The 46,312-nt window shown below is 40.2% G+C and carries 46 protein-coding genes, 3 pseudogenes, 1 riboswitch and 1 other annotated feature; of the genes and pseudogenes, 46 read left to right on the top strand and 3 right to left on the bottom strand.

All coding sequences use genetic code 11. The annotated features are described in order from the left end of the window. Positions 1 to 60: 60 nt before the first annotated feature. Positions 61 to 2,565 (top strand): LTA synthase family protein, encoded by a 2,505-nt coding sequence (locus ADH92_RS04230; RefSeq protein ID WP_049497332.1) that lies wholly within the window; start codon positions 61 to 63, stop codon positions 2,563 to 2,565. A gap of 94 nt (positions 2,566 to 2,659) precedes the next feature. Further along, complete coding sequence (locus ADH92_RS04225) at positions 2,660 to 3,136, top strand: EbsA family protein (RefSeq protein WP_049497330.1); 477 nt, start codon at positions 2,660 to 2,662, stop codon at positions 3,134 to 3,136. A 10-nt stretch (positions 3,137 to 3,146) separates the two neighbouring features. Here ADH92_RS04225 and ADH92_RS04220 read toward each other — a convergent pair whose 3' ends face one another. Continuing rightward, the gene (locus ADH92_RS04220) at positions 3,147 to 3,347 is read right to left on the bottom strand and encodes a ferredoxin (RefSeq protein ID WP_045759303.1); all 201 of its coding nucleotides are present in this window, start codon (positions 3,345 to 3,347) and stop codon (positions 3,147 to 3,149) included. A gap of 45 nt (positions 3,348 to 3,392) precedes the next feature. Here ADH92_RS04220 and ADH92_RS04215 point away from each other — a divergent pair, with 45 nt between their 5' ends. From ADH92_RS04215 to ADH92_RS04145, 15 genes are all read left to right on the top strand, one after another. Further along, on the top strand, positions 3,393 to 3,848 hold the full coding sequence (locus ADH92_RS04215; protein WP_049497329.1) for an SAG1386/EF1546 family surface-associated protein: 456 nt from the start codon (positions 3,393 to 3,395) through the stop codon (positions 3,846 to 3,848). 14 nt (positions 3,849 to 3,862) lie between these two features. After that, positions 3,863 to 4,543, top strand: a complete 681-nt coding sequence (gene cmk / locus ADH92_RS04210; protein ID WP_049471991.1) for a (d)CMP kinase — start codon at positions 3,863 to 3,865, stop codon at positions 4,541 to 4,543. A gap of 23 nt (positions 4,544 to 4,566) precedes the next feature. Next, positions 4,567 to 4,695, top strand: a sequence feature (ribosomal protein L20 leader region). Positions 4,696 to 4,711: 16 nt separating this feature from the next. After that, entirely contained in the window at positions 4,712 to 5,242 is a 531-nt protein-coding gene (gene infC, locus ADH92_RS04205; RefSeq protein WP_003003721.1) for a translation initiation factor IF-3, read from the top strand. Positions 5,243 to 5,275: 33 nt separating this feature from the next. Beyond that, entirely contained in the window at positions 5,276 to 5,476 is a 201-nt protein-coding gene (gene rpmI / locus ADH92_RS04200) for a 50S ribosomal protein L35 (protein ID WP_003003453.1), read from the top strand. A 49-nt stretch (positions 5,477 to 5,525) separates the two neighbouring features. After that, a complete protein-coding gene (gene rplT / locus ADH92_RS04195; RefSeq protein ID WP_000124830.1) occupies positions 5,526 to 5,885 on the top strand; it encodes a 50S ribosomal protein L20 in 360 nt (119 codons plus the stop codon). A 103-nt stretch (positions 5,886 to 5,988) separates the two neighbouring features. Further along, positions 5,989 to 6,456 carry a deoxycytidylate deaminase gene (locus ADH92_RS04190; RefSeq protein WP_049490930.1) on the top strand — a complete coding sequence of 156 codons (468 nt, stop codon included), beginning with the start codon at positions 5,989 to 5,991 and terminating at the stop codon, positions 6,454 to 6,456. A gap of 128 nt (positions 6,457 to 6,584) precedes the next feature. Beyond that, on the top strand, positions 6,585 to 7,016 hold the full coding sequence (locus tag ADH92_RS04185) for a hypothetical protein (protein ID WP_049471990.1): 432 nt from the start codon (positions 6,585 to 6,587) through the stop codon (positions 7,014 to 7,016). Positions 7,017 to 7,413: 397 nt separating this feature from the next. After that, positions 7,414 to 8,604 (top strand): methionine adenosyltransferase, encoded by a 1,191-nt coding sequence (gene metK, locus ADH92_RS04180; RefSeq protein ID WP_049497327.1) that lies wholly within the window; start codon positions 7,414 to 7,416, stop codon positions 8,602 to 8,604. A 193-nt stretch (positions 8,605 to 8,797) separates the two neighbouring features. Next, positions 8,798 to 10,057 carry a UDP-N-acetylglucosamine 1-carboxyvinyltransferase gene (locus tag ADH92_RS04175; RefSeq protein ID WP_049471988.1) on the top strand — a complete coding sequence of 420 codons (1,260 nt, stop codon included), beginning with the start codon at positions 8,798 to 8,800 and terminating at the stop codon, positions 10,055 to 10,057. Between the two features lie 56 nt (positions 10,058 to 10,113). After that, on the top strand, positions 10,114 to 10,665 hold the full coding sequence (locus ADH92_RS04170) for a GNAT family N-acetyltransferase (RefSeq protein ID WP_049497325.1): 552 nt from the start codon (positions 10,114 to 10,116) through the stop codon (positions 10,663 to 10,665). Next, positions 10,658 to 11,935 (top strand): CBS-HotDog domain-containing transcription factor SpxR, encoded by a 1,278-nt coding sequence (spxR, locus tag ADH92_RS04165; protein WP_021153022.1) that lies wholly within the window; start codon positions 10,658 to 10,660, stop codon positions 11,933 to 11,935. The genes ADH92_RS04170 and spxR overlap by 8 nt, the downstream gene beginning before the upstream one ends. 20 nt (positions 11,936 to 11,955) lie before the next feature. After that, the gene (locus tag ADH92_RS04160; RefSeq protein ID WP_003003694.1) at positions 11,956 to 12,816 is read left to right on the top strand and encodes a methionyl aminopeptidase; all 861 of its coding nucleotides are present in this window, start codon (positions 11,956 to 11,958) and stop codon (positions 12,814 to 12,816) included. A gap of 83 nt (positions 12,817 to 12,899) precedes the next feature. Beyond that, positions 12,900 to 13,871: a YihY/virulence factor BrkB family protein gene (locus ADH92_RS04155; RefSeq protein WP_049497323.1), complete on the top strand. Its 972-nt coding sequence runs from the start codon at positions 12,900 to 12,902 to the stop codon at positions 13,869 to 13,871. A gap of 251 nt (positions 13,872 to 14,122) precedes the next feature. Then, the gene (locus ADH92_RS04150; protein WP_049497321.1) at positions 14,123 to 14,587 is read left to right on the top strand and encodes a MarR family winged helix-turn-helix transcriptional regulator; all 465 of its coding nucleotides are present in this window, start codon (positions 14,123 to 14,125) and stop codon (positions 14,585 to 14,587) included. Next, positions 14,584 to 15,291, top strand: a complete 708-nt coding sequence (locus ADH92_RS04145) for a B3/B4 domain-containing protein (protein ID WP_014713165.1) — start codon at positions 14,584 to 14,586, stop codon at positions 15,289 to 15,291. Before ADH92_RS04150 ends, ADH92_RS04145 begins: the two co-directional genes overlap by 4 nt. A gap of 24 nt (positions 15,292 to 15,315) precedes the next feature. On the opposite strand, the gene ADH92_RS04140 is transcribed toward ADH92_RS04145, so the two are convergent. Further along, the gene (locus ADH92_RS04140; RefSeq protein WP_049497318.1) at positions 15,316 to 15,759 is read right to left on the bottom strand and encodes a GtrA family protein; all 444 of its coding nucleotides are present in this window, start codon (positions 15,757 to 15,759) and stop codon (positions 15,316 to 15,318) included. A 28-nt stretch (positions 15,760 to 15,787) separates the two neighbouring features. Next, positions 15,788 to 15,894: riboswitch (PreQ1 riboswitch) on the top strand. On the opposite strand from ADH92_RS04140, the gene ADH92_RS04135 reads away from it, so the two are divergent. The 4 genes from ADH92_RS04135 to pulA all read left to right on the top strand — a co-directional run bounded on the left by ADH92_RS04135 (position 15,892) and on the right by pulA (position 21,805). After that, entirely contained in the window at positions 15,892 to 16,401 is a 510-nt protein-coding gene (locus ADH92_RS04135) for a QueT transporter family protein (protein ID WP_003006740.1), read from the top strand. Its footprint overlaps the riboswitch before it by 3 nt. Before the next feature lie 85 nt (positions 16,402 to 16,486). Next, a complete protein-coding gene (gene ligA / locus ADH92_RS04130) occupies positions 16,487 to 18,445 on the top strand; it encodes an NAD-dependent DNA ligase LigA (protein WP_049497316.1) in 1,959 nt (652 codons plus the stop codon). 9 nt (positions 18,446 to 18,454) lie between these two features. Next, entirely contained in the window at positions 18,455 to 19,417 is a 963-nt protein-coding gene (locus tag ADH92_RS04125) for a diacylglycerol kinase family lipid kinase (RefSeq protein WP_003006748.1), read from the top strand. A gap of 78 nt (positions 19,418 to 19,495) precedes the next feature. After that, positions 19,496 to 21,805 (top strand): type I pullulanase, encoded by a 2,310-nt coding sequence (gene pulA, locus ADH92_RS04120; RefSeq protein ID WP_049497313.1) that lies wholly within the window; start codon positions 19,496 to 19,498, stop codon positions 21,803 to 21,805. A 52-nt stretch (positions 21,806 to 21,857) separates the two neighbouring features. Here the strand turns inward: pulA and ADH92_RS04115 are convergent, their stop codons facing one another. Continuing rightward, positions 21,858 to 24,017, bottom strand: coding sequence for an LTA synthase family protein (locus ADH92_RS04115; RefSeq protein WP_049497311.1), 2,160 nt, complete (start codon positions 24,015 to 24,017; stop codon positions 21,858 to 21,860). 230 nt (positions 24,018 to 24,247) lie between these two features. Between ADH92_RS04115 and ADH92_RS04110 the strand changes: the two genes are divergently transcribed. From ADH92_RS04110 to ADH92_RS04005, 25 genes and pseudogenes are all read left to right on the top strand, one after another. Continuing rightward, complete coding sequence (locus ADH92_RS04110; RefSeq protein WP_049497309.1) at positions 24,248 to 25,411, top strand: class I SAM-dependent rRNA methyltransferase; 1,164 nt, start codon at positions 24,248 to 24,250, stop codon at positions 25,409 to 25,411. After that, a complete protein-coding gene (gene aroD, locus ADH92_RS04105; protein WP_003014374.1) occupies positions 25,408 to 26,085 on the top strand; it encodes a type I 3-dehydroquinate dehydratase in 678 nt (225 codons plus the stop codon). The genes ADH92_RS04110 and aroD overlap by 4 nt, the downstream gene beginning before the upstream one ends. Then, complete coding sequence (aroE, locus tag ADH92_RS04100; protein WP_049497305.1) at positions 26,075 to 26,947, top strand: shikimate dehydrogenase; 873 nt, start codon at positions 26,075 to 26,077, stop codon at positions 26,945 to 26,947. Before aroD ends, aroE begins: the two co-directional genes overlap by 11 nt. 161 nt (positions 26,948 to 27,108) lie before the next feature. Next, positions 27,109 to 28,182, top strand: a complete 1,074-nt coding sequence (gene aroB / locus ADH92_RS04095; protein WP_049497303.1) for a 3-dehydroquinate synthase — start codon at positions 27,109 to 27,111, stop codon at positions 28,180 to 28,182. 6 nt (positions 28,183 to 28,188) lie between these two features. Then, positions 28,189 to 29,355, top strand: a complete 1,167-nt coding sequence (aroC, locus tag ADH92_RS04090) for a chorismate synthase (RefSeq protein WP_049497302.1) — start codon at positions 28,189 to 28,191, stop codon at positions 29,353 to 29,355. 16 nt (positions 29,356 to 29,371) lie between these two features. Continuing rightward, the gene (locus ADH92_RS04085) at positions 29,372 to 30,478 is read left to right on the top strand and encodes a prephenate dehydrogenase (protein WP_049497300.1); all 1,107 of its coding nucleotides are present in this window, start codon (positions 29,372 to 29,374) and stop codon (positions 30,476 to 30,478) included. Between the two features lie 100 nt (positions 30,479 to 30,578). Beyond that, positions 30,579 to 30,917, top strand: coding sequence for a YlbF/YmcA family competence regulator (locus tag ADH92_RS04080; protein ID WP_003014453.1), 339 nt, complete (start codon positions 30,579 to 30,581; stop codon positions 30,915 to 30,917). A gap of 172 nt (positions 30,918 to 31,089) precedes the next feature. Beyond that, complete coding sequence (aroA, locus tag ADH92_RS04075; protein ID WP_049497297.1) at positions 31,090 to 32,373, top strand: 3-phosphoshikimate 1-carboxyvinyltransferase; 1,284 nt, start codon at positions 31,090 to 31,092, stop codon at positions 32,371 to 32,373. Beyond that, a complete protein-coding gene (locus ADH92_RS04070; protein ID WP_049497295.1) occupies positions 32,366 to 32,851 on the top strand; it encodes a shikimate kinase in 486 nt (161 codons plus the stop codon). The genes aroA and ADH92_RS04070 overlap by 8 nt, the downstream gene beginning before the upstream one ends. Beyond that, entirely contained in the window at positions 32,842 to 33,696 is an 855-nt protein-coding gene (gene pheA / locus ADH92_RS04065; protein ID WP_049497293.1) for a prephenate dehydratase, read from the top strand. The genes ADH92_RS04070 and pheA overlap by 10 nt, the downstream gene beginning before the upstream one ends. After that, positions 33,693 to 35,006: an LCP family protein gene (locus ADH92_RS04060; protein WP_049490723.1), complete on the top strand. Its 1,314-nt coding sequence runs from the start codon at positions 33,693 to 33,695 to the stop codon at positions 35,004 to 35,006. The genes pheA and ADH92_RS04060 overlap by 4 nt, the downstream gene beginning before the upstream one ends. Positions 35,007 to 35,068: 62 nt before the next feature. Further along, on the top strand, positions 35,069 to 36,427 hold the full coding sequence (gene rlmD, locus ADH92_RS04055) for a 23S rRNA (uracil(1939)-C(5))-methyltransferase RlmD (RefSeq protein WP_049497291.1): 1,359 nt from the start codon (positions 35,069 to 35,071) through the stop codon (positions 36,425 to 36,427). Between the two features lie 365 nt (positions 36,428 to 36,792). Continuing rightward, on the top strand, positions 36,793 to 37,410 hold the full coding sequence (locus tag ADH92_RS04050) for an RpiB/LacA/LacB family sugar-phosphate isomerase (RefSeq protein ID WP_049497289.1): 618 nt from the start codon (positions 36,793 to 36,795) through the stop codon (positions 37,408 to 37,410). A gap of 503 nt (positions 37,411 to 37,913) precedes the next feature. After that, entirely contained in the window at positions 37,914 to 38,075 is a 162-nt protein-coding gene (locus ADH92_RS11270; protein ID WP_192832649.1) for a hypothetical protein, read from the top strand. Then, a pseudogene (locus ADH92_RS10545) lies at positions 38,072 to 38,167 on the top strand (replication initiator protein A); the annotation flags it as partial. The gene ADH92_RS11270 and the pseudogene ADH92_RS10545, both read left to right, overlap by 4 nt. A gap of 58 nt (positions 38,168 to 38,225) precedes the next feature. After that, positions 38,226 to 38,853, top strand: a pseudogene (locus tag ADH92_RS11385) (CHAP domain-containing protein); the annotation flags it as partial. Positions 38,854 to 38,970: 117 nt separating this feature from the next. Beyond that, entirely contained in the window at positions 38,971 to 39,969 is a 999-nt protein-coding gene (locus tag ADH92_RS04040; RefSeq protein ID WP_049497286.1) for a hypothetical protein, read from the top strand. Beyond that, a pseudogene (locus ADH92_RS11380) lies at positions 39,959 to 40,423 on the top strand (hypothetical protein); the annotation flags it as partial. The gene ADH92_RS04040 and the pseudogene ADH92_RS11380, both read left to right, overlap by 11 nt. 30 nt (positions 40,424 to 40,453) lie before the next feature. After that, a complete protein-coding gene (locus tag ADH92_RS11375; protein WP_227197535.1) occupies positions 40,454 to 40,714 on the top strand; it encodes a hypothetical protein in 261 nt (86 codons plus the stop codon). A 30-nt stretch (positions 40,715 to 40,744) separates the two neighbouring features. Continuing rightward, complete coding sequence (locus ADH92_RS04030; protein ID WP_049497283.1) at positions 40,745 to 40,990, top strand: hypothetical protein; 246 nt, start codon at positions 40,745 to 40,747, stop codon at positions 40,988 to 40,990. Positions 40,991 to 41,317: 327 nt separating this feature from the next. After that, positions 41,318 to 41,662, top strand: a complete 345-nt coding sequence (locus tag ADH92_RS04025; protein ID WP_001127479.1) for a hypothetical protein — start codon at positions 41,318 to 41,320, stop codon at positions 41,660 to 41,662. 75 nt (positions 41,663 to 41,737) lie between these two features. Further along, positions 41,738 to 43,021 (top strand): hypothetical protein, encoded by a 1,284-nt coding sequence (locus ADH92_RS04020; protein ID WP_049497281.1) that lies wholly within the window; start codon positions 41,738 to 41,740, stop codon positions 43,019 to 43,021. Between the two features lie 366 nt (positions 43,022 to 43,387). Continuing rightward, positions 43,388 to 44,830 (top strand): hypothetical protein, encoded by a 1,443-nt coding sequence (locus ADH92_RS04015; RefSeq protein WP_049497279.1) that lies wholly within the window; start codon positions 43,388 to 43,390, stop codon positions 44,828 to 44,830. A 412-nt stretch (positions 44,831 to 45,242) separates the two neighbouring features. Next, positions 45,243 to 45,671 (top strand): aminoglycoside 6'-N-acetyltransferase, encoded by a 429-nt coding sequence (gene aac(6'), locus ADH92_RS04010; protein ID WP_049497276.1) that lies wholly within the window; start codon positions 45,243 to 45,245, stop codon positions 45,669 to 45,671. A gap of 120 nt (positions 45,672 to 45,791) precedes the next feature. Next, the coding region (locus ADH92_RS04005; RefSeq protein WP_049497275.1) for an aminoglycoside phosphotransferase family protein at positions 45,792 to 46,312 on the top strand (521 nt) is incomplete at its 3' end.

The raw sequence follows: 46,312 nt of genomic DNA, 5'->3' as shown, positions 1-46,312 counted from the left end.
ATACACTTTATTAAAAAAAGTGCGAAACAAAATTAAAAGAACAATAGGAAGAAAAGGATAATGGATTTAAAGAAGATTTATAGCTTTTATAATAACTATCTTAAAAAACGTATTTTAAAAATTATTCTATTCTCTCTTGCGTTTGCATTATTAATTTTAAATGTTATTAATATGCAGTTTACAGTCAAGTCACATTATCGTATGCAAGAGGTTCCTTATTTTAATAGTTCAATATTATTAATCGGTATTTCTAGTATCTATTTGGGAATGATATTATCAAAAATTTGGAGTAAGAAATTTTTTATTAAATTTGGAGTGATCTATGTATTGTATTTATTATTTTCATATATACTTGATGCTAGTCTAAGAGTAAATGAAAAACAGTTTAATTTTTTTAAGAGCTTGCAATCCTCTTTTCTTCAAACAGATTTCATATTTTATATTGCTTTAATTTTTATATTTGCTTTTGTCTATCATTATTTGATTTCTGTATTTTTCCCATTTTTTGAAAAATATCTAATTCCAATTTCGAATGATCGAGAAATATATACATCTATTTTCTATGCATTTTCTTTAACAGCTTTTTGTTTTACTGATAGTAAATTTTTTAACGCGGTAATGGGGAGTAATTTCATTACTCAATTTCTTGAAAATAATATTATAAAACTCACGACTCCTACTTTAATAGAACTAGATAAACTGATTTTAACTTTGGTTATCATTTTTTTCTTTATTTCTTGTTATATTGTAAAAGGGATAAATGAATTAGAAAATAATAAACCGGGATTTGGCTTGGTGGTTCTTACGAGTGTTGTTTTTTCTATACTATTAAATTATTTTCTTCAATATAGTATACGAACAGATGTAATCGTAATGGAAAAACATATTTTTCCGGGGGCTACACTGTTTCAAATTAGCATTTTTTTTGCTGTGTTTTTGTTTCTTTACTCTATTATCAACGAGTATCTGTTGACTACCATCATAAATGTATTGCTTATTATTGGAATTTCAATTTCAAGTTATTTAAAATATCAGTTCCGCCAAGAACCATTGTTACCAAGTGATTTAAGTTGGTTGAAAAATCCAGGATCGCTTTTAGGATTTGTTGGATCAAGTTCTTATTTATATGTTTTTGTATTAATAGTTTTCTTTTCATTTATTTATTGGTTTTTTAAAGATATAATTCTTTATGGTAAAATATTTAAAGCACAACTGGTTAGATTTGTAACAATTCTTTTTATTCTATTTTTCTTTACTACTGTCTACTATTCCTTTAAAAATAGGCAAGATGGTAAAATGAGTGAACATATTCCAGTATTAGCAAACTTAAATAATCGGTATGATATTGCATGGTTTGGAAATACAGTTAATGCGCAAATGAAATCAAATAGCTATGTATGGTTTTCTCAGATGACATCCGATATTATGCATAAACCTGAAAAGTACAGTAAAACTTCTATTAAAAAGATTGAAGAAAAGTACCATTTAAAATCAGAAGAAATAAATAAATATCGAAATCAATTCATCAATGAACAAACTGTAATTTATGTATTAAGTGAAAGTTTTTCAGATCCATCAAGAATAGAAAAAGTTCAAGTTTCATCAAATCCAATTCCTAAAATTCAAGGAATCAAGAGCAGAACAACTAGTGGATTGATGAAATCTGATGGGTATGGAGGTGGGACTGCTAATATGGAATTTCAAACGTTAACAGGATTGCCAATGTACAACCTTTCTCCGAGCATTTCTATTCTATATACTCAAGTAGCACCTAATATGAAATATTTTCCATCTATAAGTAATTATTTTGAACCTAAGAATCGGGATGTTATTCATATTGCAAGTCCTAGTAATTATTCAAGAAATGTAATATATGGGAATTTAAAATTTAATAAATTTATACATTATGGAAACAAAGGAAATAAAGGATATAATGTTGGTGGGAATTATAGTGATGATTCAACTTATCATTTAATTGAAGAAAATCTAAATAAGAATAGTCAATTTTTCTCTGTGATTACAATGCAGAACCATACTCCGTGGACGGAACTGAATCCTATAGATATGAGTGCGAGTTATCCAGGATTTTCGGATGGACAAAACAAATCTTTATCATCGTATGTGAGAATGCTTTCACAAACCGACACCGCCACCCAATCCTTCCTGGAAAGTCTTTCTAAAATAGATAAGAAAATTACAGTGGTATTCTATGGGGATCACTTACCAGGTCTCTATCCTGAGTCGGCCTTTAAGAATAATCCGGAGAGTCAGTATCAGACAGACTACTTTATTTGGAGTAATTTTGATGCACCGAAATTGAATTATCCTTTGGTCAATTCAAGTGATTTCTCTGCTATGGTCTTTGAACAGACCAATTCAAAAGTTTCACCTTACTATGCTTTGTTGACGGAAGTATTGAAAAAAGCAAGTGTCGATAAAAAGGCCTTAGAAGGGGAAGCACAAGAGATTGCAGAGGATTTGAAAATGGTTGAATACGACCTGATTAGTGGGAAAGGTTACCTTTCTAAAGACTTCTTTAAAGTCCCAACCAACAAATCCAATTAAAAGGAGAGCTAGCAGGTAAAAATCTTTGTGATTTTGGCTGTCTGGCTCCCTTTTTTTTGTTTTTTATGCTAAACTATTAGATGGGGGTACGCTCATGATTAAGATATTTGGAAAGGTCCATTATCATTGGCAACCGGACTTATCCGTTCTTGTGACTTATTGGTCCATTGCAGTGATTCCGGTCTTTATTGGACTGGCCTTGATGTATGAGAGCTCTAGTGTGCCAACGCTAGTTTTGTTTTCTTTCTTTTTATTTATGGCCTTGCTCGCGATTGGGGTCCATCGGTACTTCACGATTTATGAGGATGGGATCTTGCGGATTATTACTGCCAATCCTTTTACTCCAATCAAGGTGAAGATTGACTCGATCGAAAAGGTCGAAGTAAATAAGAAGTCGATCAAGCTCATTTTTAATGATGGTTCGCGCAGTCGGACATTCTGTATGCGCAAATGGCCGAAAAAATACTTTATCAATGCACTTGCCTTAAATTCATCTTTCAAAGGTGAAGTGGTCTTGACGGACAACTTCATCCATGTGGATTATTACGAGATGTATTATGCAGATAAATAAAAAAGCCCTCTTAATCTTTTAAGAGAGCATGAGTGGGGCATTCTTTAATAGCCTCGAGAACATCGTTTGTGACAGGAACTTCCTTTTCAAGGAGGTCGTCGTCTTCAGCAGCAAATTTAACGATGCCATTGTCATGGTAATCAAAAATTTCAGAATAGGTCTGACAGAGACCGCAAGCGATGCAACGATCTGGAATTAACGTAACTTTCATACTTCTATTGTAATGATTTTTACGAGAAAAAACAAGGAGGAAGTCATGGCAAAAGAACCATGGGAAGAAGATATTTACGATGATGGAGAAGAAACATTGAAAAGAACGAGTAAGTTAAATGGAATAAAGGCAGATCGTCTGTTGACGATTTTAGCCATTATTTTCTTTGTAGTAGTAGTGGCGATGGTCTGCTTGTTGATTTTCCTATCAACAGGTGGCAGCAATAAATCAAAACAAATGTCTGGTTTCTACAATGGTGAGACTAAGGTTGAACAGAAAACATCGGCTCCTGCAGCACAAACTGACCAAGCGGCTAAAGACGATGGTTCAAAAGATGAGAACTCTAAAGAAGGTACGATCACTGTTCAAGCAGGTGAAGGGGAAGCGGCGATTGCTGCGCGTGCGGGTATTTCCATTGCCCAATTGGAACAGTTAAATCCTTCTCATATGTCTACAGGATCATGGTATGCGAATCCTGGTGATGTCGTTAAGATTCAGTAGGAGTTGAGGACAGCATGAAACAAATTCAAATTGCCATTGATGGACCGGCTTCTAGTGGAAAATCCACGGTTGCAAAGATCATTGCCAAGGATCTAGACTATACGTATCTAGATACGGGGGCTATGTATCGTGCAGCGACTTACCTAGCTTTGCAAAATAATCTGACAGCCGAACAGGTAGATGACTTGTTAGCCCTTTTAGATCAATATCCAATTAGTTTTGGTCGTTCGGAAGAAGGAGAGCAGCTTGTCTTTGTAGCAGACGTGGATATTACCCATCCAATTCGTGATAACCAAGTGACCAATAATGTTTCGTGGGTCGCAGCGCTTGCGCCTATCCGTGAAAAGTTGGTGGCTCTTCAGCAAGAGATTGCAGAGAAGGGTGGAATCGTCATGGACGGTCGCGATATTGGGACTGTTGTCTTGCCACATGCAGAGTTGAAGATCTTTTTGGTCGCTTCTGTTGAGGAGCGGGCAGAACGTCGCTTCAAGGAAAATGTTGAAAAGGGCATCACAGCGGATCTTGAATTGTTAAAAAAAGAAATCGCTGAGCGGGACTATAAGGACAGCCACCGTGCTGTGTCTCCTTTGAAACCTGCAGCAGATGCCATTCATTTTGACACAACGGGTGTTGGCATTGCAGAAGTTGTGGCCTTTATTGAAGAAAAAGCAAAAAAACTTCTTGACAAAGAATAAAAAACTTGATATCATATAAAAGTTGAGAAAAGCAGAAGTGAGAACTTCTCGCCTTGTGACGCAAGTTGCCTGGCCCCTACGGATCAAGTTTCAGTAATGAAATACATCATGTAGTTCGGGCCTGTTTTGTAGGTCCGTTCTTTGTTTTTCTCGAATAATAAAAAAGAGGTGAAAACCATAGCAAAGCAAGACTTATTCATCAATGATGAAATTCGTGTACGTGAAGTTCGCTTAATCGGTCTTGAAGGTGAGCAATTGGGTATCAAACCACTTAGCGAAGCGCAAGCACTTGCGGACGACGCTAATGTTGACTTGGTTCTCATTCAACCTCAAGCTAAACCTCCTGTTGCGAAAATTATGGACTACGGTAAGTTCAAATTTGAGTACCAGAAGAAGCAAAAAGAACAACGCAAAAAACAAAGCGTTGTGACCGTGAAAGAAGTTCGTTTGAGCCCAGTGATTGATAAGGGTGATTTCGATACAAAACTTCGCAATGCTCGCAAATTCCTTGAAAAAGGAAATAAAGTGAAGGTATCCATTCGCTTTAAGGGTCGTATGATTACCCACAAAGAGATTGGTGCTAAAGTTTTAGCCGACTTCGCTGAAGCAACACAAGATGTGGCGATCATCGAACAACGAGCTAAGATGGATGGACGTCAAATGTTCATGCAATTGGCGCCAGCAACTGACAAGAAATAATCTGTCAGAAAGTTAAAAAAAGGAGAAAATATCATGCCAAAACAAAAAACACACCGCGCATCAGCTAAACGTTTCAAACGTACAGGTTCTGGTGGACTTAAACGTTTCCGTGCTTACACTTCTCACCGTTTCCACGGAAAAACTAAGAAACAACGTCGTCATCTTCGTAAAGCATCTATGGTGCATGCAGGAGATTTCAAACGTATCAAAGCAATGCTTACTCGCTTGAAATAATCGCGTATTCGTAAGTAAAGAATTCTAGGAAATATTGGAGGAAATATAAATGGCACGTGTTAAAGGTGGCGTTGTATCACGCAAACGTCGTAAACGTATTCTTAAATTAGCTAAAGGTTACTATGGAGCTAAACATATCTTGTTCCGTACTGCAAAAGAACAAGTAATGAACTCTTACTACTATGCATACCGTGACCGTCGTCAAAAGAAACGTGATTTCCGTAAATTGTGGATCACACGTATCAATGCGGCAGCTCGTTTGAACGGACTTTCATACTCACAATTGATGCATGGTTTGAAATTGGCTGAGATCGAAGTGAACCGTAAAATGCTTGCTGATTTGGCTGTTAACGATGCAGCAGCTTTCACAGCTCTTGCAGATGCAGCTAAAGCAAAACTTGGTAAATAATTTTATAAGGCTGAGGAGTTTTCCTCAGTCTTTTTTTCTTGCTGATTTCATGCTATAATGAAATCAATTATAGGAGAAATCATATTAGATGGAGGACCTAAAGGTGACACATAATCGACTAGCATGGGATGAATATTTTGCAGCACAGGCCTTACTGATTTCGAATCGAGCGACTTGTAATCGAGCTAAGGTTGGGGCTGTTCTGGTTAAGGATAATAAGGTCATTGCAACAGGTTATAATGGATCCGTTTCTGGGACAGATCACTGTTTAGAGGATGGCTGTCTCATGGTCGAGGGACACTGTGTCCGGACGATTCATGCGGAAGTCAATGCGATTTTACAAGGAGCTGAACGGGGAATTCCAAAAGGGTTTACAGCTTATGTGACGCATTTTCCTTGTCTCAATTGTACCAAGCAATTGCTTCAAGTCGGTTGCAAGAGAGTGGTATACATTCATCAGTATCGAATTGATGAATATGCCGAGTATCTTTACCGTGAAAAAGAAGTAGAATTGGTCAATTTACCAATTGAAGAAGTGAAAAGAGCTATTGCAGAGGCTGATTTTATTTAATGAAGGCTTCCAGTCTATTTTAAAAGTATCATGAATGAAACGTATGAATATGGTGGAAGTAGTAGTGAAATTTTGTATAATAGTCTTAAAGAGAGCATGAAAAATAATATAAAGCTTAGGTGAGAGTTATGACAGATCAACAGAAAAATCCTGAAGTAGATAAAGAAAAAGAGGAATTTGTTTCAGATGAAAGTCTTCTTCCTAACAATGAAATGAAGCCAGAGAAGAGAGTTGGAAATTCTGTAATACTTTCTATTGCTCTGTTTTTAGCCATTGTTTATCTAGTTTTACTTTTATTAGCTGTCTTTGCATTAGGAGCATGGGCTATTGCTTTTTTGTATTTCTTGGGTGTCCATATTATTTGCTTTTTTATAGCGACTATCCTCTTGTGGAATGGAAAAGCAAAGGGCAATAAAACAACTCTTTATATAGCAGCAGCTATTTATGTTTTTTCATTTATTGCTGCGGGTGATCCGGATTGGGTGATTAATCATATACCACCGCTTGTGGTAGGAGTGCTGGTATTGATTGGAACTGTGTTGTTTAAAAATGGAGACTGATTAAAGTAGATAGGGTTGAAAATTTTTAAAGAACTGTTATCATTTAAGTAGGTGGTAGGTCATCGATCACCCATTGGTACACGGACGCCTACCATTTTTGAAGATAAAAAAAGCACCGTGTGAGGGTGCTAGATCTTGCCTGCTGAACTCGTCAATTGATAGATACCCTACGGGGTATTTTTTGTGAACTTTTTAGGAACTTTGAGGACTGTTTAAGTCAGTTTAACTGGGTAGTGCATAGAACGAAAAAGCTGATTTAATGGGCTTTTTGAAAAATCATTTTCCATATCATATGTAATGTGTTATAATGAAGTGTTATATGGTCCCGATAAGGTGATAGTCTATCTATCAGTACTTTGTAACTCTATAACAATATTTTTTAAGGGGGGACATTTTTATGTCAGAACGTAAACTTTTCACGTCTGAATCAGTATCTGAGGGGCATCCAGATAAGATTGCAGACCAAATTTCAGATGCTATTTTAGATGCTATTTTAGAGCAAGATCCAGAAGCTCACGTAGCTGCCGAAACAGCTGTTTATACTGGTTCCGTGCATGTCTTTGGTGAGATTTCAACGACTGCTTATGTGGATATTAACCGTGTGGTTCGTGATACCATTGCAGAAATTGGTTATACCAATACGGAATATGGATTCTCTGCTGAGACTGTAGGAGTACACCCATCTTTGGTGGAACAATCTCCTGATATTGCCCAAGGGGTTAATGAAGCCTTGGAAGTTCGTGGGAATGCAGATCAAGATCCACTTGATTTGATCGGAGCAGGAGACCAAGGTCTCATGTTTGGTTTTGCGGTGGATGAAACAGAAGAACTCATGCCATTGCCAATTTCACTCAGCCACAAATTAGTTCGTCGTTTGGCAGAGCTTCGTAAGTCTGGGGAAATCAGCTATCTTCGTCCAGATGCCAAGTCACAAGTTACTGTTGAGTACGATGAAAACGACCGCCCAGTACGCGTGGATACGGTTGTTATTTCAACTCAACACGATCCAGATGTCAGCAATGAACAAATCCACGAAGATGTGATTAACAAGGTCATCAAAGAAGTGATTCCAGCTTCTTACCTAGATGAGGAGACTAAATTCTTCATCAACCCAACTGGTCGCTTCGTTATCGGTGGGCCTCAAGGGGACTCAGGTTTGACAGGTCGCAAGATCATTGTGGATACCTATGGTGGTTATTCACGTCACGGTGGTGGTGCCTTTTCTGGTAAAGATGCCACTAAGGTAGACCGTTCTGCTTCTTATGCAGCTCGTTACATTGCCAAGAATATCGTGGCAGCAGGTCTTGCTAAGAAAGCAGAAGTGCAATTGGCTTATGCCATTGGGGTAGCTCAACCTGTCTCTGTTCGGATCGATACTTTTGGTACTGGAACAGTCGCTGAAAGTAAGCTTGAAAAAGCAGCACGTGAGATCTTTGATCTTCGTCCTGCAGGGATTATTCAAATGTTGGATTTGAAACGTCCAATCTATCGTCAAACAGCGGCTTATGGCCATATGGGACGGACAGATATTGACCTTCCATGGGAACGTTTGGACAAGGTAGAAGCCTTGAAAGAAGCTGTAAAATAATTCGTTGAAATGGAAAAGTTAGGGTCAAGTTGATCCTAGCTTTTTTTCGTTTTGAAAATTCCTACAGATGGAAAAATAGGTCGATCTGTGGTATAATAGATGCAGTATTTTGAATACGTTGTCCCTTTTATTTCCGTTACAAAAAAACGATAGTAAAAGGAAAAAGACTTGAAAGAGCTAATAAATTATTAAGATGAAAAAAATTGTAATAAATGGTGGTCGCCCTCTAAAAGGAGAGGTGACCATTAGTGGTGCAAAAAATAGTGTAGTAGCCTTGATTCCGGCGACCATTCTGGCGGATGATATTGTGACCCTTGATGGGGTACCGGATATCTCCGACGTGGCGAGCCTGATTGAAATCATGACCATCATGGGGGCTAAGATCGAGCGCAAAGAAGACAGTTTGATCATTGATCCTCGTGGGGTGAAGAATATGCCCATGCCATTTGGAAAGATCAACAGTCTGCGAGCTTCCTATTATTTCTATGGCAGTTTACTAGGACGCTATGGTCAAGCAACTGTTGGACTACCTGGTGGGTGTGATCTTGGCCCACGTCCGATCGATTTGCATTTGAAGGCCTTTGAAGCGATGGGAGCCGCTATGACCATGGATGGCTCTAGTATGAAACTTGCGACTGATGGCAAGCCTCTTCAAGGAGCTAACATCTACATGGATACTGTTAGTGTTGGTGCAACGATCAATACGATTTTAGCAGCAGTCAAGGCTGAAGGTCGGACAGTGATCGAAAATGCGGCTCGGGAACCTGAGATTATCGATGTGGTGACCTTGCTCAACAACATGGGAGCTCATATTCGTGGAGCAGGAACAGATATTATTATCATTGATGGTGTTCCACAATTGCATGGAACGAGACATCAGGTGATTCCAGATCGCATCGAAGCTGGAACCTATATTGCCCTTGCAGCTGCTATTGGGGAAGGTATTCAGATCAATAATGTCCTGTATGAGCATTTAGAGAGCTATATTGCTAAGTTAGAGGAAATGGGTGTGCGCATGACCATTTCTGAAGATAGCATCTTTGTAGAAAAGCAAACAGGCTTGAAGGCGATCCAGATCAAAACGTCTCCTTATCCTGGTTTTGCGACTGATTTGCAACAACCGATCACACCTTTGCTCTTAACGGCTGCAGGACGTGGGCGCATTGTTGATACAATTTATGAAAAACGGGTCAACCATGTACCGGAATTGGCCAAAATGGGGGCCACCATTTCGACCTTGAACGACCACATTATCTATGAAGGGCCAAATCAATTGACAGGATCCAGTGTGAAAGCAACGGATCTCCGAGCTGGTGCGGCTTTAGTGATCGCCGGTCTCATGGCTTCTGGAACAACAGAAATTACAAATGTGGAATACATCCTTCGCGGGTATTCAGATATTATTCATAAATTGACCCAACTTGGAGCAGACATCCAGTTGGTAGAGGAATAGTGACAGAACTAGGGATCTGATAGTGGCGGCTGGATACACGAACAATGGAGTTTGAAATGAATATTTGGACGCACTTAGCTGCCTATTCACTAATTGAAACACAAAGGTTGTATTTACGACCTTTTCTCTTTGAGGATGCGGAAGATTTTTATAAGATTGCTTCGAATCCTGATAACCTACAATTTATCTTTCCTGCACAAGCCGATCTTGCTGAAACTCAATATGTACTAGCCAACTATTTCATGAAAAATCCATTGGGGGTTTGGGCGATCTGTGATAAGGAAACCAATCGGATGATCGGCTCCATCAAGTTTGAAAAGTTGGATGAAATTAAGGGTGAGGCTGAGTTAGGCTACTTTTTACACAAAGATTTTTGGGGAAAGGGCCTGATGACAGAAGCGGTCAAAGAGTTGGTCTATCTATCGTTTGAGAAATTTCAACTAAAGGAGCTTAAGATTGTCACCCATGTTGAAAATGCAGGGAGTCAAAAGGTCGCTTTAAAGGCTGGATTTCGTCTCTTTCGTCAATTCAAAGGGAGTGACCGCTATACGCGTAAAATGCGCGATTATTATGATTTCCGCCTAGGTAGAGGGGACTTCTATGAGTAAACACCAAGAGATTTTAGACTATCTCGAAAAATTACCAATTGGAAAACGGGTCAGTGTCCGCAGTATCTCCAATTTTCTGAATGTTAGTGATGGGACGGCCTATCGTGCCATTAAAGAAGCTGAAAATCAAGGAATTGTGGAAACGCGTCCTAGAAGCGGAACCATCCGTGTCAAATCGCAAAAGGCTGTACTAGAGCATTTGACGTATAGGGAAATTTTAGAAATCACCGGCTCTGAAATATTAGCAGGTGAGGAAGGTCTCGAAAAAGAATTTAATAAATTTTACATCGGTGCTATGACGGAGAAGCACGTCCTAGACTATGTGTCTGAAGGAGGCCTTTTGATCGTGGGAGACCGCACCAGCATCCAACGATTGGCTCTTAAGCATGACAATGCGGTCTTAGTGACGGGTGGCTTTGAAGTGAGTGAGGATGTGATTGATCTGGCCAATCAGGTGCAAATCCCAGTCATCCGAACTTCACACGATACCTATACCGTCGCAACCATGATCAATAAGGCCTTGTCTAACATGCAGATCAAGACGGATATCTTGACAGTAGAACAGGTCTATCGGCCCTTCCATGAGTACGGCTATCTTTCTGAGACGGATACGGTCCGGGATTATTTAGATTTGGTTCGAAAGAATCGCTTTAGTCGTTTTCCAGTTGTCAATCAGCACCAGATGGTAGTGGGCGTCGTAACTATGAGAGATGCTGGAGATAAGGCACCTCAGACGACTCTTGATAAGGTGATGTCACGGACCATTTTTACCACTAATTTGTCCACCAGCATTGCGACGATTAGCCAACGGATGATCGCTGAAGATTATGAAATGATTCCTGTTGTTCGTAATAACCAGACCTTGCTGGGTGTTATTACGCGTCGGGATGTCATGGATCGGATTAGCAAGGTGCAGTTTTCGAGCTTACCAACCTTTAGTGAGCAAATTGGTCAAAAGATTCAAACAGAGAACGACCATTACCAATTCACAGTGGAGCCAAGTATGCTGGAGAAAAGCGGTGTTTTGGCCAATGGGGTCATGATCGAAGTGCTGATGAAGGTTGTTCGCAAAATGATGCAACACAGTGGGCGTAGCCTGATCGTAGAACAGCTGATCATCAATTTTTTACAAGCTGTGCAGGTGGATGATGTGATCCGCATTGAACCACAACTTGTTCGGCGAACCAGACGCTCTGCCTTGGTTGATTTTAGCTTGTATCTAGATCTGCAGCTGGTCGCGAAAGCAACCATTACGATTAAGATTAATTAAACAAAAGAAATGAGGAGACAATGATTACATTAAAATCACAACGTGAAATTGAAGCCATGGATCGTGCAGGAGATTTCCTTGCCAGCATCCATATTGGATTGCGTGACTTGATCAAGCCAGGGCTTGATCTTTGGGAAGTAGAAGAATATGTCCGCCGTCGCTGTAAAGAAGCCAACGTCTTACCACTTCAGATTGGTGTAGAAGGCAGTCTCATGGACTATCCTTATGCGACTTGCTGTGGTTTGAATGACGAAGTAGCCCATGCTTTTCCACGTCATGTCATTCTCAAAGATGGGGATCTCCTCAAGGTAGACATGGTCTTGTCAGAACCGCTGGATAAATCTGTTCTAGATGTATCGAAATTAGATTTTGATAATGTAGCGCAAGTCAAGAAATATACTGAGTCTTATAGTGGTGGCTTGGCGGATTCTTGCTGGGCTTATGCGGTTGGAAATGTTTCGCAAGAAGTCAAAGATTTGATGGACGTGACCAAAGAATGTCTCTATAAGGGAATTGAGAAAGCGGTCGTTGGCAATCGCTTGGGAGATATTGGGGCAGCGATTCAAGAGTATGCCGAAAGCAAAGGCTATGGCGTGGTGCGTGATTTGGTCGGACACGGTGTCGGGCCTACCATGCATGAAGAACCAATGGTCCCACATTATGGTCGTGCTGGACGCGGTCTTCGCTTACGAGAAGGGATGGTCTTGACGATTGAGCCAATGATTAATACCGGTACTTGGGAGATTGATACAGATATGGAAACTGGTTGGGCCCATAAGACCCTTGACGGTGGCCTTTCTTGTCAATACGAGCATCAATTTGTGATTACAAAAGATGGTCCAGTGATCTTGACTAGTCAAGGTGAAGAAGGAACATACTAAAAAATAGAGAGGAAAGAATGGAGCTGAAGGCAAGTGTCTGGTTTCGCTCTTTGCTCTTTTTTAGTAAAATGGGGAGGTGACGAATGAAAAAGGTCCTACAAAAAGTACTGGGACAGCCATTTATAAAGGGCTTCGTGCGGTTTTATCAGAGCGCAGAGTCTGATATCACCAGCATTGCTGTAGCCTATTATTTGCTGATCTCCATTTTTCCATTGATGCTGATTGCAGCCAATATTTTACCCTACTTTCATATTCGTCCCACTCAGATTCTTTTGAGCTTACAGAAAGTTTTGCCAGCCTCCTTATATCGAATAGTGGCACAGATGATTTCGAGTGTATTGACCAAGCCTTCGACAGGCTTACTGAGTTTCTCGATTATTTCTGCTTTGTGGATCTTCTCTCAGAGCATTGCCTACCTCCAAAAAGCCTATAACAAGAGTTATGGGGTGGAAAAGGAGCGTGGTATTATCTGGGGGCGACTCTTTAGCTTTCTGATCAGTTTTGCCTTGCAGGGTTTGTTTGGACTTTCGCTGATCCTTTCCATGTTTGGGAAAATGATCGTTCGCTATCTCTATCGGACCTTTTCATTTGATCGGACGATTTATGTGCGCTTACTGAATTTGACAGAGCCGACCATCTATCTCTTGCTCTTTGTCAGTCTGGTCTTGCTTTATTACACTCTTCCAAATGTCAAAATTCCAAAATTTAGATATGTATTGCCAGGGGCGACCTTTGTTGTTGCTGTCCTGTATGCGATCTTGAATATCTTTTGGAAATATGTGGATCGTTATGTGAGTCATTTCTTAGATGCTCGTTTCTTCGGATCGGTCGTCCTAGCGGTCATCATGTTCTGGTTCATCTTGGTAGCTAAAATCATGATTATTGGTTGTATTTTAAACGCCAGTGTCCAATTTGCCAGAGAAGCCAAATTCCAAACGCGTAATGGAGAAATTGTCTCTAAATTAAAGACGGAAGAAGTAGCCTTTCGGCATAAAGAAGTTTCACAAAAATTAAAGCGTCGCTTACGCTTGATAAAAAAAGATAAAACGGAATAAGTGAGAGTGGGACAGAAATCGGTAATTCGTTAGTATTCGATTTCGTTGTCCCACCTCCGCACAGTTGAGTAGGGCTGTAAAAGCTGATGAAATCAGCGTAGTAGAGCCCACTCAACCACTGCGTCTTGCTCGACAATCCAAAAATAATTGAGAGGCTAGGACTTTTGTCCCAGCTCTTTTTTTATTATCTATTTTGTTGCATTTGCAACAAAAACATGTTATGCTATTGTCAATAGGAAAGGACGAGTGAGATGAGTATTTTGCGTGAGATTGGCATCATTGCGAGAGCACTGGATTCTATAGCAAATATTGAATTTCGAGATTTGGATCTGGCGCGTGGTCAATACCTCTACCTAGTGCGAATTGCCGAGCAACCTGGAATGATTCAGGAAGAACTCTCTGAGCTCTTAAAAGTAGATCGCTCAACTGTTGCCCGATCCGTAAAAAAACTAGAAGAACGAGGAATGATTCAACAGCGCCCAAGGGGTAAAAACCTCAAAACCAAGGAATGGGAATTAACTGAAAAAGGTAAGCAGATTTACCCCTTCATTATAGGGGAGCATCTTTACTCTGAGGAAACTGCCTTAAAAGGATTTTCCAAAGAAGAAGTCGCACAGTTAGAGGAGTATCTCATCCGAGTTCGTGAGAATATCACCTTGGATTGGGAGCTAGTCAAAAAAGGTCAAAAAAGAAATTATAGTGAGGTAAAGCAATGAAAGTGACAGTCGATCAAGCATTTTGGGATTTATTTCCAACAGCTAGAATTACAGTGATGTCCTTGTATGGTATTGATAATACAGTAGATGAAGCCAAGGATCCTTATTTCAAAGAATTGTTGGACAAGGGTACCAAGAGAGCATGGGAATTTATTGATGAAGAAAACTATACCCAGAGTGAGTTCGTTCAAGAGTGGCGCCAAGCTTTTAGCAAGTTTAAAACAAAAAAAGGAGCCCGATCTTCAATCGAGGCACTCTTAAAACGGGTTCACCAGGGACGTGAATTCTATCCGATTAATCCTTTGGTGGATCTTTACAATAGTGTTTCTATGGCTTATGCCCTTCCTTGTGGGGGAGAAGATATGGATAAATTGGTGGGTGGACTCTCTCTAGGCCAAGCGAAAGGAGGCGAACCTTTCTTTCCATTAGGTGCTGAAGAAGATGCTCCAGCTTTGGAAGGGGAGATTATCTACTACGACCAAGAAGGAGCTGTTTGCCGTTGTTTGAATTGGCGTGAGGCTCAAAGAACCATGTTAACAGAAGATACCAAGGACGCTATTTTGGTGATTGAGGCCATCAACGAAGAGCAGGCCAAACGAGCCCAAACAGCCATGCAGGAATTGAAAGATCTAGCCAAGGATTATTTTGGGGTTGAAGGCACCATCTATCAATTAAGTGCAGAGCATGCAAGTATAGAAGTTTAAAAGATAAAGCTTGAAACAATCGTTTCAAGCTTTGTTTTTGTTTTTAAAGACAAAGAGTTTACTAAAGACGTAATTGAGGACCACAATGGCCACTTGTGCAAAGAGGGTTTCAATCAGATTGATCTGGCTCTTGTTATTGTGGACAAATTGCCCGATAATTCCTGGGAACTGCTTGACAAAAATCTCAGTCAAGGCCATGTCCAGTATAAAGGTCCCAGAGCGCGCAATTGCAAATCGGATCAAGCGCTGAAACCAGCCCTTTCTTTCTTGTTTAAAGACAATGGTATCATTGGTCGCAAAGGCAAAGAGGATCCCAGCAATGTTTCCAATTGCGGTCGCTAATCGTTCATCACGAGACACTTGATAGATGAAGAGGCGGGTTCCGACGGAAACAATGGTTGTGGCAACTCCAAAAAAGAGATAGGATAAAATCTCATTATCAAAAAATTTTTTAATTAGTGTTTTCATAAATTCAGTCTACCATAAAACCTCAAAATATGCTATACTTGAAAAGTTGAAGAAATCAAACCTTCAACCCTTGGTGCTTAAGATCCTTTCGCCAAGCATATTACACGTGGGAAAACCGCTAAAGGAGAATAAATGAAACAGTTAACTGCTCGTGATATGGCACAAATTGCTATTGTTGCTGCGATTTATATCGTATTGACCATTACCCCACCTCTCAACGCTATGGCCTACTATGGCTATCAATTCCGTGTTTCGGAAATGATGAATTTCTTAGCTTTTTACAATAAGAAGTACTTGATTGCGGTGACGCTTGGTTGTATGATTGCTAACTTATTTAGTTTTGGATGGATCGATGTCTTTGTCGGTGGAGGTTCAACCTTTGTCTTCTTAGGACTTGGACTCATTCTATTTGGTCGATTCAAAAACAAGTTCTTGTTTGACGGCCTTATTCGCTTGGACCATTTCTTGTTTGCGATATTCTTTTCCATCTCCATGTTTACGATTGCCTTGGAACTTTATTACCTTCAAGGCCAACCATTCTTCTATAACTGGTTGACCATGGGATTGGGTGAATTTGCATCCTTGATTTTTGGAGCGATTGTGATCAATCAACTTTCTAAACGGATCGATTTTACAAAATAAGAAAAGGGAGCTTTGGCTCCTTTTTTTAATGCTAAGAATGCAGTAAATTCAAGGCTAAATTAAGATTTTATGATAAAATAAGAACATGAAAACCAGAATGAAAGAATTAGTGGAATTACTCAATCGATATGCTTACGAGTATTACACAAAAGATGCTCCATCTGTTTCAGATAGTGAATATGATCAATTGTATCGGGAGTTGGTGGAACTAGAAACCGCTCATCCTGATGAGATCTTACCAGAGAGTCCAACTCACCGTGTAGGTGGGGTGGTTTTAAAAGGCTTTACCAAATACCAGCACCAGTATCCCCTTTATAGTTTGCAGGATGCTTTTTCGCGTGAAGAATTAGAAGTCTTTGATCAGCGTGTCCGTAAGGAATTTCCTTCCATCAGCTATGTATGTGAGCTGAAGATCGATGGCTTGTCCATTTCCCTCACCTATGAAAATGGTGTCCTTGTAACGGGCGCAACACGTGGAGATGGTTCTGTCGGTGAGGATATTACAGAGAACCTCAAACGGGTCAAGGACATTCCTTTGGTGTTACCAGAGCCAGTGAACATTACAGTGCGAGGCGAGTGCTACATGCCACGGGCTTCCTTTGATCGGGTCAATCAGATCCGTCAAGAAAACGGCGAGCCGGAGTTTGCTAATCCGCGGAATGCTGCTGCAGGAACGCTTCGCCAATTGGATACGAAAATCGTGGCCAAGCGAAATCTCGCGACCTTCTTGTATCAAGAAGTGAGTCCAACTGATCAAAGCAGTCAGGAAGGCGTGCTTGAGAAATTAGCCCGCTTAGGCTTTGTTGTGAACCGAGAGCGAGTGCTGGCTGAGGATATGGAGCAAATTTGGGACTTTATCCAAAAGGTAGCTCAGCTTCGAGAGGATCTTCCCTACGATATCGATGGGATTGTCATCAAGGTCAATGATCTAGCTGTTCAAGAAGAACTAGGCTTTACCGTAAAAGCTCCTAAATGGGCTGTCGCCTATAAGTTTCCAGCTGAAGAAAAAGAAGCGAAAATCTTATCGGTGGATTGGACGGTTGGACGGACCGGTGTTGTGACGCCAACTGCCAATCTAACTCCAGTCCAGCTAGCAGGAACCACTGTTAGTCGGGCAACCTTGCACAATGTGGACTATATTGCTGAAAAAGACATTCATCAGGATGATACCGTCATTGTCTATAAGGCGGGTGATATCATTCCTGCGGTCTTGCGTGTTGTCAAAGATAAGCGAGTCTCTGATCAAGCATTAGCCATTCCAACTCATTGTCCGAGCTGCCAGAGTGAGTTGCTTCATTTCGAGGATGAGGTGGCCCTTCGCTGTATCAATCCGCTCTGTCCAGCCCAGATTAAGGAAGGATTGAACCACTTTGCCAGTCGGGATGCTATGAATATCACAGGCTTGGGTCCAGCTGTTGTAGAGAAACTCTTCGCGGCTCAGTTGGTAGAGGATGTAGCTGGGATCTACCGGCTCACTGTAGAGGATCTATTGACCTTAGAAGGCTTCAAAGAAAAATCGGCTGAAAAACTCTATGAAGCCATTCAAGCTTCAAAAGAGAATTCAGCTGAAAAGTTGCTCTTTGGTTTGGGAATCCGCCATGTCGGAAGCAAGGTCAGTCAAATCTTACTCCAAGAATTCCATGACCTCGATCAACTGGCTACAGCTGATCCAGAACGGATTGCCAGCATTGATAGTCTCGGTATGGTCGTGGCTGAAAGCCTTAAGAGTTATTTCGCGCAAGAAGGATCCAAGCGTCTCTTGCAAGAGCTCAAAGAAGCTGGTGTCAATATGGCTTATCTTGGTGAAAAAGTCGCTGCTGATGCGGCCCTATCAGGAATGACAGTCGTTTTGACTGGGAAGCTAGAGCGACTCACGCGTTCAGAAGCCAAGGCAAAATTAGAAAGTCTGGGCGCTAAGGTAACTGGATCGGTTTCCAAAAAAACAGATTTGGTCGTTGCAGGTAGTGACGCTGGTAGCAAGTTAACCAAAGCACAAGAATTAGGAATCCAGGTAGAAGATGAGGCCTGGCTTGAAAGTTTATAGAGGATCTTTATGGTAGAACGAATCAAAAAAGCCCGTTTAATTTATAATCCGACCTCTGGGCAAGAAATTATCAAGAAAAATATTGCGGAAGTCTTGGACGTACTCGAAGATGTGGGCTATGAAACTAGCGCTTATCAAACGACTCCAGAACCATTTTCTGCCCAAAATGAAGCAGAAAGAGCCGCTAAGGCAGGCTTTGATTTAATCATTGCCGCTGGTGGAGATGGTACGATTAACGAAGTGGTCAATGGGGTTGCAGGTCTGGAAAATCGTCCGCAGATGGCCTTTATCCCGACTGGTACCACCAATGACTATGCGCGTGCCTTGAAGATCCCGATGGGTGATCCTGTGGCGGCTGCTCGCATTATCGAAAAGAATCAAACCATTCAGATGGATATTGGTCGTGCCTATGGCAGTAAGTATTTCATCAACATTGCTGCAGCAGGAACCATGACAGAATTGACCTTCAGTGTTCCAAGTAGTGTTAAATCTCGCTTGGGTTACTTTGCCTATGTGGCAGAAGCTGCTAAAATGTTGCCACGAAACAAGGCTCGTAAGGTGCGGATTGAGCACGACAATGGTGTCTTTGAAGGGCCAGCGTCTATGATTTTTGTGGCTCTTACCAACTCGATTGCTGGTTTTGAAAGTGTTGCGCCAGATGCTAAGCTTGATGATGGGAACTTTACCTTGATTATCGTAAAAACTGCTAAGCTCTTTAACATGTTGTCCTTGATGATTCAGGCCATTAATGGAGGCAAGCATGTGCACGATGAAAATGTAGAATATCTCAAGACCAAGAAGTTGACGATCGAAATGTTAGGGAAAAATGCTCAACCATTCCGCATCAATCTAGATGGGGAATACGGAGGAGATACTCCAGTTGAATTGGAAGTCTTCCATAATCACTTGGAATTCTTTGCAAATATTGATGAAATCAACAACGATGCTTTGGTTCACCCATCTGAAGAATAAAAACAAATAGTTGGAGTCCGTTACGTGTTTTACAAGCGGATGGTTCCTTCGGTATTAAATTGGAAATAGGAAAATGTTATGCGACAATACCATGTAAAGCTTCATTTTCATAAGCAAAAAGGAAATTATTTTGCCTATGATATGTGGCAGTGGCAGGATCAAGTAGAAGGAAAATCAGTCTCTTTCTCCAAGTTGGATTATTTTGGAGTAGAGGGAAATCTGGTATACGAGAGTGAGGATGCCTTGAACCGGGGCCATGTCCTGGTTAAAGAAGGGGATTGGCTCACCAAGACCCGTGATTTTGAAATCGAACTCTTACCAGAAGGGCATGTTCGAGAAGTGTGGATTCTCGATGGAGACGATACAGTTTATTATTCTTTGCAAGCTGCTTTGACGAGTCATGCCTACAGCCATCGTCAGCCTCATGCCTACGATATGGCGATGCGTCCTAGAGAGTTTGATGCTAAATGGGCGTATCAAGGCTGGCTTGGTCATCGTGAGGAAGAAGGGGAGCATTGCTTTAAACTATGGGCACCTACTGCCAAGAAAGTTGAATTGTTGCTCTATCAATCTACAGACTTGGATGCGCCTATTTGGAAGAGCATGCCAATGACACGAGGCAAACAAGAGTCTAGCTACCACCCAGAAAATACCCACGGTGTTTGGATTTTAGATTTTTTAGGAAATTTAAGTGGCATGGCTTATCAATATCGTGTGCATTTTGAACACCATACTCAAGTGACGCGCGATCCTTATAGCATTGCAACGACAGCGGATGGGATGCGCTCTGCCATTCTTTCAAGAGCAGATCGTCAGTTTGATTGGGGTCCTAAAAAAGGCGCCGATGCAACTCCTTGGCGCTTGGACAATCCTTGTCAAGCAGTGATTTATGAGATGCATCTTCGGGATTTGACCAAGTCACCGACATCAGGTGTGGACGAGTCTTTGCGTGGGACCTATCTGGGGGCTTGCCAAGAAGGAACAGTCAATAGCCATGGTGATGCAACTGCCTTTGATTATATCCGTCAGTTAGGGGTCAATGTCGTGCAACTGCAGCCGATCTCTGACCGCTTTAAACAGTACGACGAAGAAGGCCGTGTGACCTACAATTGGGGCTATGACGTTCAGAATTATTCTGCACCAGAAACTAGCTTTTCGACGGATCCATCCAATCCGAAACAAACCATGAAAGAGCTCAAAACCATGATCCGGGCTTATCATGAGGCAGGAATTTCTGTGGTCATGGATGTGGTCTACAATCATATCTACTCGACCGAGCATGGTCCTTTCCAAAATACAGTACCCGATTATTATTACCGGATGGAGCCAGATGGTCGCTTCCAAAATGGGACAGGTGTTGGGAATGAAACGGCTAGTGAGCATGAAATGTACCGCAAGTACATGATTGATTCCCTCACGCACTGGGTCAAGGAGTACCAGATCGATGGCTTCCGCTTTGATTTGATGGGCATTCACGATGTAAGGACGATGAATGCTATTCGGGAGGCTATGGATGCTCTGGATCCTCGTATTCTCCTTTACGGAGAAGGTTGGGACATGGGGACAGGTCTCGCACCAGAAGACAAGGCTAAGAAGGACAATGCAGCGCAATTGCCTCGAATTGGATTCTTCAATGATACGGAGCGCGATGCCATTAAAGGGGCTGAGGTTTATGGTTCCATCAAACGTGGCTTTGTCAGCAGAAAATCAACAGAGTATATCGTTGCGCGTGCTGTTTTAGGTAGTGCAGAGCTTGGCAATTATTTAAGTCCCAATCAGGTCTTGAATTATGTGGAGGCTCATGACAATTATAATCTCTATGACTTGCTTCAGACCCTTCATCCGAATGAAAAAGTAGCAGGATTGGTCAAGCGCTCAGAGTTGGCTACGGCTATGAATCTGCTCTTTCAGGGCATGACCTTTATGCAATTGGGTCAAGAGTTCATGAGGACCAAATTGGTAGCGACAGGTCCTGATGGAGAAATCACTCCTTTGGATCGTGAACGGGCCATGAATTCCTACAATGCTCCAGATTTTGTGAATCAGGTCAACTGGGATCTGGTCAGTCAAAACAAGGAATCAATTGCCTATATCCGAAGCTTGATCGCCTTGAAGACAAGTCTTCCTGTCTTAGGGCTTGAAAGCTACGATAAAATCTACCAACAAGTCTTTATCCAATCTGCAACTGATTGTAGTGGACTTCTGATATTTGAACTTACAGGAGACAAGAAGTACTTGGTCATCTTCAACGCCAGCGGACTTCCTTATTACCTCCAAAATTCAAATAAATTGAAATTGATGGTTGGGAATAGTCGTCATAAACGACCATTCTATGTGGAGAATTTAACAGCTTCTGTTTTTGAAGTCCTAGATGAAGGTAAAGCGTAATCTTTTTAAAGAAATCACAAAATCCCTGAGTTTTTAAACTCAGGGATTCTTTTTATTTAGAAGAACTGCTACTGGTCTCTGTTGAGGAAGAACTATCATCTTCTGGGTGCAATTCTTTATAAGTTGGTGCCTTGAAGAGATCAACGGTAGACTGGTTGCCACGTTGGTTATAAAGGCTGGTTGATTTGTCACCTTTTTCCTTTTCAATCTTCTTCAATGCCTTGAAGGAATTGGTGTAGGAATAATCTTCTGGATTGACTTTTCCAAGATCATTGCCTTTGAAGAAGCGAAGGAGATCACCGGTCTGGATGCTATCGCTAATCTTCAATTGCAGGTTAGCAGCTTCCCTAATCTTATCCAGTTCTTCCTTGGTTTTTTCGTCTGGGTTGGTGATTTCCTCACCTGTTTTGGTGTAATAGGTCCGGCCACTATAGCTCGTATACTCTGGAGTTACAAAGTAGTTAGCGGAGCGGAAGGCGACGATTTGATCATGTTCTGGAGAGAGCATATCTTGACCAACTTGGAGGAATTTATTGGATTCAATGCCTAGCAAATGTTCCAAGGTTGGGAGCATATCAATTTCGCCACCATAGGTATCAATGATGCCACCCTTATCCATACCTGGAATAACTACCATATAAGGTACGCGTTGCAACATGGCATTGTCATAACTTGACCACGTTTCAGAGTTCTTACCAAGTAGAGGAGCAAGAGCTGGGTTGCGGGAGTTTGAAATTCCGTAGTGGTCCCCATAGAGAACGATGATGGAATTTTTGTAAAGACCAGATTCTTTCAGGTAATCAAAGAAGGCCTTGATCGAAGAATCTAGGTAGTTAGCGGTCGCAAAGTAGCCATTGATGGTTTCGTCCTGAGTCTTAGCTAGAGGAAAGCCAAGATCATCTCCTGACAGGCTGGTCGTATAAGGATAGTGGTTGGAAACCGTAATGAACTTCGTATAGAAAGGCTGTTGCAATCTTTCTAGGTATTTGATGGAATCCTTGAGCATGTATTTGTCATTAAGACCATACTGGAAGGAATTGCTGCTATTTTGTTTGGTGAAGTAGCTGGCATCAAAGAAGTAATTGTAGCCCCATTGTTTATAGGCGGTATTTCGATTCCAGAAACTTCCAGCATTCCCATGGAAAACAGCGCTCGAGTTGTAACCATTTTTTGAAAGAATAAATGGTGCAGCCTGTTGGGTATTGGTTCCACCATAGTTCACCATAAAGGAGCCTTGGTTGAGTCCGAAGAGGCCTGTTTCAATCATGGTCTCAGCATCAGACGTTTTCCCTGCCTTGACTTGGTTAAAAACATTTGAAAAGGCAAAGGTTTCTTTCGAGTGGTAAAGTGAGTTTAAGAAAGGTGTCACTTCATATTCTTTATCGTCTACTTTCAACTTGTAATCGATCAAGAATTGTTGGAAACTTTCCAAGTGAATGTAGATAACATTACGGCCTTTGGCCATTCCAAAGTACTCAGGATTAGGCTTGGCATAATGCTGTTGGATATATTCTTCCACCGGTTTTAAATCTGCTTCGGAGGCTTTGGAACGTTCTTTGTTGGCAGCATAGGTCTGATTAGCGCTATAACCCAGAAAGGCTGGTAAGCCTAGGGCACGAACGACATAGTAGTTTGAGAACCCACGAGTCAAGAGCTCAGGTCGGTCAATTTCTGCGAGGAAAAGGTTGGCCGAAAAGAGCATAGCCGATAAAGAGGTAACCGCAAAACTAGCTCGTTTATTGAAGGGACGATTGTCCATTCGAATCCATTTCTTAAAGAAGAAGAAAGCTAGAATAGGGAAATCTAGAATGTAGATCACATCCCAAGGGCGGAACAATTCTAAAGCAGCAGCTCCGAGACCGGCAGAAACCTTGCTGGAAGCCAACATGGTATTGACCGTTACGAAGTCTGTAAACTCTCGATAATAGATGGAGTTGGAAATCAACCAAATAAATAAGAGAAGGTAGATCCCAAAGGCCAAACTATAAAAGAGCTTGGTTCGTTTGATATAGAGTGCTAGACCGATGAAGAGCAGACTGATCGGCAATGGGTTGATCACTGCTAGAAAAATTTGATAGGGTCCTTGAATGTCTAAATTAAAATCAACTGAATAGGCCCACATGGTTTTGAACCAGTAGAGCAACAGAAGGGTCAAGACAAATCCTAGTCTGGTACTCATGAAATTGAGTATCGAATTCGTAATTTTTTTCACAAAATGTTACTTCCTTGTCTTATTTCCTAAAAATTTTCATATACAAGTATACCACATTTTTATGGAGAAAGAAAAAAATGACTGTAAAGGAGAGGAAAGAAATAGGAAAGATCCGGCATTTTATATCATTTGAAGCTAAATGATGAGAGCTAGGATAAAATGGTAAAAAAAGTTCCAGTAAATAAACCCTCTCTTTGTGAAAACTGCAGACTTTTGCTATAATAGAGGGTATGAAAAAACTCACAGTCAGTCGGCAAGTAGCTCGAAAATTAAAACAAGGACAATCCCTTCTTGAAAAGCAAGATTTTGAGTCACTTCCTGCTTTGGATCAAGCGATTCAATTGCTTTCAGGAGATGGACAATCCCTAGGAGTCGGATACTTATCTGAACAAAATAAAGGGATTGGATGGTTTGTTTCACAAGAGTTGGTCGCTTTTGATCAAGACTTTTTTAAAAAGCTTTTCATCAAAGCCAAGCAATACCGTCGTTCTTATTATGCGGATGAAACGACGACGGCCTTTCGTCTCTTTAACCAAGAGGGAGATGGTTTTGGTGGTTTCACGGTTGACTTGTATGGTGAGTTTGTTGTTTTTTCTTGGTACAATCCTTTCGTATTTCAGATCAAGGGAACCATTCTAGCGGCCTTTCAAGAAGCTTTTCCAGAAGTCCGAGGGGGCTATGAAAAGATTCGCTTTAAAGGCTTGGACTATGAATCAGCTCATGTCTATGGAGAAGAAGCTCCGCAAGAATTTTTGATTCTTGAAAATGGGGTCTCTTACCAAGTCTTTCTCAATGATGGCTTGATGACGGGGATCTTTTTGGACCAGCATGAAGTCCGAGGAAGTTTAGTTGAGGGGCTCGCTGCTGGTAAGTCCTTGCTTAATATGTTCTCCTATACGGCGGCCTTCTCTGTGGCTGCGGCAATGGGTGGAGCAGTTGAGACAACATCGGTCGATCTGGCTAAGAGAAGTAGAGAATTATCAGAAGCGCATTTTGTGGCAAATGGCTTGGCGTTGGATGCTCATCGTTTTGTCGTGATGGATGTCTTTGACTATTACAAATATGCCAAACGCCATGACCTAAGCTATGATGTGATCGTGGTTGATCCGCCTAGCTTTGCGCGGAATAAAAAACGGACCTTTTCAGTCGCTAAAGATTATCATCGATTGGTCAGCGAGGCTCTTGAGATTTTAAATCCAGGTGGGACCTTGATTCTCAGTACCAATGCAGCAAATGTGACCAAAGATAAATTTAAAAAACAAATCGAAAAGGGATTTCAAGGACGTAAGCATCGCTATGTAGCGGAATACGGACTTCCGGGAGATTTTCGATGGAACAAGAAAGAAGAAAGTAGTAATTACTTAAAAGTATTTACGATTAGGGTGGATGTATGAAGTTAGTTGTTTCGATTATGCCTCGCTCCTTAGAAGAGGCGCAACAACTAGATAGTTCGCGTTACGAGGATGCAGATGTTATTGAGTGGCGTGCAGACTTTTTAGAAAAAAGCGAGATCTTAACCGTCGCTCCTGCAGTTTTTGAGAAATTTGCTGGACGCGAGATTTTATTCACCTTGCGGACTCGAGCTGAAGGTGGAGAGATGGAGCTGACTAATGAAGAATATGTTGGGATTCTAAAAGATATTCAATCCATCTATCATCCGGATTATATCGATTTCGAGTATTATAGTCACCGTGAAGTCTTTGAAGAGATGTTGGAATTTTCAAATCTTGTTCTTAGCTACCACAATTTCCAAGAAACTCCGGAAAATATGATGGAGATCTTATCGGAATTGACCAGCTTTTCTCCAAAATTAGTCAAGGTATCCGTTATGGCCCACAATGAACAAGATGTTCTTGACTTGATGAATTATACGCGTGGTTTCAAGACACTGAACCCTGAGCAAGAATATGTAACGATTTCCATGGGCAAGGTCGGGAAGATTTCGCGCTTGACAGCTGATTTGACAGGCTCTTCTTGGTCTTATGCTAGAGTCGGAGATGAAAGTGCTCCAGGTCAAATTCCTCTTGAAAATATGAGAAGAATTCGGGAGTTATTAAATGAAGATTGACGGATATACTCGGATGGCAGCGGTCATTGCCCATCCCATTCGTCATAGTATTTCTCCTTTCATCCATAATCTAGCTTATGAATTAACAGCGACCAATGCTGCTTATCTAGCTTGGGATATTGCTGAAGAAGACTTAGAAAGCACCATCAGCCAAATTCGTAAGTTAGATATGATTGGGGCCAATATCTCCATGCCCTATAAGCAGAAGGTCTTTCCTTATCTAGATGAAGTGGATGAGATGGCCCGAAAGATCGGTTCTGTCAATACCATTGTTCACCGTGATGGCAAGCTTAAAGGCTATAATACGGATGGAATTGGTTTCTTTCGTAGTTTACCTCCTGCTTTCTCTATTAAGGGAAAAACAATGGTTCTCTTAGGTGCAGGTGGTGCAGCTTTAGCGATTATTGCACAGGCGATTCATCTAGGTGTGAAACGTATCCTTGTCTTTGTGAGAGAGGAAAGATTGGTTCATTATCGTTCAATAGTTCAGTTGGTTGAAGAAGGCTTTGATTTCTTGATAGAATTGTATGCGATTGAGAAAGATGAAGATGTTCAAAACTCTTTTAATCAAGCTGATCTCATCTTAAATGCCACTGGTGTTGGAATGGATGGTCAGTCTCTTCCAATAGCGAGTCAATTGACCTTTCCCCCACATGCCTTAATCGTAGAGATGGCCTACTATCCGGCAGTGACCCCCTTTCTGCAATTAGCAGTGAATCAAGGAAACCAGAGGGTAAATGGGCTGGGAATGCTCTTTTATCAAGCTGAAGCAGCATTTGAATTAATGACTGGGAAAGTATTTCCTACAGAGTCTGTATGGAAAGCTTTGACAACAGAATATCGCCAATTTGTATGTGACTAAGAGAGGGGTTTACCTTTCCCTATTGAAAAGCTTTATGAGATTAGAACAGGAACTGATTTTTTAAAAAACAGTCTTGCTCTAGTCTCTTTTTCATTTTGTTTGAGACATGTACCTTATTTCATGATAAGATAGAATCAAAGAAAAACGTGAAGGAGATTCCTATGAACGTATCGGTACCTATTCCAGGACATTCCTATGATATTGTGATTGAAAGAGGTGGTCTCAACCAAGTTGGCGACTGGTTGCGTACTCTTTGGGGCGATAAAAAAGTCGCCATTATTTCCGATAACCGCGTGGCTAAGCTATATGCCTCTATCGTAGAGAAGAGCCTTGAGAAAGCTGGTTTTCAAGTGGTGCGCTTTGAGTTTCTTGAAGGAGAAGCCAGTAAGAATCTAACCACTGTTTCAAAAGTTTATGACTTTCTAGCTACTCAAGGCATGACCCGCAGTGATGGAATCGTCGCTCTTGGGGGCGGCGTTGTTGGTGATTTGGCTGGTTTTGCTGCCTCGACCTATATGCGGGGAATTTCCTTTGTTCAGATCCCGACTAGCTTGACCGCGCAGGTTGATTCCTCTATCGGTGGTAAGACTGGAGTCAACACAGCCTATGCCAAAAACATGGTAGGAACCTTTGCCCAACCGGATGGAGTGTTCATTGATCCTGAAGTGTTGAGCACTTTGGGACACCGTGAATTGATCGAGGGGATGGGTGAAGTCATCAAGTATGGTCTCATCCAAGATACGGAACTTTGGGAAGAATTGGAAGACATGGATGGTTCTATCGAGAGTATTCTAGAGCATGCAGAGAGCATTATTTCTCATTCTTGCCTGGTGAAGCGTGACCATGTGGTGGCAGACGAGCTGGACAATGGCATTCGCCTCTATCTCAATTTTGGTCATACCATTGGCCATGCCATTGAAGCAACAGCTGGTTATGGGCAGGTTATGCATGGAGAAGCCGTCAGTATGGGCATGGTGCAGCTCTCCCGAGTTGCAGAAGAAAAAGGCTTGATGCCAAAGGGAATCACTCAAAAAATCGAAGAAATGTGCCGAAAATTTGGCCTTCCGGTGGCCTATGAGCAATGGGATCAAGAAGCCCTTTATCAAGCTTTGACCCATGACAAAAAAGCCCGTGGGACCAGCTTGAAATTGGTGATTGTTCCAGAGTTGGGGAAAGCAGCGATTCATCAAATCCCTCTTCAAGAAATGAAGGACTTTTTAGAAAGAAAGGAATAAGGTCGTATGAGATATTTAACAGCAGGAGAGTCCCATGGACCTCGACTAACAGCCATCATCGAGGGGGTTCCGGCAGGCCTTCCTTTATCTGAAGAGGATATTAATAAAGAGCTCAAACGTCGACAAGGTGGCTATGGTCGTGGTGCTCGGATGAAAATCGAGAGTGACCGTGTTGAGATCACATCAGGTGTTCGTCATGGCTTGACCATGGGAGGTCCGATTACTCTGAATGTGACCAATCTGGATCACCTAAAATGGCTGGAGATCATGAATGTAGCACCGGTCGAAGAGAAAAAGAAAAATCTGCGTAAGATCACCAAGCCACGTCCTGGTCATGCCGATCTAGTCGGAGGGATCAAATACCGTTTTGACGATCTTCGTAATTCGCTCGAACGTTCTTCTGCCCGTGAGACGACCATGCGTGTAGCCGTTGGTGCAGTTGCTAAACGGATTTTAGAAGAGATCGGCGTTGAAGTAGCCAGCCACATTGTTAATTTTGGGGGAATCGAGATTGCAATTCCTGAGAATCTAACCGTTTCAGAAATCAAGGAAAAGGCAGGTCAGTCGGAAGTTTCGATCGTGGTGCCAGAACAAGAAGAAGCCGTTAAGGCTTACATTGACCAAGTGAAAAAAGATGGCGATACCATCGGGGGAATTGTGGAAACCTTGGTTGGGGGTGTGCCTGTTGGACTAGGATCCTATGTGCAATGGGACAAGAAATTGGACGCTAAAATCGCTCAAGGAGTGGTCTCTATCAATGCCTTTAAGGGAGTTGAGTTTGGTCTTGGGTTCGACGCAGGTCGCCTAAAAGGTAGTCAAGTCATGGATGAAATCATCTGGTCTCAGGACACTGGCTATACGCGTCGCACCAATAATCTTGGTGGTTTTGAAGGGGGCATGACCAATGGTGAGCCCATTCTGGTTCGTGGTGTCATGAAACCTATTCCGACCCTCTACAAACCTTTGATGAGTGTGGATATTGAAACTCATGAGCCTTATAAGGCAACAGTTGAGCGCAGCGACCCAACGGCTCTACCAGCTGCAGGAGTGGTAATGGAAGCAGTGGTCGCAACAGTCCTTGCTACAGAAGTGCTTGAAAAATTCTCATCCGATAACTTGGAAGAATTGAAAGAAGCCGTTGCTAAGCACCGGGAATTTACGAAGAATTTTTAAGAGAAAGAGTTTTCCTTTGGAGAAGAAAGTTGTATATATTGCAGGCTTGGGCTTGATTGGTGCATCCCTCGCGCTAGGCATTAAGAGAGCCCACCCAAACGTGACTGTTCTTGGGTACAATCGTAGTGAAGCCTCTCGAACCATCGCCCTTGAAAGAGGAATGGTGGATCAGGTGACGGATGATTTCGCAGCCTTTGCCCCCTTAGCAGATATCATTATTTTGGCCCTTCCCATCAAGCAAACCAAGTCTTACTTAGAAACCTTAGCTAGCTTGCATTTGAAAGACCGGGTACTGGTGACAGATGCAGGCTCTACCAAGGCAGAAATTGTCGCACAAGCTGAAAAAGTGTTTACAGATAAGGATGTACGCTTTGTGGGAGGACACCCCATGGCTGGTAGTCATAAGACAGGTGCTGCAGCAGCAGATGCAACCTTATTTGAAAATGCCTATTATATTTTTACCCCTTCCAGCTTGACGACAGGGGGTGCCATGGAAGAGTTGAAAGAGCTTCTGAGTGGATTGGGATCCCGCTTTATCGAAATCGATGCCGAGGAACACGATCGAGTGACTTCCCAGATCAGCCATTTCCCTCATATTTTAGCCTCGACTCTGGTCGAGCAGGCCGTAGCTTATGGGGAAGAGCATGAAATGACCCGTCGTTTTGCGGCTGGTGGCTTTCGGGATATGACACGGATTGCGGAAAGTGAGCCAGGCATGTGGACCTCTATCCTCTTGTCCAACCCTCAAGCGATATTAGAGCGGATTGCAGATTTCAAAGAGCGTTTGGATCAGGTGGCTGAGACCATTCAAGCAGATAACGAAGAGGCCATTTGGTCCTTTTTCCAAGAAGGTCGCAAGCACCGAAAAGAAATGCAAATCCATCAGCGTGCTGGACGCGATAGTGCCTATGATCTCTTTATCGATGTCCCTGATAAGGAAGGTGTGATCCTCGAAATCTTACAACTCCTACAAGGGATTTCCTTGGTCAATATTCACATTAATGAAGAGAATCGTGAAGATATCCACGGGATTTTGCAACTGACCTTTAAAAATGCAGAGGATCAGGAACAGGCCCAAGAATTGATCAGCCAGGCGATGTCTTATACTGTCCTTGCTCGCTAGGTCTAAAGAAGGATTTGCGTCAAAATGCCTGCTTCATTTTAGGAATATTGAAGGAAAAGCAGTATAATAGAAGTATCTTATCAGTAAAGGAGCCTAGAAAATGGCAAATATTTATGATGTAGCAAACGAACTCTCTCGAACCCTGCGAGACCTTCCTGAATATAAGGCTGTCGTAGAAAGCAAGCAAGCGATCGAAGCAAATCCAGAAGCGAAAACGCTGTTTGACGAATACGTCGCTTTCCAAAATCAACTGCAAGGCTTGATGCAATCCGGTCAACTTCCAACAGAAGCTGTGCAACAAGAAATGAAGGACTACATGGAAAAAATCCAAGCAAGTCCGATTGTGAATGAATTTTTCACCAAACAACAACAATTGTCTATTTATCTTGCAGATCTTGAAAAGATCATCTTTGAGCCGATTCAAGATTTATACAAATAAGAACCACTACCAGAGTTGTCATTTCGACTCTGGTATTTTCGTTCGCCACTAGAGGAAAACAAGCTCAAAAAATGCTTGGAAACATTCGTTTTTTGTTCCAAATTTTTGATCAAAAATTGAATTCATGTCCTATTTATGATAGAATATGTGGAAAAGCACTCTGGAGAAGGCAATGAAATTAAGAACCAATAGCAAGGGTCTAAAGGGAACCATTCGTGTCCCTGGTGACAAATCCATCAGTCACCGATCGATTATTTTTGGAAGTCTTGCAAAGGGCGAAACCAAGGTCTATAATATCTTGCGAGGCGAAGATGTGCTTTCTACCATCCAGGTGTTTCGAGATTTAGGAGTCTCTATCCAGGATGATGGGGATGTGATTCGGATTCAAGGGGTAGGCTTTCAGGGTCTTCAAGCTCCGACCGATCCCCTTGATATGGGCAATTCAGGAACGTCTATTCGTTTGATTTCAGGTGTCTTAGCAGGTCAGGATTTTGCAGTGACCATGGTCGGAGACGACAGTCTTTCCAAACGGCCCATGGATCGTGTGGCGATCCCACTGCGTCAGATGGGGGTAGAGATTTCTGGTCAGGGAGATCGCGATTGCCCGCCTTTGCATGAAAAAGGGACGCACCAGCTTAAAGCCATTCATTACCGTTTGCCAGTGGCATCGGCTCAAGTCAAGTCTGCTCTCATTTTTGCCGCTCTACAAGCTGAAGGTGAATCGACGATTATCGAAAAGGAAAAGACGCGTGACCATACGGAGGATATGATTCGCCAATTTGGTGGAGAGATCCAGGTGAATGGAAAAACCATCCGCATCCAAGGTGGACAAGAGTTTCAAGGTCAAGAAGTCATCGTTCCTGGAGATATTTCCAGTGCAGCCTTTTGGTTAGTGGCAGGCCTCATGCTGCCAGATAGTGTGATCAAGATTGAAAATGTTGGCATCAACCAAACGCGGACAGGGATTCTCGATGTGATTCAAGAAATGGGGGGAGATCTCACCATGGAGGATCGCGATGAAAAAGCGGTCTCTGCGAGTCTCACTGTCAAGACTTCGTCCTTAAAAGGGATTCGAATTGATGGGGAGTTGATTCCACGCTTGATTGATGAATTGCCGATTATTGCTTTACTAGCGACACAAGCAAATGGTCAGACCGTGATTGCGGATGCTGAAGAGCTTCGTGTGAAAGAAACGGACCGTATCCAGGTCGTAGCAGATAGCCTCAATGCTATGGGAGCCACTGTCGTGCCAACGGAAGACGGCATGATCATCACTGGACCGACTCCTCTACATGGAGCAGAATTGGAGACCTTTGGAGATCATCGGATTGGGATGATGGTTGCCATTGCTGCCTTATTGGTGAGTGATGGAAATGTGGTGTTGGATCGTGCAGAGGCCATCAACACCAGTTACCCTAGTTATTTTGAAGATTTGGAGACCTTACTGCATGGCTAAAATTTTACTTGGTTTTATGGGAACAGGTAAAACGACCGTTGGTCGCATTCTTGATCCAAAGTTCCATGATATGGATGAATTAATTGTTGAAGAGATCGGTATGTCGATCAATGACTATTTCGCAGTGGAAGGAGAAGCTGCCTTTCGTCATCGCGAGGCTGAAATGCTAGAGCGTTTGTTGAAAAACGAAGCGGCCATCATCTCCCCTGGAGGCGGGATTGTGGTCAATCCTCATAACCGTGCGCTCTTGGAAAAAAATCCTCACAACATTTATTTGCGGGTAGATTTTGAAACCTTGTACAGCCGCATTCAAAATGACAAAGCCATGCAACGCCCCCTCTTTTTAAACCACACAAAAGAAGAATTCAAGAAGATTTTTGATGGTCGTTTGCCTTTGTATGAGGATATTGCAACCCATATTGTGGATGTTGAGGACAAAACACCTGAAGAAATTGCGGAGATCATTCGATGCTTGTAGGCTTTCTTGGTCCCAAGGGATCTTTTACCCATGATGTGGCCACTCATAGCTTTCCGACTTCTGAACGCATCGCCTATCGGACGATCACAGATGTCATTAAGGCTTATGAGAATCAAGAGATCGATTTTGCAGTCGTCCCAGTTGAAAACTCGATTGAAGGCAGTGTTCATGAGACCCTTGATTACCTCTTTCACCAAGGAACCATCCAGGCCGTTGCAGAAGTGGTCTATCCCATTAAACAACAGCTCTTGGTAGTTAAAAAAGATCGGCCTATTCGAACGGTCTATTCGCATCCACAGGCCTTGGCCCAAGGGAAGGCTTTTCTAAGAGCCCATTATCCGGATGTGGCCATGGAAATGACGGCTTCAACAGCCTATGCAGCCCGCTATGTAGCAGAGCATCCAGACATGGAAATTGCAGCGATTGCCCCTCTGGCAGCGGCCAGTGAGTACGGCTTGGAAGTCCAGGCCAAAGACATCCAAGAAATCGAGGACAATTATACACGTTTTTGGATTTTAGGGACCAAAGAGCCCGCAATTTCAGAAACTTTAAGACCGGCCCTTCAAAAAGTTAGCTTGGCCTTGACCTTGCCAAGTAACCTGGCAGGAGCCCTCTATAAAGGTTTGTCTACCTTTGCTTGGCGGGGGATCAATTTAACCAAGATTGAAAGTCGACCCCTAAAAACAGCTTTAGGAGAATACTTTTTCATTATTGACCTCCTAAATGAAGCGCCTGATCTTTTACAATTTGCCTATCAAGAATTAGACAGTTTGGGCATTCAGACAAAAGTCTTGGGTCAGTATCAGGTCTATACCTTAAAAGATAACGGAATGGAGAAAAGATGAGTAACGAATCCAACTTTCTATCTCACCACGAGCGAAAGCGATTAGAGTACTTATACTCAAATTTTCATTATTTGAATGAACGAGAACAACTAGAATACAATTACCTGCTCAAGAAGAGCCAAGGAGCTTATGAGGAAGCAGAAGCCCTTCAACCTGAGGTAGACGCTACAGAAGAAGTGCAAGGTGAGATTGCTGAACCAATTGGGGATCTCCCTGTTTACCAATCACGTAGCAAAAAGTCTAAGAAGAAAGCAGTTGCTGCGACGAGCGATATACCTAAGAAACCACGGAAAAAGATCCGCGTCAAACGGATTCTCAAGTGGCTTGCTCTCTTTTTCTTGCTCATTATTGGTGGCATGGTCTTCATGTTTGTGAAAGGCCTGAACAGCAAGCCGACAGGTCCAGATGCTAAACCAGCTGTCGTCGAGAAATTTAACGGCAAGAAGTCGCGAGATGGGGTCAATATCCTGATCTTGGGGACAGATGGGCGGATCGGTGAGAAATCGGATGAGACCCGGACAGACTCCATCATGGTGGTCAATGTCAATAACAAAGAAGGCAAGATTAAGATGGTCAGCTTCATGCGGGATACACTGGTCCATATCGATGGAGTCAGCCAGCAAAATATTCCAGAGTACGACGGCTACTACGACCAGAAGCTCAACACTGCCTTCACCATCGGGGAGCAAAATAATAACCAAGGGGCTGAATTGGTGCGTCAGATGCTCAAAGACAACTTTGACATTGACATCCAATATTACGCCATGGTCGATTTCAAGACCTTTGCGACAGCGATCGATACCCTCTTCCCAAATGGGGTCGAGATGAATGCGCAGTTTTCAACGGTTGATGGCGAAAAGGTCAGTGAAGTAGAAGTACCAGATGATTTGAACATGAAAGACGGTGTCGTTCCGCAGCAAACCATCAAGGTTGGAAAACAACGGATGGATGGCCGGACCCTTCTCAATTATTCGCGTTTCCGCAAGGATGATGAAGGAGACTTTGGTCGGACCCGTCGCCAGCAAGAGGTCATGTCCGCTATCATGCATCAGATCAAGGATCCAACTAAACTCTTTACGGGATCAGAAGCCCTTGGGAAAGTCTTTGCCATGACGTCTACCAATGTTCCCTTCTCCTTCCTATTGACCAATGGACTTGGACTAGTCGGAAGTGCTGGAAAAGGAATTGAACGAGTGACCATCCCAGAAAATGGGGATTGGGTCGATGCCTACGATATGTACGGTGGCCAAGGCTTGCTGGTCGATTTCGATGCTTATAAAAAGAAATTGTACCAAATGGGACTGAGATGATATAATAAGGGGATAGGAGTTTTGGACTCCACCCCTTTTAATTTGTAGAAAGATAGAAAACGATGTTAAAGAAAAATGAAATTGTAACCGTTGAGATTGTCGATTTGACACACGAAGGAGCAGGAGTGGCTAAGGTCGATGGCCTGGTCTTTTTTGTGGAGAATGCCCTGCCAGGAGAAGTCATCCGCATGCGCGTGCTCAAGGTCAATAAGAAAATCGGCTACGGAAAAGTAGAGGAGTACTTGGAAAAATCTCCTCATCGCAATGAAGAACTGGACCTGGCTTACTTGCGAAGCGGCATTGCTGACTTAGGCCACCTGGCTTATCCGGAGCAGCTGAAATTCAAGGCCAAACAGGTCAAGGATAGCCTCTACAAGATGGCAGGAATCTCTGATATCGAAGTGCCCCTGACCTTGGGGATGGACCATCCCGTCCAGTATCGCAACAAGGCCCAGGTGCCTGTCCGTCGTGTCAACGGTCAGGTAGAGACAGGCTTCTTTCGCAAGAACTCTCATGATTTGATGCCGATTGAAGATTTCTATATCCAAGATCCAGTCATTGACCAAGTGGTCTTGGCACTTCGGGATTTGATTCGTCGGTTTGACCTCAAGCCTTATGATGAAAAGGAACAATCTGGCTTGATTCGCAATCTCGTCGTTCGTCGTGGCCACCATTCTGGAGAAATTATGGTCATTTTGGTGACAACTCGTCCCAAGGTGTTCCGTGTGGACCAGTTGATCGAGCAGTTAATCAAGCAATTCCCAGCCATCAAATCCGTTATGCAAAATATCAATGACCAGAATACCAATGCGATTTTTGGAAAAGAATGGCGCACTCTTTATGGTCAGGATTACATTACTGACCAAATGTTGGGCAATAGCTTCCAAATCTCTGGCCCAGCCTTTTACCAGGTCAATACAGAAATGGCAGAGAAGCTCTATCAGACAGCTATTGACTTTGCGGAGTTAAGAGAAGATGATGTCGTGATTGATGCCTACTCCGGAATTGGGACCATTGGCTTATCCGTTGCCAAGCATGTCAAGGAAGTCTACGGAGTGGAAGTTATCCCAGAAGCAGTAAAAAATAGCCAGAAGAATGCTAGTCTAAATGGCATCACCAATGCCCACTATGTCTGTGATACAGCAGAAAATGCCATGAAGAATTGGCTCAAGGAAGGCATCCAACCAACTGCTATCCTAGTCGACCCACCACGCAAGGGCTTGACCGAAAGCTTCATCAAAGCAAGTGCCCAAACAGGGGCTGGCCGCATCGCCTATATCTCCTGTAACGTCGCCACCATGGCGCGTGATATCAAACTTTACCAAGAGTTAGGTTATGAATTGAAGAAAGTCCAGCCGGTGGATCTTTTTCCGCAGACGCATCACGTCGAATGTGTAAGCTTGTTAGTGAAACGTAGCTAATCCTCAAAAGGTTCACTGAACCTTTTGAGGCCACAAACGCACCATGTTGAGGCGGTGTCACTACTTGTACGAGCTGAGGCATCAGCGAAGTAGAAACAGATGATCTGCCCATGTGACAAGGTGAGACCGAAGGTCGAGAAGGTGCCCTGGGGTATAGCTGTCGTAGAGTAAGGAGTTTACGACGAGACAATACGGTAACAGCGAACCGCCGAGTGTGTGAGTTCGTTGGATTGATGTCAAAAGTTGCACTCGCTAAGTAAATAAACTGTAGAAAACAAAGGCTTGTTCAATTCAATGTATGATGAATTACTGGCACCAAAACCAAAGAAAAAGAAATAATTAAATTAGAAGTTGTAGGGGGGAGTATGAGAATCGGAGTTATTCAAGCAAGTTCACAAGCACCCAAAAATCAAATAATCTATGATGCTGTAGTAAAGTACGCTCCAAAGAAATCTGAGGTTATAAATTTTGGCTGTACGATAGAAGAAAATGAAAAATATTCGTATATAGAGATTTCTATTCTTGTAGGTATCTTGTTGGCAAGTAGGACAGTTGATTTTGTTGTTACGGGCTGTTCTTCCGGACAAGGAATGATGCTTGCTTGTAATAGTATGCCTGATGTCATTTGCGGATATGCACCTACACCGAATGATGCCTATTTATTTGCCCAGATTAATAATGGAAATGCGATATCATTACCATTAGGTGAAGATTATACATGGTCAGGTACTGAAAATCTCGAAAGAACAATAGAAGCTCTTTTCTCGGAGCCATTTGGGCAAGGATACCCAAAAAGTGAGGCAGAGAGAAAGGTAAGAGATGCTGAGAAACTTAAAGAAATAAGAAGAATCGGGCAGATTCAGTTTGAAGAATTCGTAAATGTACTAGATATATCATTGTTTGAATCAATAAAGAGGAAACAGAATGTAATTCAGAATGTAAAGGCGTATGGGAAGAAAGAAATAGCTGATTTAATGAAATGAACAAATTCTAGTTTGTCTAGGTAATACCTTTTAACGATAGCCTTATTTAATCATTAAAAGGTATGTGAATATGTTTTCAGATACAGACAAGACTACCTGACATACTTAGTGAGCACTCGTTTCAATTAGAATATGTGAGTTTGTTATAGAAACTTAGTTAAACATCTCGCTTTTTCATTTCAAGGCGAGAGGTTTCAAAGCTCCACTGGAGCTTTTAACTCCCCAAACCATTTGAGTCCCATAAACGCATCATACTGAGGCAGTATCGTTGTTGCGAAGAGTAAAAGGATGAAAATCTTTTATTTCAAGCGTTTTGTCTTTGTAGATAAAGGCAATTTTGACATCAAAAAAGTCCTAAAATGGTACATAGAAGTAAATGTATATGTGGATATCGTTCACATATCGGATAAATGAATACAACAATAAATATTTATATCTTAAGCGAGAACTATTCTACATGGTTCTCGTTTTTTTGCGTCTAAGGAGAAATTTTGTAGAACGAAATGCAGTCATCACATTATATCGTGATTTCTTATCTAGTCCGACAAATTGTCCTGGATATTGTTGAGGCCATATCGCTTATGGCTGAATTGGACAAAAGTGTCATGGTTCGCTTGGAATCAAATGGAGGTTTAATATTAAAAGAACATGGAGGAGTGTTATGAAACGAATTACCACAAAGCAATGCCAATCTTCAGAATGGTATTATAAATTACCTAAAATTCTTTTTGAGGATGAGAAATATATGGATATGAAAGGTTGCTTATGCGGTTCTTAAAGACCACTAAGAGCTGTCTCCTAGTCTTAGTTGGGAGGACAATCCCTATTATATCAATTGGCTTAATGATTTCTTTGGAAATACGGGTGTCTCGCCCAGTTCTTTCTAACCTTCTGGTAGGGTAATTCAGGAGACAAGTTACTAGAATGCAAGACCAGAGAGACAGAGTAGTATTACCAGATTGAAAAGGTTTTTTGTCAGCCAAACAGAGGTACGGCTCAAAGTGATTCTAAGGCTTTTGAAAGTGTACGAGGGGAACGTTATGATAACTCGATTCCAGGAGGTGGCGATGGTATGGTTATGCCTATGGCTAGTGTACTTGGGAAGTAGCAGCTCGGATCAAGCAGTTAGGATTAAAATTCAAGGGCAGAAATGGGGAAAAGATTCCTAATATCAACACCATGGGAAATGCTCAAGACATGGTGGCAATCACAGCAATTCTGGGTGGTGAAACAGGCTCTATTCCAAGAGCTGAAGTTATTATCTCATTTGTCGGTGACAATCATAGAACCTTTGTTACTTATGGTCATGTGTCTTTTGTTAAGGAGGTCTATCCAGATGATTGATTTCTGGTATCGGAAACTAATGTTGATGGAAGACGGTTTTCTCAGGCAGATAGTGCCATGGGTTTTGCTTATACGACGAAACAGAGAGTCTTTACTTGAAATTTTCTAATATTTTGGTGACTTATAGTTTTTGTAAGTCACTTTTTATTATCAAAAAACTTGCATTTTATCATTTAAATTGATAAAATACGTAAAAAATGATAAAAAGGAAAAACAATGAATGTTCAAAAGATAATTTCTATTTTTCAATCGTTTTATATTAATGTAAGTGTTGAAAAAATAGCTTTAACTTTACCAATTAGTTTTGAAAAAAGATTTCAATATGTCCAAATGAAGTTTCATAAGGAGTCATTTTTATTGATTAAAGAAAAGAGAAGAGGAAGTTTAGACTCATTTGTTACTCAAGCTCGTATTATGGGTGAAAAAGCTAGCATGGACGTTATTTTGGTATTTTCAAAGCTATCTGACATTGAAAAAAAACAACTCCTTCAAGCTAGAGTTCCTTTTGTAGATTTCAAGGGAAATCTCTTTTTTCCTCCATTGGGATTAGTATTGAATGCTAATGATGATGTTGCAACATCTAAAGAATTAACACCTAGCGAACAATTAACTTGGATTGCCTTTTTATTGACAAAAGGTCAAAAAGTAGTAGATGTTGATATGCTTTCACAGGTAACTGGACTTCCAAACTCAACGATTTATAGATGTTTGAGGACTTTTAAAGCTTTAGATTGGTTAAATAAGCCAAATAAACTTTACACCTATACTGCATCAAAGAAAGAATTATTCTTAAAATCAGAGTCCTATTTATTTAATCCCATCAAAAAACGGCTCTTATTGCCCAATGTAGATCTAGAGAATATAAAATCTGCTTCTAGTCTTCTATACGGTGGTACTTATGCTTTATCCTATTTGACTTTTTTAGCTGAATCGGATGAAAATAGTAGCTATGTCATATCACATAGACAATTCAATAAATTATCCTTGCCATTATCTCAGCATGTTTTAGAAGGCAAGGTATTAGAGATATGGCGATATAGTCCTTTTGTATCTGAATTTTGGAACGATTTTAAAGAAAATCAAGATAGACAGTTTGTAGATCCTATTTCTCTTTATTTGACCTTAAAAGATGATGATGATCCACGTGTGGAGGAAGAGATTGAAGTACTAAAAAATAATATATTACAGTATCTAGGAGAAGATGATGCCAGCTAATACGAAAGCTATTTTTCAAGAAATGTTTGCGAATTTTCAAGACTATTATGTTTTGATTGGAGGGACTGCAACCTCTATTGTATTGGACTCGCAAGGGTTTAAAAGTCGGACAACAAAAGATTATGATATGGTCATCATAGATGAATTAAAAAATAAGGAATTTTATGATACCTTGAATCACTTTTTAGAATTGGGAGAATATCAAGGAAGTCAGAAGGATGAAAAAGCGCAATTATTTCGATTTACAACAAATAAACCTGAGTTTCCTTCTATGATTGAACTATTTAGTATTTTACCAGAATACCCATTAAAGAAGGAGGGGAGAGAAACACCCTTACATTTTGATGAAGATGCTAGTTTGTCGGCCTTATTATTGGATAAGGATTATTATAATATATTGGTGCATGAAAAAGAATCCATTCAGGGATACTCAGTGTTGAGTAATCGTGGTTTAATTATTTTCAAGGCTAAAGCTTGGTTGGATATGAGAGAACGCTCCGCCACTGGTACTCAAGGTTTAAGTAAAGCCATTAAAAAACATCTGAACGACATTACTCGATTAACAGCTCTATTAGTAGGGAGTGAAAAGCTATCAAATATAACCTCTAGTGACACGGTAAAAGCAGATATGCACCGTTTTGTGATAGAACTTGAGTCTGTGATATCAACTATTCCTCAAAATGATGATATTTTATTGAATAGGGATGAAGTTTTTGAAATTTTGAAAGATTTTCTAGATAGTTAAAATTAATTGTAATCACATAGATATATCGAAATGGCCACACTCGGTTGTGTACCAGCTTTTGATAGATATTTTGTTTTTGGATTAAAATCACAAAAGGTTGTCATTGGAACCTATAACATTAAATCTATTTTACAACTAGTAATTTTTTATGAGAACAACATAGAACAATTAGATTCAGTCCCCCAAAAATTTATTGTTGCTGACATGCTATATCCTCAAATGAAAATTCTTGATATGGGATTTTGGCAGATTGGTTTTGATTTAGATAATAAATAACTATTTACGTCTAGTCTGGAGCCAACTAATGGATTTACTTTTAAATGGTGTTTTTCACCTTACAGAAAAAGAAAAGAACTATAGTAAAAGGTAATTTACCGAAAAATATTTTTAGGCTTTCATAGAAAACATCGTAACTATGAATTTGAAGAGATTGTTTTTGATTGAGAATCAATTTTCATTGAATAGCTTTTAGATAATTAGCTTTTAGAGTATGGTATGCTACATATTAATTTTATTATTAGGGAAAGCGACTAGATAGCATCGTATTAAGATATTTTTACATAGATGATATTGCATTTTGAATTATAACAAAGGAGTACTAACATGCCGAAATATACCGACGAAGATATTAGAAAATTAAATAAAATCACATTAAAAATTGCTGGTGATTATTTAGGCATAAGTTCACAAGCAGTTGCGATAGGTCTTAGAAATAATCTTCTTCCAATTGGTTTTGCTATTCATAACGAAGAAAGAGACAGACGTTTCACTGAGAGTTGGTCATATCATATTATCGCTGAAAGAATGATTTCATACAACCACGGAAAACTATCAGAGATCCGTGTTGAGAATATTGAAACTAGTTTAGATAAAATTATAGAGGAATTTAACGGTTTAAAACAAGATTTACTTTTTATATTAAGCGAAAATGCAGAAGTGAAGAATTAGAAGTTTTTGAATTTGCGTTTTCGCTTGGTAAATATAAAAATGGTGATGTAAAATATAAGGGTAAAGGTGTTTCAAATGAAGATGATAAAGACCTTTTCTAGAGAAGAACTCTATGAAGAAATCTGGGAGATAAGTGCGAAACAAGTTTCATTGAAATATGATTTAAGTTATTCTGACTTACTCAAGAAATGTAAAGAATTTGAAATCCCAATTCCAAAGGGTAGTTATTGGTATCGTAAGAATGCTGGACAAGACTTAAGTGAACTTATCGTTCCATTACCACAAAATGACATAAATGAGGTTCATATTGATAGAAAAAGTTTAAAGAACAGTAGAATTAAAGCTGCTAAACATAAAGAAGATAGTACGGAGGATAAAAACGAAGATACTGTTAAACTTGATACAACTAGTATAAGAGGTTCATTATCATTTATAGAGGACGATAAAATAGAGCGTATTATTGAAGTAGTTTCAAACCTAAACCAGGATCCAAATAAGAGATTACATAAATCTGTAGCTAATCTAAGAGATAAAATTACAGAGTGGAGTAAGAGGGAAAAAGCAGCTTCTTATCCTTACTTTGATTCTAGGCACAGATATAATGATTTAAAAGAACCTAAATTTGTAAAAAGTATTTCACTAAATTCTCTTCCACGTTTATATCGCTTTTTAGATACACTAGTTACTGTAATTGAAAAAATCGGCGATAAAGTAACTTCAAATTGGGATATTCAAATTGAAAAGGATATTGTTCGTTTTGAAGTTATAGAATCAACAGACAAAGTAACTCATGAATTAACAAAAGAAGAAGCTAAAGAACTAGCAGAGTACAATGATAGCGTTAAGTTTAATAGATATGCTTTTAAACCAAGAATAAAGAAGTATGACTATATACCAAACGGAAAATTTCGATTTAAGATAATAGATGGTAAATACATTAAAGATACTAAAGAATTTACACTTGAACAATCAATACCAGAAATAATTGTTTTAATTTACCAAGAGTATTATAAAGTTAAGAACTTACGACTTGAACGTGAAGAGAGAGAAAGACTATACGAAGAGGAGCAGGAGCGAAAAAGAAAATTACAAAAAAGAATCGAAGAAGAGAAGAAGCGGACAAAGTCACTTCTTAATATGTTGGAAGATTTTCAAACAGCAAATGATTTAAGACTGATGGCTGATAAATTGGAGATAGCAGGGAAACTTAGTAAAGAGGAAATTGATTGGATTAGATCCAAAGCTGACTGGATTGACCCAATAGTTTCTTCAACAGACGAATTACTAGGAATTAGAAATCATGAAAATTCTAGAGAACAAAAAGAACAATATCTAAGTAAGAAAAGGTACTACTGCTAACTTTGTGTTTTGGTGTTTTAGTAATTTACTAATTTCTAGAAGTAAATAACACAGTTATAATTATTACAAAGACTATGTTTTAGTAATTAGATTAAATTTGACGTAAACTGTAAAAAATAGAAAAATTACAATGGCATTCGAGTTTGTACTTTGAACGTGTATATTCAGTAATTTACAAGGTGAGGAACTTACAGTAATTTTTTAAACGAACAGAAGTTGAGGTGTAGAAATAAAAGATGTAGAAATCGTTATTGTTAACAATTGTTTTTGTACCATTTTTGAATTTTTGTAGAGAATAGTGAAAAAGTATATACTATTGGTTATTATACCTGTTATTAAAAAAAACAAAATTACTCGAGGTTAAATATGAATCAAAAGTCATCATCAATTTTGATAGGATTACTGGATGAAATCAATAATTTAAAGCAGAACAAAAAGATTTGGATAATTAAAGAAAATCCGGCATTATATTTTTCGATTATTAAAGATCTTTATAATGAAAAATTTTCTGAAATCGATAATAGTTTAGTACAAAACTTCTTTACATTTTTATCACATGGCAAACTTCCTTCTGGTTCAGATTATAAAAATTTACGTGATCAATTAATAATCCCTATCTTTGAAATTAAAACTTCAAAGCTATCAGATTCATCTGAAGTTAGAGATGCGATATTAAACAAAATTACTCATCAAATTTTCTCTCTGAATTTATCTGATGAAAACTGTACTCTTACAAACGTTCTAATTTGTAGACTGCTAGATGCTAAAGTAGCATGTAAATATTTTTATGGGCCTTCTAATAATTACTACACTGATCAATATCGTGAAAATCTTCGTTTTATTGATAATATACAGATTAACAAGTTAAATGAAATTAATTTAGATGATCGCAAGTTTTCTTCAGAAGTTTTAGAAGAAATTGTTTATAAGCCTGATTCAGATCTTATTAATTATCAAAATATACTTTATACTGATGAAAATTCTGCAAAATTGTTAACTTATGATTCATTTCTTGAATCCAGAATCACTGATAATGATAATAATGTTACCAACCTAGAGGTTATTAAAAATAACGAAACTGACTACATAGTCACATTTGATTTCAATGAATATCAAGGCCAATATCCTGCGACGTCGGATTTTTTCTTTAGCGTTAAAATAACACACTATGTAGATACTGAAATTTGGGAAACATATATAGCTGATTCTTTCAGAAATTACCAAAATAGTAACTACAAATTAGCTTTTCTTCTGGGGTTTATTGCAATTGAGTCTTTTATTGAAAACATCATCTATACAATAAAAACAAAGTTTCTTAGAAAAACAGTACGTGAATTATATTACGAACAGTATGGTATGGATGGACTCACGTTTAAAGAACTCCAATACTTTTTTTCAGATTCTCCAAATGAAGAATTTCAAAAGGAAACTAATCAACTAAAATATGAACGTAAGGGGTTAGATAATATCTTATGGTATGTCAATTTATATAGGAATTTTTCAAATGACCAACGTAATTTAACAAAAGATAAATTAAAAGATATTATTAAATTGATATCACAGCTATCTCATATTAATTCTAATCCAACAGATTTGACTATCATTGATTTTGGTCAAGTTTTCGGAAATCAAAGTAGTATAGAAAACGTAATACTCAATACCTTGACAAAATATTCTGAAACACGAAACAAACTTGCACACGGCTCGGAGTTAAGCGAAGAAGAAAGAGATTTTCGACATCTCTACTCGAATCTTATAATAGTCTTTGCTGCATTCATTGAATATTTAAATGGTAAAATACTTTATTAATCGTGTAGATTTTTAATAATTTGGAGATACCTATGATACTAAGTCTTGTGAAATAGAATAGTTTTATTTGTTTGTTTTGTATCATAGTATCGTTAAAACTCATATCATTTGGGTATCGTTCTATAATATACATGCTTGCTATCACGACATGTTGAGGCGGTATCACTGCTTGTACGAGCTGAGTCATCAGCGAAGTAGAAGTAGATGCTCCGCCTATGGGATAGTACTCGTAGAATGAGGAGGGAAACCGACGAAATGATACGGTAACAGCGAACTGCCGAGTTCGTGGCTCTGCTCTTCCGAACTGAGTCAGTCGAAAAGTAGAAGGAGATGGTATTAGTATCAATCAATGAGTAACAAAGTAACAGCTTGATTCGAAACATTTGCTTGTAATTTGCGGAGGAACATCAATATGGATGGAATAACAAAAGATTCTATAAAAACGGCTGAACTAATGAAACAATTATGGCCCCAATTGACAGATAAAGAAGCTATTGATGAAGTAAAAAAATATACGAATGGCAAAAATACTGCAATCTTTACTGAAGTTGAAGGTGACACAATTGTAGGGTTAGCACTATGTTCACTCAGATTTGATTATGTTGAAGGTTGTAAATATAGTCCTGTTGGATTCTTAGAAGGGATTATTGTCGACGAGGAATATCGTTTAAAGGATATTGCTAAAAATCTCTGTACAAAATGTGAGGAATGGGCGAAAAATAAAGGATGTAAGGAATTTGCAAGTGATTGTACTTTAACGAATACGGATTCTATAAGATTTCATCTCAATATTGGATTCCAGGAGGCAAATAGAATTATTCACTTTAAGAAGAAATTATAATTTCAGAACGTGGTCAAAATTTATATATCTTTAGGAAGTGTAAAAGAATGGACGGACTACGAATTACTTTTCATTAGTTAAGAATATAGTAATGTTGTAAAGTTAATCGAGGAGTTATTGATGGATTTTAGTGGTAAGATAGCCATAAATAAAGGGTGGTCAGATGATAAAAAATATTGTGTGACAGATCAAAAACAGCAAAAATATTTCTTGCGTGTTTCTGATAAGGAGAAGTTAGATTCTAAAAAATTTGAATTTGATATGATGGAGAAAGTAGCTTCTCTTGGAGTTCCGATGTGTAAACCAATTAGCATTGAACTCTGCGATGACAAAGTACATTCTTTTCACGAATGGATAGACGGGAAAGATGCAAGAGAAACCATTTTAACTGTTTCAAAAGAACAACAATACATTTACGGAGTAGAAGCAGGAAGAATCCTTCAAAAAATTCATTCACTCCCTGTCACAGAAGTTCGTGAAGATTGGGAGGTCTTTTATAATCGAAAAATTGATGACAAAATCAAAAAATACAAAGAATGTCCCGTTCAATACGAAAATGGTCAGATTTTTATTGATTATTTAAATGCAAATCGAGAATTGTTAAAAGATAGACCTCAGGTTTTCCAACATGGAGATTATCA

The organism is Streptococcus parasanguinis, from assembly GCF_001073155.1.
GTDB lineage: Bacteria > Bacillota > Bacilli > Lactobacillales > Streptococcaceae > Streptococcus > Streptococcus parasanguinis_D.
Note: the sequence above shows the minus strand (reverse complement) of the source record. Positions and strands in the feature narration are given on the sequence as shown.

Coding starts and splice junctions, on each gene's coding strand:
- aroD (WP_003014374.1), top strand. CDS start 25,408: ATGAAGTTAGTTGTTTCGATTATGCCTCGCTCCTTAGAAGAGGCGCAA.
- cmk (WP_049471991.1), top strand. CDS start 3,863: ATGAAACAAATTCAAATTGCCATTGATGGACCGGCTTCTAGTGGAAAA.
- ADH92_RS04050 (WP_049497289.1), top strand. CDS start 36,793: ATGAGAATCGGAGTTATTCAAGCAAGTTCACAAGCACCCAAAAATCAA.
- spxR (WP_021153022.1), top strand. CDS start 10,658: ATGAGTAAACACCAAGAGATTTTAGACTATCTCGAAAAATTACCAATT.
- ADH92_RS04020 (WP_049497281.1), top strand. CDS start 41,738: ATGAAGATGATAAAGACCTTTTCTAGAGAAGAACTCTATGAAGAAATC.
- ADH92_RS04145 (WP_014713165.1), top strand. CDS start 14,584: ATGAAAGTGACAGTCGATCAAGCATTTTGGGATTTATTTCCAACAGCT.
- ADH92_RS04225 (WP_049497330.1), top strand. CDS start 2,660: ATGATTAAGATATTTGGAAAGGTCCATTATCATTGGCAACCGGACTTA.
- ADH92_RS11270 (WP_192832649.1), top strand. CDS start 37,914: ATGCAGTCATCACATTATATCGTGATTTCTTATCTAGTCCGACAAATT.
- ligA (WP_049497316.1), top strand. CDS start 16,487: ATGAAAACCAGAATGAAAGAATTAGTGGAATTACTCAATCGATATGCT.
- ADH92_RS04175 (WP_049471988.1), top strand. CDS start 8,798: ATGAAAAAAATTGTAATAAATGGTGGTCGCCCTCTAAAAGGAGAGGTG.
- aroA (WP_049497297.1), top strand. CDS start 31,090: ATGAAATTAAGAACCAATAGCAAGGGTCTAAAGGGAACCATTCGTGTC.
- aroC (WP_049497302.1), top strand. CDS start 28,189: ATGAGATATTTAACAGCAGGAGAGTCCCATGGACCTCGACTAACAGCC.
- metK (WP_049497327.1), top strand. CDS start 7,414: ATGTCAGAACGTAAACTTTTCACGTCTGAATCAGTATCTGAGGGGCAT.
- aroB (WP_049497303.1), top strand. CDS start 27,109: ATGAACGTATCGGTACCTATTCCAGGACATTCCTATGATATTGTGATT.
- ADH92_RS04140 (WP_049497318.1), bottom strand. CDS start 15,759: ATGAAAACACTAATTAAAAAATTTTTTGATAATGAGATTTTATCCTAT.
- ADH92_RS04215 (WP_049497329.1), top strand. CDS start 3,393: ATGGCAAAAGAACCATGGGAAGAAGATATTTACGATGATGGAGAAGAA.
- ADH92_RS04125 (WP_003006748.1), top strand. CDS start 18,455: ATGGTAGAACGAATCAAAAAAGCCCGTTTAATTTATAATCCGACCTCT.
- ADH92_RS04040 (WP_049497286.1), top strand. CDS start 38,971: ATGAATGTTCAAAAGATAATTTCTATTTTTCAATCGTTTTATATTAAT.
- ADH92_RS04135 (WP_003006740.1), top strand. CDS start 15,892: ATGAAACAGTTAACTGCTCGTGATATGGCACAAATTGCTATTGTTGCT.
- ADH92_RS04150 (WP_049497321.1), top strand. CDS start 14,123: ATGAGTATTTTGCGTGAGATTGGCATCATTGCGAGAGCACTGGATTCT.
- pheA (WP_049497293.1), top strand. CDS start 32,842: ATGCTTGTAGGCTTTCTTGGTCCCAAGGGATCTTTTACCCATGATGTG.
- ADH92_RS04160 (WP_003003694.1), top strand. CDS start 11,956: ATGATTACATTAAAATCACAACGTGAAATTGAAGCCATGGATCGTGCA.
- ADH92_RS04185 (WP_049471990.1), top strand. CDS start 6,585: ATGACAGATCAACAGAAAAATCCTGAAGTAGATAAAGAAAAAGAGGAA.
- ADH92_RS11375 (WP_227197535.1), top strand. CDS start 40,454: ATGAGAGAACGCTCCGCCACTGGTACTCAAGGTTTAAGTAAAGCCATT.
- ADH92_RS04070 (WP_049497295.1), top strand. CDS start 32,366: ATGGCTAAAATTTTACTTGGTTTTATGGGAACAGGTAAAACGACCGTT.
- ADH92_RS04220 (WP_045759303.1), bottom strand. CDS start 3,347: ATGAAAGTTACGTTAATTCCAGATCGTTGCATCGCTTGCGGTCTCTGT.
- ADH92_RS04110 (WP_049497309.1), top strand. CDS start 24,248: ATGAAAAAACTCACAGTCAGTCGGCAAGTAGCTCGAAAATTAAAACAA.
- ADH92_RS04230 (WP_049497332.1), top strand. CDS start 61: ATGGATTTAAAGAAGATTTATAGCTTTTATAATAACTATCTTAAAAAA.
- aroE (WP_049497305.1), top strand. CDS start 26,075: ATGAAGATTGACGGATATACTCGGATGGCAGCGGTCATTGCCCATCCC.
- rlmD (WP_049497291.1), top strand. CDS start 35,069: ATGTTAAAGAAAAATGAAATTGTAACCGTTGAGATTGTCGATTTGACA.
- ADH92_RS04030 (WP_049497283.1), top strand. CDS start 40,745: ATGGCCACACTCGGTTGTGTACCAGCTTTTGATAGATATTTTGTTTTT.
- ADH92_RS04015 (WP_049497279.1), top strand. CDS start 43,388: ATGAATCAAAAGTCATCATCAATTTTGATAGGATTACTGGATGAAATC.
- rpmI (WP_003003453.1), top strand. CDS start 5,276: ATGCCAAAACAAAAAACACACCGCGCATCAGCTAAACGTTTCAAACGT.
- pulA (WP_049497313.1), top strand. CDS start 19,496: ATGCGACAATACCATGTAAAGCTTCATTTTCATAAGCAAAAAGGAAAT.
- ADH92_RS04080 (WP_003014453.1), top strand. CDS start 30,579: ATGGCAAATATTTATGATGTAGCAAACGAACTCTCTCGAACCCTGCGA.
- ADH92_RS04155 (WP_049497323.1), top strand. CDS start 12,900: ATGAAAAAGGTCCTACAAAAAGTACTGGGACAGCCATTTATAAAGGGC.
- ADH92_RS04060 (WP_049490723.1), top strand. CDS start 33,693: ATGAGTAACGAATCCAACTTTCTATCTCACCACGAGCGAAAGCGATTA.
- ADH92_RS04170 (WP_049497325.1), top strand. CDS start 10,114: ATGAATATTTGGACGCACTTAGCTGCCTATTCACTAATTGAAACACAA.
- ADH92_RS04025 (WP_001127479.1), top strand. CDS start 41,318: ATGCCGAAATATACCGACGAAGATATTAGAAAATTAAATAAAATCACA.
- rplT (WP_000124830.1), top strand. CDS start 5,526: ATGGCACGTGTTAAAGGTGGCGTTGTATCACGCAAACGTCGTAAACGT.